Source organism: Planctomycetia bacterium (assembly GCA_021413845.1).
Classification (GTDB): Bacteria; Planctomycetota; Planctomycetia; order Pirellulales; family PNKZ01; genus PNKZ01.
Window position 1 is genome coordinate 1 of the sequence record JAIOPP010000051.1, and the last position, 57,671, is coordinate 57,671.

Below are 57,671 nucleotides of genomic sequence, written 5' to 3' on the forward strand. Positions count from 1 at the left end.
GTCTAAGAGCCGGGCTACAAATTACCAAAAACCAAAACGATCAAAGTCCGAACTGAGTCGGCGGTGGTGAAACACCTGCCGCCGATTCTTTTCCGGTGACTATATTGAAAAGGCCACACCCGTTCCCATTCCGAACACGGCAGTTAAGCTTTTCAAGCCGATGGTAGTGCTAAAAGCGCGAGAGTAGGTGTTGCCGGATTCAAATACAGAGCCCCATGAGGCCCAAAGCCTCATGGGGCTTTTTTTATTCCCCTCCCCCTCCGGCCAACAACGCTCACCCCGCCTCTCGATCACCCCCGTTAAGAATTCATTAGCGTGGCGTTCCGCGATGGGTCCGGACAAGATAAGATAAAGTCTTGCTTGATCTTCCCACCCAACCTTCCCGCCATGGCTTGATCGTTCCCGCGATCGAATGACGAAGTTATTGCCATGAGCCCGATGTTGACGACCCAGGACTGGATTATCGCTTGCGAGCGCCAAGGCTTGCTGACGTCTGCGGATGTCCGTAGGCTCCGGCAGCTCACGGAAGTTGCGATCGAAGACTTCTCGCCGCGGGTCCTCTTGAAGTGGCTCGCCACGCGCGAACGCATCTCGGCCGACCAAGCCGACCAGATTCTTTCCGGCCCGCCCGACCTAACGCCGGTCGACTTAATCGTGCGAATTCTCGGCACTTCGGCCGACGATTCCGAATCGCTCGACGTAGAGCTCGCGCTGCGTGATCTCGACGAGACCGAAGACGACACCAAGGACTTGGCCCCGCTGGATCGTGAAGCCGTGGCCGATCTCGTGCTTCCTCCGCGGGGTTCGCCGGCATTTGCCGGAACCATTACGGCCCCGAAGACCGCGGCGAAACCGGTCGCGGCGGTTTCTAAGTCGCCCGAGCCGGTAGCAATCGTCGAGGCGCAGCCGAGTAGGCAGGTTTATTCCAGCGTGTTCGATGAGCTACTGGCCGACGCCGGCAGCACGAATGCGCCGCTTCCTTCTCTGAAAAGCCGACCGGTCCCGGCCCCTCAATCGATGCTCGCGTCTCCCGCGGTCCTCGCAGGGGCCGTGGCGACGGCGCTCGTGCTGCTGATCGCGGTCGTGCTTCTGTGGCGCGCCTCGCGTTAGCAAACCGGCACTGTCTATCCGGCCAGCATCGTGTGGATCATGTTGATCGCGACCACCGACAGTAAGACCACGACCACGACCGCGCCGATCAACATCACCACGCGCATGTTGTGGTCCGTCGAGTGATGCAGCGAGTTGCGCGGAAAAAGATTCGAGCGGCTCGTGAACGAAGGGAGAGTCTCATCGGCCGTGAGATGCGTGCCGAGCGACATCTGGCTGGTGCTTGTCTCGCCGAGCGGCTCGGGAAACGGCTGCACTAGGAAATAGGGCTCGGTATCTCCGATCGGCGAAGGAGCCGTCTTGCGAACCGCTTGCGAGAACAACGGCGCAACCGGTTCCGCCACCAAGGGGGGCACGACCGCTCCTGCACCGGCCCAAGGCTCCAAACGCTCGATCACTTCCGCCGCCGTGCCGATCCGATCGTCAGGCCTCTTCGCCATCATGTCGGCGATCACTTCGACGAACTCATCTCCGAGGTCGGGCACCAACCTCCGAGGGTCGAGCGGGGGCTGTTGGCAATGAGCTCGAGCTTTGTCGCGCATCGTGCCGCCCGGAAACGGCACTTTTCCGGTTACCGCGTAGTAAAGCGTGCAGCCCAACGAATAGATATCGCTGCGCGTGTCGAGCGAGTCGGGCCGCATGATCAATTCCGGCGCCAAGTAATCGGCCGTGCCGACGACCTTGCCGCCGTATTGATCGATTTGCTCCGGATCGTTGAAGTAGCCGGCCAGCCCCAGGTCGGAGACTTTCACACGTCCGTCCGGCGAGACCAGCACATTCGCCGGCTTCACGTCGCGATGGATCAAGCCGCGACTATGCGCGTGTTCCAAGCCGCGCGCCGTTTGGCTGATGATCGAAGCGGCCTGCTGCATCGAGAGTGCGCCGTTGGCACGGATCAGCTTTCGCAAATCGGTCCCCGGCACATACTCCGTCACGAGGAATTGGACGTTGCCGTCTTGTCCGGCATCGAATGCCCGTACGAGATTCTCATGGTCGAGTTGAGCCTGAGTCCGAATCTCGCGACGAAAATTCGCGATAGCTTCGGTCGTCGAGCGGCTGCGCGGCAACACCTTCACCGCCACGATCCGCCCCATGATCGTATGCTCGGCCTTGAAGACTTGGCCCATGCCGCCGGCGCCGATCGAATCGATCACATGGTAAGGGCCCAGGTTGAACTTCGTGCGGCCGTTGCAAAGTTGCTCGACTTGCCAAGCGTTGAGCTTACCCAAGGTAAGCAGACGTTGGCCGAGCATTTCGTCGGATACGGCTTCGCCGCCGCACTCGGCGCGCAGTTCGTCTAAGACCTGATCCAGCTCATCGGAGCCGACCAAACCGGAAGCGACTGCCGAGCGTTGCAGAACGAATTTGCTCACGAAACGACGATCAAAGCGCCGGAATCGGCAAGAAACGAAATCGGAATCACACCCTTCGCGAAAAATGGAATTCGCGAACCTTAGAAATATAGAATACTGATGGGCAGCCCGACGCGCCTAGTTTCAGCCTTTTTTTGCCGCGTGGTTTGCCGTTTTTTTATCTCCGTGCTACGAGCGTACGCCCAGCACTTTCCAAGAAACGGGGCATTTCGCCTCGAAAACCATCGCTTCGCCCCGCGTCGGATGCGAAATCTCCAGCTGCCGCGCATGCAGGGCGATGCCCGCCTCGAAGCGTCGGCGGCTGCCGTATTTCTTATCGCCGACGATCGGCCAGCCCCGGCTTGCGAGCTGAACTCGAATTTGATGCTTCCGCCCGGTTTCGAGCTGCACCTCGAGCAAGGTCGTCTCCGGGAGTGATTGCAGCCGGCGGAACGTGAGCACCGCCGCTTGCGCATCGTCGGCCTTGAATTTCGGCGGCAATCGTGCATCGACGACGAGCATCCGCTTTTGCGCGACGTCTTCGGCGATCAGATCTTCACAACGCAACGCGTCTGGCGTCGAGCCTTCGACGACGGCCCAGTAGGTTTTCTTCACCGAGCGTTCGCGAAACTGCTCGTTCAATCGAGCCGCCCCTTTCGACGTACGGGCAAGCACGAGCACTCCCGAAACATCCCGATCTAAGCGGCTCACGACGCCGATGAAGACGTTGCCCGGCTTGGCGTATTTTCGTTTCAAATAATCGCGGGCCCATTCCACGGCGCTTGGCTCGTTCGGCAACGCCCCTTGAGTCGTCAACCCGACCGGCTTATCGATCACCAACAGGTGATTGTCTTCGTACAGAACGACCGGCGACGACATACGAAGACTTCCAAAAAAATCGACCGGCTCTCGATTCGTGCGTGCAGGCGACACTCCAACCACGGCGGCGTGCGCAAGCAAGACATTCGACACAGCGGCGAGTATACTTCGATCGCCGGCAACGCGCCTATGCGGCCGGTTCTCGGAAGCCGCGGAAATGCTCGTTCAATCACACGGTTCGTCGCATGCAACGATTCAAACGACCCTTGATTCTCGCCAGCGGTTCTCCTCGTCGCAAACAATTGATGGCCGAGGCCGGGTACGCCTTTGAAATCATCGTTCCTTCGGAGTCGGCCGAGTGCGGCGTCTGTAGCGGAGAGTCTCCCCCGGAGCTCGTTGCGCGGCTGGCGTATCAAAAGGGGGTCGACATCGCCACGCGCGTCGGCCCGAGCTTGATCGTCGCTTGCGATACGATGGCGGAGTGCCAAGGGCAGGTTCTCGGCAAGCCCCGCAACGAAGAACATGCCCGCTCGATGCTGACGTTGCTCTCCGGCCGCGAGCATCGCGTTTACAGCGGGCTCTGCGTGTGGCTGGTCCCGGAAGCCGATCCGATCGTCGAAGTCGCATGCACGAAGCTGCGCATGGATAAGCTCAGCGACAGGCAGCTCGATGAATATCTCGCGACCAACCTCTGGGAAGGAAAGGCCGGAGCGTTCGGCTATCAAGACGGCTACGACTGGCTGCATGTCACCGAAGGGAGCGAGTCGAACGTCGTCGGCTTACCGATGGAATTGCTCGGCAAAACGCTCGACGAGGTAGCGACGAAGTGGGACTTACACCACCTAGAACCAAGTTGAGCGTAAGTCGTGCGCGGCGTCACAAGTTCAGCAGCGAAAAGAGCGACGCCAGTAAGTAAATCGCCATCAAAGTCCCCCAAGCGAGTTGCGCAATCGCGCTTCCGCCGATTAGCCAGCGCGAAAGAATCGCCGTCGCAAGTGCCGCTAGTCCCGAGGCTCCGGCGAATGCTCCGCGCGGAAATCGTGCGCCGACGGCCAGCACGATCGAAGCCAACGTGAACACGAAGAACAACCGAGTCAGCGTAAAGCGGCGTGGATCGACAAGCTTGCCGATGCGCCCATCTTCGTTCGCTCGGAGTTTCGCGGCGACGTCTTCTCTGAGTAGAGCAAGGATGCGCGATCGTCGCTGAACGGCGACCGTCTGCGGCCCGACTTCATAGAGCCGGTCGTCGTCTCCCGCCTCACTCCTCGGCCTGCCGTTCGCCGCCACGACTTCCCGCCAAGTCTTGGCCTCGGCATGATACGGACCTTCGGGGACCTCTTCGCCGACGGCATACGTTTCCGGCTTCGATTCGCTCCCCTCGGGGTTTGCCATCTCCGACCAATGTTTCGGAAACGGCGAAATCTCGTACTCGTCGCCGCTATTTTCCGGCGGATCGACGGGCGAAGGATCACGTTCGGGAAACGGCGTCATGACTGCTCTGCTCGAATCGGGCAAACTCGCAAACGTTCGTCGCACGTCGGCTTCTCGCTCCGGAAATTATACTCCGCCCGGCAATTGCCGTTTCGATTCGATGTATCGGATATGTGCCGAAACATAACGGTCGCGAATCAACTGCTCGATCTCTTGCTCCGACGGAAAACCGTCGCTGAATCCGGCGACGAGCGGATCGATCGTCAATCGGGCCGCTCCGATGAAGTGTCCGATTAGGTCGTGTGGGTCTTCGTGCCCGATCGCCAGGCGAATCGTCGTCGGGGAAATTCCGGCTTCCGCGAGTTGTTCCGGCCCGAGCTCGGAGTGGGTCGTCAACGCCGGACAACTGACGATCGTATTCGTTTGCCCCAGGCTGATCATGTGGCCGAACGTCGGGGAAAGGTTATCGAAGAAGCGTTGAAACGCCTCCCGCGGCACTCCTTCCATATCGATCGTGAACAGCGGGGCAGGCAACCCGAGAAACATTTGCTCACGGCAGAGCGACGAATTGTCGTTGCCGTCCAACGCGTTGCAGTGAACGCGGATCGACGGATGCCGATCGAAGAATCGGGCCATGATTTCCGTGTTGATACACTTCGCCAACATGCGCAATTCCAAGGTTCGCAAACCTTGCAACACCTCAAACGCGGCATCGGCGTTGAGGAACGCCCCTTTCACGTAGTACACGTTCCAAAACAGGGTCTCGTTCCATTTCACGCCGCCGGCGGTTTCTCCCTTGGGAATAAACATGTCCTCATTCCGCCCGATCACGACCCCCGCGATCACCGAGCCGGTGCCGGAGAGGTCTTTCGTATAGCTATGAATCACGAAGTCGGGCCGCTCGGTAGGATCCGTTCGTTGCAGCGGGCGGTAGAGAAACGGCGTCGCCACTGTGGCATCGAGCACGACCCGTAGCCCGCGCTCATGCGCCGCGCGACAGATACCCGGCAGATCGAGCACATAGCCGTGCGGGTTGCACGGACTCTCAAGATAGACATACGCTCGACGTCCGGCCGCCAAACGATCGGCGTACTTCTTCGCCGTTCGTTCATAGCACGAGACGAACTCGTCGACGCCGTAGCCGTCGAACGTTTCAACTGCGACTTCGAGATTGGAGCTCTTGGCGTACCAATCGTGAATCAGTTGATGGGCGCCACCGTAGATATGCCGGCTCGAAATCAAGATGTCGTCACGTCCGAGGACGTGAGCCAACACGCCGTCGATCGCCGCCATGCCGCTATTGAAGTTCCAAGCGAAGTATTCGTTACTATACGTTCCGGCCTCGAGCTCGACGATTTGATTCGCCAGCGAGACCGACGTCGGGTTGAGTAGCCGCGAGTAGATCTCGAGCATCAACTCTTTGCCTTGAAACGCGTCCTCGATCCACTCGGCGCAAGCGTAGATATAGGTCGCCGTGCGAGCGATCACCGGCGTCGCCGAGAAGAGCGCCGTGACGTTGTCGAACACGGCATACGGCCCCTTCGCCGCGAGCGTGGCACTGCCGTAGTTCAAATGCTGGTAAGTGCTGCGCGACGGGTTTTGCAGCGTGTCGAGCAGCTTCGCCAATTGAAACGAGAGGAATTTTTTGGCATTGAAGTATGCGATGCCGTCGCTTCGATCGAGCTTTGCCAGCGTCGACATCGTGACTTGCCACAACCGCTCGAGATCCGACTCGCATTCGTAAAGCCTGCGCGCGACCCGCGACAAGGCCGCGCCGTATTCCGTCTGCGGGTCGATGCCGAAATGACCGAGTTGCTCGTCGACGAGCGATTCGAGATCGTGGGCTTTCGTCGAATTGCGCAACGGCGAAAGCCGGCGCATGCCGGGCCAGGCAGGACTTTTGTCGTCGAGCGGCGCAGCGGCGTCGGGTCGCGATGCATCGTGGGGCATGGTCGTGATTCCGTAAGTAGGGCTGGGCGATGCAATCATCCGTCTACGGCGAACCGAAGCAACAGCGGCATTGCCGGCGACTCATGCGGCGACACTCGCAGCCGCTAGCATGCAAATCGCTGCCGGCGTCGTTTTAATCGGCAAGCTTTGACCGGTTCACTCATGTTCCGCGTTTCTGAATTCCGATTTATTCTATTCATCGGCGCGTTGCCGTGAATGGAGCTAAATCGTTCGGACAAGGAAAGCCGAACGAACGCCGATTCGTCGAAAGAATCAAACGCCATGTGCCCCCAAGCTCGCCGTTCGCTCGGTCGCCGAGCGGAAAACGTCGCGCTTCGCAGCCTATGCGGTTTCATAACATTGTGAGGAGTCGAGTCCTATGTCGATGACGTCCCGTTTACGGATCTCGGGCAAGAAACTGTTCTTCGGCTGCTTGGCCGCCGCTGCCCCTCTGCTTCCGGCGTCGATCGCGCACGCCAATCCCACGGTCGAGCAAGCTTTGGCGCTCGCGCCGTTGCAGAAAGACGTCGAATTCGACAAGCCGACGGGAGATGAAACCGCCAAATGCACGATCAAAGTCGAGAAGAATCTCGGCACGTCGGGCTGGATCGTCTACGACCCGACCGGCCAAATCATTCGCCGCTTCACCGACACCAACGGCGACAACACGGTCGATCAATGGAGCTATTTCGCCGGCGGTTTGGAAGTCTATCGCGATGTCGATTCCAACGCCAACGGCAAGGCCGATCAGTTTCGCTGGTTGAACACCGGCGGGAGCCGTTGGGCGCTCGACACGAACGAAGACGGAACGATCGACAGTTGGAAAAGCATTTCCGCGGAAGAAGTGAGCGCGGAAGCGGTCGCTGCGATGGGTCAACACTTGGACGGAGCGTTGCGGTTTCAGCGGCTGCTGCTAACCCCGGAAGAATTGCAAACGCTCGGCCTCGGTGAAACGCAATTGAAAGAGATCGGGGCGAAACTCGCCGCCGCACCGAAGCGCTTCACAGGCCTTTCGAACGACGACAACAAAGCCCTGATCGCGACCGGCTCGCGCTGGCTCAACTTCAGCGGCAGCAAGCCTTCGACGATCCCGGCCGGCACCAACGGCTCGACGAAAGATATTCTCGTCTACGAGAACATCGTGGCGATGTTCGAAGCCGGAGGCAAAAGCGGGCAACTCCAGATCGGCACGATGATCAAGGTCGGCGAAGGCTGGCGCTTGATCGACATGCCCGAGCGGCTAGGAGAGGGCGACGCGCAACTCGCCGCCGGCTACTTTACGAATCAAGTCCGCGCGGTGCCCGGCAACGTGAAGGGCACGACCACCGAGGGAGCCGGCGATTTCCCCGTCGCGCTCGAAGAAAACGAGAAAAAGACCTCCCAAGCATCCGACGCCAAGCAACTTGCCGCTCTGAAAAAAGAACGAGCCGACCTGATCGAGAAAAACCTCGCCGGTCTCGACAAGGCGGAAGATCGTGAGATCTGGATTCGTCAGTTGATCGACACTTGCAGCGACGGAGCGCAAACCGGCAGCTATCCGGAAGGCTTAGCGCGACTGCAAGAGCTCGAAAAGAAACTGGCCGTCGGAAACGATAAGGAACACGTCCCTTACGCGCGCTTCAGCATCATTACCTCCGTGTACATGAGCGCGATGAACGCCAAGGACGCCAACTTCAACAAGACCCAAGGGGAATGGCTCGACAACTTGCGGCAGTTCGTCAAAGACTTTCCGAAGAGCAAGGAAGCCGCCGAAGCGATCTCGCATCTTGCGATCGACAGCGAGTTCGCCGGCAAGGAAGACGACGCTAAAAAGCTCTACACGCAGATCGTGCAGGAGTTCCCGAAAGAGCAGACCGCCGGCAAGGCGATGGGAGCGCTGCGTCGTTTAGATTCGATCGGCAAGCCGATGGTGCTCGCCGGCAAGACGGCCGACGGGAAAGCCTTCGATTTGAAGGTGCTGGCCGGAAAAACCGTGGTCGTGCATTACTGGACTTCGGCCGGAGCGACCACCGCCGGCGACGTGGCGCAGCTCAAGCAGATCCAAGCGAAGTATGCGCGCGACAACGTCGTCATCGTGGGGGTCAGCCTCGACGTGAAACAACCCGACTTGCTGACCTATCTCGAAACGAACCGACTCCCTTGGATTCAACTTTTCGAAGACGGGGGCATGGAAAGCCGTTTCGCTCAGGAGATGGGAATCTTCACCGTGCCGACCATCATGCTGGTCGATGCGACGGGCAAGGTCGTCGGTCGCAACGTCGAACTCGGCTTGCTCGACAAAGAGCTCGCGGAACGACTTCGTAAGTAAACCGCACGGCGACAGGCCTAGCCGCGGCGTATCGGCATGCTGAGTATCCAATGCTTCCCGCCCGAAACCGATCGGGCGGGAAGCATTTTTTCGTAGGTCGGCACTCGCCCAGGCTTGATATCGCGGCAAGATATTCCGATCGTAATGCGGAAAACAGCCTCGCCGTTTTCTTTAACCGGTCTTCCCGTTTTTCGCCGAATCGAGGTATAAGTCTCGCTCCCAGGTCGCACTTCTTGCGATTCGATTGCTCCAGTTCGGAGAGAAGCGCTGATGCAAACGTTCTCGCCCGCGGCAATCAACACCTGCCTCGTCATTCTCCAAGTCGTCGGTTTGATCGGCGTGTGGGTCATGCGGGTCGGCGAACGGACTTCGATGGCACACACGTTGCGAGGCCTGTGCGTGTTCGTAATGCTGCTCCTCGGCATCGGCACGGCGGTCTCTTTCATCACGATGCCACGCATCAGCATCGCTTCCGGCGTAGTACTGGCCGTGATGGCGGTGCTGGCGGTCGTCGATTGCCGGCATGAAGCCCGCATCTAGTTCGGTTTCCGAACTCTTCCGGCTCTTTAAGCGCCGGCCGCCATGCTCCGCTGGAGCGCGCCTCGCTTTGCTTCGCATGGGATCTCACGCTCGTCGTTTTCGTCGAACGGCCTTGGCTTTCGCCGGCAGAGCCCGCACTCCGATTCGGCAAAATCGAAAAAAAGCCTACCTTCGGCACAATTCCTGACCGATCCGTATATGTAGCGGATTCACCGTAGGCTCGTGCTTACGTTGCGGAATCCGCGAGCATGTTCGCCGCAAGGATGCAGCAACGCCGACGTCGAATTGGACTAAGCACATCGTCGCCAGACGACCGTGCTTGGGCGACGTCGACAGCTCGGCCGACAAACGTACAGTCCATGGAAGGGGGATTTCGATGATCCGACGATTCTTTTTCAGCACGGCGATGTTGACCATCGCCGCCATGCTGCCCGCCGGAGCCTACGGCACCGAGCAAGAAGCCGCTCAAGAAATTGCCGATGCCATTCGCTCGAGCGGGCGTTTGAAAGACTACAGCATCGGCGTGAAGTTCGAAGGGGGAACCGCGATCTTGATGGGTCGCGTCGCCAACGACCAGCAAGCTCAGACCGCCGTGCAAATGGCGGAGACCATGCCGGGCGTGACCAGCGTCGTGAACAACCTCGAAGTCAAGGCTACGGCCAAGAAAGACTTCGAAATCACGCCGACGGCCCACGATAACAGCGCTCGCCGCGCGACGACTCGCGAAGAAATGGTCTTCGGCAGCGAAGCCGCCGCTCAACCGGCGCCGGTCGCGGCACAAGTCGCCGCTCGTCAACAACCGGGCCCAGTCAGACAACAACAACAACAACAACAACAACAACAACAGGTTCGCCGCACGTCGTTCAACGGGAACGCCGGCGGTCCGATCCCGATGGGCGGTGGCTATCAATCCGGTTCGCCGATCCCGATTGCCGGCTCGTCGAACAGCTCGCCGCAACGGGTCAACTACGACCAGCCGCACATGCCGTGCAACGCTTGGCCGAGCTACGCCGCGTATCCCAACTACGGTGCCGTGACCTATCCGAATCAATACTCCGCTTCGGCTTGGCCGTACATCGGTCCTTTCTATCCGTATCCGCAAGTGCCGCTCGGTTGGCGCAAGGTGACGATGGAATGGAAAGACGGTTGGTGGTTCCTCGACTTCAACGACACCTGCCGGCACTTCCGCCGCTAGTCGTTGCCGAGAAGGACTGTTTGCCGCCTGCCTGATTGTAAAACATGCTCGATCCCCGCGACGAATCCGCTTCGTCGCGGGGATCTTTTCGTTGATCGCAGACGAACTTCCGTTGCCGGCGTCGCGTGTGCCATCATTCCTCGCCGGCATGGCGGCGATGGAAAATTCGGCAATCGCGTAAATACCCGCAAGTTCGTCACAGATTCACACGATAACAACGTGTAGTTCAGCGGCATCCTCGTTTGCTCGAGAATGTCGACACATGGTCGAAACGGAATGTGGCGGCCCGAAAGGCCTCCCGACCTTGCTTAAGGGATTTCTCACGATGAAGAAGACCTCTTCCCTCTTCGCACTTTGCCTTGCGGCCGTCGGCGTTGCCGGCTCGTCGGGATGTATGTTTCCCTTAAACACGACCTACGGCCCGGGAACCGGCTTGCCGATTCCGATTCCCGTTTCGCCGTACTACCAAGACAAATTCGAAGACGCCTACTGGAACAAAGAACGCTACGAGCGGGTACCGATTCTCGGCCCGATCACCTCGGGCGGCGCTCCGAAGGCTCTCGATCCTCCAACTCCGGATGAAGTAATGCGAGGCCTGGAGAAGGCGAGCTCCGTCGAAGGGGGCGTGCCGCTCCTGTGGGAACGCCAGCGGAACAACGTCCGCATGATCATCGAGCCGATCGCCGACTACATCGATCCGCCGCGCGTCTACCCGATGGTCGGACCTGCGCAACTCCACCACGCTCACTACAAGTGCACGATCTACTACTCCGAGACGACTCGCGTAGGTTGGCCGGTCCCGTACACGACCGTGGATGAAGATTCTCGCGAAGTCATCTACATCGACCATAACCACTTGCACATGGTCGGCGATGTCGACTGCAAGGACGGCCACACACACTAACGGATAGGTCGAATCGCGACGCTGAGTTCGAGTAGGAATTCACCGCCGCTTTCGACAGGACGGTCTGCCGATGACCGCATATAGCCGCTATCGCAACGTCGCCGCGATTCTCATCGCGGCGACGTTCTGCGCTTCGTCGACGAACCTGTTCGCCGCCGACCTCGAAGAGCGCTTTCGCCTCGCCGCCGAGCATTTCAACGCAAGCCGGTGGACTCAAGCCGCGACGGAGTTTCGCAAGCTGATCGACGACTCCTCTCCCGATCCTACGAAGAAGGATGCAGCGGCAGAGGAAGTAGAGCAACCTGCGACGCTCGTCACCCAAGCGCGCTTCTATCTCGGCGAAAGCCTGATCCGCGACGGACATTCGGCCGAAGCGATCGACGCCCTAAAGCCGTTCGTCGCAACATCGCAAGACGCAGCCCTCGTGTCGATCGCCCGCTACCGGCTCGGCGAGGCTTGTTATCTCGCAGGCCGCAACGAAGAGGCCCGCGAGGCGCTGCAAGCGATCGTACGTGAAGCGAACGCGAACGGCGTCTCGACGCCGACGATGCCGCGCGTGCTTTTCTATTTGGGCGACATCGCTCTACGCAGCGGAGATTTCATCGCCGCCGCGGATTGGTTTGGTTTCGTCACCGCGATCTATCCCGACGATGAACTCTTCGAGCAAGCGGCGCTCCACCGCATCGAAGCCTTCTTGAAATGCAGCGACTTTTCGTCGGCGTGGGCCGCCGCGCGAGCGTTCGACGGCTCTACCGCGGATGGATCCTCGACCGTGTCGTTCTTCGCTGCGCAAGCTCTCGATGGCTTAGCTCGCCATCAAGAAGCCGCCGCGGCGTACGATCGCTATCTGAAGCAGGCCGCGAGCGACGATGAATATCGCGACATCGCCCTGTATGAGTCGGCTTGGAACCTCAAGAAGTTGCAGCGTCCGGCCGAAGCCGCGGCACGCTTCGAAGAACTCGTGCGAACACAACCAACGAGCAAATTCCGGCCCGATGCGGCTTATCGTGCGGCCGAACACCATCTCGGCGAAGGTCGACTCGACGTCGCGGCCTCGCAACTTCGTGAAGCTCGGCTCTCGGCCGACGACACGCTCTTGCCGCACGTGCTTACCCTGCAATTGCAAACTGCGCTCGCGGCGAACGATCGCTCGGGTGCGGAAGAAGCGATCGCCGCACTCGCGCAAAAGTTTCCTCGAAATGAACTTGCTTGCCACGCCGGTTATTGGCAGGGTGAGATTGCCTACCGCACGGAAGCATGGGACGACGCCGTCGAACGCTTCGTGGCCTACATCACGAGCGGCGGCGACAAGCAATCTCCGTGGTTCGCGGCTGCCGTCGCGCGGCGAATCGAAGCGCTCGCGCAAGGGGCCCGCTGGTCGGAGACGATCGCCGCCGTCGCAGAATCGCGCACGCTCTTGCCGCCCGATGCGGCTCGCTTCCAACTCGACTATCTCGCCGGCAGAGCCCATGCGGCGAAAGCCGAGTTTCGCGAAGCGCGCGAAGCCTACGACCGCGTTTTGGCCGAACCTCGCGCGGCCGGGACGGAAACCGCCACGCTCACACGCTTCATGTTTGCCGAGTCGCACTTTCACCAACGCGATTACGCGACGGCCTTGAACGAATACGCCAAAGTCATCGCCCAAGCCGACTTTCCCGAATGGCGCGCCGCGGCATTACTGCAAGCCGGAAAATGCCAAGAACAACTCGGCCGACACGCGGATGCCCGCAGCACCTACGAACGCTTGATCACCGAACACGCCACCTCGCTCTATGCCGCAGATGCCGTCCGCCGCCGCGATGTAGCCGTGCGACAAGCGGAAGCACCGGCCGGTAACTTCCAACGAAAGTAAGCCCATGCCGACGATTCTTTCCCACTCCTCCGTCGCTCGTCCTGCGGCCTCGCAAGCAGAACGCAAAGCTCGCTTCGCGATGTTGAAGCGTTCGTCGCTGCGCGGCATCGTCACTTTGCTCTTAGCACTGACCGCCGCCGGAATGGTGCTGGCGCAAGGGCAAGCGCCGGCTCCCTCGCCGGTACCCGGTCCCGTAGCGGCAAGCACCGAGCAAATGCCGGAAATACCCTCGAAGAATCTCTGGCATATCATTCTCGCCGGCGGCGTGATCATGTTGCCGATCGCGTTCTGCTCGGTCCTGACTACAGTATTCGGCTTCGAGCGTCTGATGACCATTCGTCGCGGCCGGGTGATTCCGCTGCCGTTCGTCAAACGCTTTCTGCATCAACTGCGCGAAGGTCAGCTCGATCGCGAAAAAGCTCTTGCGCTTTGCCAAGAGAACGGTAGCCCCGTCGCTGAAGTCTTCAGCGCGGCGATTCGCAAATGGGGCAAGCCCGCCGTCGAAGTCGAACAAGGGGTGCTCGATGCCGGCGAGCGAACGGTGAACTCGCTGCGTCGCTATTTGCGGGTCTTCAACGGCGTCGCCACGATCAGCCCGCTGCTCGGCCTGCTCGGCACGGTCTTCGGCATGATTAAAGCCTTCAACGAAATTTCTTCGAGCAATGCGATGGGCCGGCCGGAATTGCTTGCCGGCGGCATCAGCGAAGCTCTGATTACCACGGCCGCAGGACTGACCGTCGCCATTCCCGCTCTCTCGGTCTATCTCTACTTCGTGAGCCGCGTCGACCAGCTCATCATCGAGATCGATGCCCTCGGGCAAGAGCTGGTGCAGATCGTTTCGGACGAAGGTTTAGTCGACATGCCGCAAATAAAAACGACGCGGACACGTAAAGACGCGGCCTAACGTAGTGCTCCGATTCTCGTACACTTTCCCGAGCGATTTATGCCGCTACGCACGCAACTCGACGAGCAACCGTCGCTCAACCTGACGTCGATGATCGACGTGCTGTTTCTATTGATTATTTTCTTCATGGTCGGCACAAAGTTCACGGAGATGGAACGCAAGATCGGCTTGAAAGTTCCGCAGGTCAGCAACGTCGAGGCGTTGACTTCCGCTCCGGAGAAAAAGGTCGTCAACGTCTATCGCGACGGCCAAATCACGCTGGAACGAGAAACCGTAACGCTCGACGAACTGAGCCGCAGGCTGAGCGCGGCCCGTAGCCAGTATGAAGACCTCGGCGTGCTGGTGCGCGGCGACGGCGGCGGTGAGTTTCAATACGTTGCCGACGTGCTTAATGCCTGTCGTAAGGCGGGCATCACCGAACTCGGCGTCGCAGTGACGACGGCGAATCCCGTTGCGAATCCGAAACGGTAAATCGAGACGCTGAAGCGATGGATCTCTCCGGCGACCTTCTGGCCCGTCTCTTCAGCCCGCAATCGCTTTGGATTGCGTTGTGGGTCGGCCTCGCCGTTTTTACCGGCGTGCTGATCGCGCTGCTACACACTCGACTCGGCACTTCCAAGCCGTTGCAGAAATGCACGATCCTTGCCGTGTGGTTTCATCTGCTGCTCTTGATCTACGCGACGAGCATTCAGGTCGTCGCCGAGCGGCAGGGGGGCGGAAATCAAGTCACGATCAACCTCTCGGCCGGCGGCGACTCGGCAATCGGCCGGCCCGACACGCCGAACGATGTGAAGAAGCGCATCAAAGAACTGCCGGTTTCAATGACGACGCCGACCACGAAGCTCCTCGCTCCGACGACCGTTTCGGCCCCGCGTGTCGTACCACCGTTAACACCAGCGGCGCGGCCCCCTGCGAAGATCGCACCGGCGACGACATCGATTTCCATTCCCGCCCCGGCGACGAAGGAGTTGCTCGTCGCTGCTCCGAAGCCGACCTCATTACCGAAGACGGCGGAAACCACACCTCGCGTAGCTGCCGAATCTCCCGCACCGCCGAAGAAACCGGCACCGGAAATACCCTCGATTGCAAAAGCCGCTCCGGCGAAACTCGAAGTGCCGAAGCCGGTCGTCGCGGCAGCGCCACCGGAAAAACCTGCGAAGCTTCCAGCGCCTGCGGAGTTGAAGATCCCCGAACCGAGTACGCCGGCCGCGAAGCCGCCCGTACAGCCGCAGAACGTGACGACGCAGATGACGCGCATTCGCGTCCCGGCCGACGTCGCCACGCTTCCACAGCCGACGGCACCGCCCGTTCCCGAGGTCGATCCAGCCGTGCGACTGCTCCCGATCATCGCTCCGGAAGCAGCAAGCACGTCGCCGGCGACGAACGCGTCGGAGTATCACATCCCGCAACTCTACCAACAACGCTCGGCTTCGGATCGAGACAAAATCGCGGCAGCGCACGGCGGCTCCGATAAGACCGAAGCCTCGGTGAAGCTCGCTCTGAAATGGATCGCGACGCATCAAGAGGCCGACGGTCGCTGGAACCCGCGTCGTTTCGGAGCGGGCCAAGAATCGGAAACGCTCGGACATAACCGAGGGGGGGCCGGCGCGAAGGCCGATGCCGGAATCACCGGCCTCGCTCTACTCGCCCTGCTTGGTGCCGGTCATACCCACCAGCGCGGCGACTACAAGCAAACCGTCGCCGCGGCGTTGCAATTCATCATCGACGCGCAACACCCCAACGGCAACCTCGGCGGCGAGGCCGAGCCGTTCGCGTTTATGTATTGCCACGGCATGGCGACGCTCGCGATCAGCGAAGCGCTGGCGATGACCGGCGACGACCGCTTACGCGATCCGGTTCGCCGCGCAATCGCGTACACGCTCGCATCGCAAAATCGAACGACCGGCGGCTGGCGTTATCGACCGCACGAAAGCGGCGACCTCAGTCAACTCGGCTGGCAACTCATCGCGCTTAAGAGCGCCGAACTAGGAGGGATCGAAGTCCCGACCGCCACGCGCGACGGCATGTCGCGATTCCTTCAAAGCGTGTCGTCGGGCAACCACGGTGGGCTCGCCTCGTATCGAGCCGGCGAACGAGTCAGCCGGCCGATGACTGCCGAAGGGCTCGTATGCAAGCAGTTTCTCGGCATGGCTCGGCAGAACCCGGCGAGCGACGAAGCCGGCGACTATCTCCTCGGCGAGTTGCCGGGCATCGGGCAATCGAATTACTATTATTGGTACTACGGCACCTTGAGCATGTACCAACTGCAAGGGCAGCATTGGCAGAAGTGGAACGAAGCGCTCACCACGCAATTACTGCGCACGCAAGTCGATCGAGGCGAAAACGTCGGCAGTTGGGAGCCCGACGATCTCTGGGGGAGCTACGGCGGCCGCGTCTACTCGACGGCCCTCGCAACGCTGTGTCTGGAAGTCTACTACCGCTACTTGCCGCTCTACGTCGAAGCTGCGGCGAACGGCAGCGACACGCTCCGCAAATAGCGTCGACTAAGCGCTCGCCGGCTCGATCTTTTCCGGCGTGATCGTCGCGGCGATGCGGCCGACGCGGTCTTTATCGAGCCGAGCCGGGAGGAGCGAACCGAGATTGTCCGTCGCCGCGGCCATGCCTAGTGCGATCGATGAAATCACTCCACGCCCGACGGCCAAGCCGTAAGCGATGCCCGCGCACGCGCAGTCGCCGCACCCGATCGGGTTGACGACTCGATCGACGTGCGGAGGGGTGAAACGATACAGACCTTCCCGGTTGGAAGAGGCCCACACGGCGTCTTTGCCTTGCGTCACGACGACCCATTCGGCCCCGCGCTCGTTCAACTCGCGCATCGCGGCGAAGAGATCGGCATCGGTCGCCAGCTCGCGCCGCACGGTCTTGCCGAGTTCTTCGCGATTCGGCTTTACGAGAAAAGGCTTCCGCGCCCCTTCGAACATCGCCAGCAATTCCGCCCCGCGCGCGTCGACGATGAGTTTGGCAGACGTCTGATCGGCGAGATCGCGATAGAACGTCGTCGCTACGGCACCCGGCAGCGAACCGGTGAAGACGGCGATCGCTGCGTCGGCGGCTGCTTTGCGGAACGCCTCGATATAGGCTTGCAACTCCGCGGCGCTCAAGGGCCGCGCGTTCTCGACGAGTTCGGTCGTCACACCGGTCGACTCGTCTAAGAGGGTCGTGCAGACGCGTGTCGGCTCGTCAGTCTTGATCCAATCGACGACTGCGCCGGCCGCGGCGAAATTGCGCTCGAATGATTCGCGAGCCGGGCCGCCGACCGGCGAGATCGTACGACTCACCGTGCCGAGCGCAGCAAGCGCCAAGCCGACGTTGAGTACCTTGCCCGAGGCACACCAAACCGCCTCAGCCGCGCGATTCACTTCGCCGAGCTTGAGCCCGGGAAAGCGCATGATTTGTTGCCAAGCCGGGGTAAGTCCTGCCACTACGATCACAGCATGCGCTCCAAAATGAGTTGTAGTTCATCGCTTGCGATCGGACGAGGATTTCCGTTGAGGCTATTTCCTTTCGACCCTGCGACGAGCGCCGGAAGCTGCTCTTTACGGACCCCGAGTTCGCCGAGCGTGCGGGGGACCTGGAGCGAGCGGCATAGCTCGGCGACTCGATCGACGAGGGCCTGCGCGGCCGAGGCGTCGTCGGCAATGGAAAGATTCAACGAATAGCGAGCGAGCCGGGCGAGATCGGCTTGCGATGTTTCACGATTCGCCGCCAACGCCGCCGGCAACATGACGGCACAAGCTAGACCGTGGGGAACGCGACAGATGACGCCGAGCGCAGCCGCGACTCCATGCGCCAGGCCGAGTCCGGAGTTGGCGAGCGCCATCCCGGAGAACAACGCCGCCTGGGCCATCGCTTCGCGCGCCGGGCGGTTCGTGCCGTCGCGCACGGCTTGCTCGACGGCCGGCAGCGCGAGCCGGAGGCCTTCAAGGCAGAGCGCCTGCGGGATCGGGCGGGCATTGCGCGTGATGAAGGCTTCGATGAGTTGCGTGATCGCGTCCATGCCGGTCCAAGCGGTTGTTTCCGGCGACAGACCGACGCTCAACTCCGGATCGACGAGCACGATGCGCGGCACCAGCCGCGGGTCGCGCAAGCTCTTCTTAAAAGCCGGTTCATACGACGAGATCACGGCATTCTTCGTCGCTTCCGTGCCGGTGCCGCCGGTGGTCGGCAGCGCCATGATCGGAAGCGGCGGCACGACGAGCTGATAGCCCCGTCCGACTCCTTCGAGGTAATCGACGACACGCGGAGGCGTGCCGGTCACGGCATCGGCATCTTGAGTCGCCATCGCTGCGACAGCCTTGGCAAGATCGATGGCGGAGCCGCCGCCGACGGCGACGAGAAAATCCCCCTCGCGCAGTCCGGCTTGCTTCAAGAGGGCTGTCGCCTCATCGACGTCGGTCGTCAGAGGTTCGTGAGAGATCGTGGCGAGGGGAGAGACCTCGATGCCCGACGCCTCTAGAGCAGCGGTGAGTTCCGCAATGGCGCCGCTCCGGGCGAGCGTGCGCGAGCCCACGACCAGGAAAGCGCGGCGGCCGAGCGTTGCGGCCAACGGGCCCGCCTCGGTGCGACGTCCCCAGCCGAAGACGATCCGTTGCGGTGAAAAGAAATCGAACGGCGCAGACATGCTGGAATCCGCAGCGAGGTGTCGCGCTAGCGCGGTTTGATGGCGTTGGGACCGACCCATTCGTCCCACGAGGCATCGTACCCGTCGAAATGAATGTAGTGCAACCCATACCAGGTCTTGAGGATCGTTCCCTTCTCCCACTTTTTGTCGTCTTCGGAATAGACTTGCACCTTGGTATCGACTGCGTAAACCTTCGGGACGTATTCACGAATTCGATCGGTCGGGAGCCATTCGTCGTACTCTTCGCCGTAATTCGTGTAATGCACTTTCGAGCGCCCGGTCTCGGCGTCGATGATCTTCGCCTTGTACCACTTTCCTTCCGAAAGCGCCTCAACTCGCCGGCCAGTGCCCGGCTTGGGAATCGTTTTCACGCGGGCGACGGGGGAATCGGACGGGAACTCGCCGGTGGTGATGAACATCGACTTTTGGCCTTCGATGAACGCCATCTCCAACTCGATGTATCGAGCCGCTTCGTGCAGTTGCACCACGGAATCCGCGTTCGAGTCGGCGGCCGGCGTGCCGCGGAAGGCTTGAAGCAGCGAATCGGTGAACGTCCAGTTGCCGGTCGAAAGATTATGTGAGTACGACGACGTGAGACAAGCGAACGAAACTCGACCGGCGGCGTGGCGGCCGGCTTCATCGTAGAGTGCGCCGGAGTGGCAACAGTCGGCGATCATGACGGCGCGATCGCCGCGGAACTTGTTTTGGATCGTCTTGAAGATCGAAGCGACGTTCCAAGCGGAGGAGTCTTCTTCGCCGGCATCGTAGTTGGCGAAATAGGTGCTGCCGGTTTCTTCGTCGCGCGAGCCGTGGCCGGCGAAATAAAAGATGAGCAAGTCGCCGGGCTTCGAAGCGGCCAGCACCTTGCGTAACTCTTCGAGAATGTGCGCCTTCGTCGCTGCGGAATCTTTAAGGAACACGATTCGTTCTTCAGGGATGCCGATCTTGCGAAAATGATTGACGAGTCGCACGTCGGCCCGATTGGCTTGCTGGTCGGGAAACGAGCTATAAATCTCGGGATGCTTCCATTCCAAGAGGCCGACGGCGAAGACCGTCGTCTTCTCGAGCTTCCAATTGAACGGATGCACGACCTCGGCGGCACGGGCCGTGTCGAACGGTGCGACAAGCAAGCAGATGGATGCCGCGAGAACGGCGAAGTCGACGAGGGAAGAGATGCGCATGCGAGTGCTGAGCGCTCGCGAAGGGGTTGCTTGAGAATTGGCGTCGAGCTCATGGAGGCGGATCATAGATGGATAGCCTGCTACCTGAAAAACGGATCGAACGACGACTTAAGAAGGGGATATCACGCTGGTTCCCGGCAAGTTTTGTTCTACCGGACGAAGCCTAAAAACGCATTATCAGCCTCGCGCGAGACGCAATAATTCCGGCGACGACCGGGCCGCCGTGAGTGGCGGGACGGCGGGCGTCGGCTATAAAGATGGCGAAACGGTAAGGGTCTAGGAACTTTTTCCCGGTTCAGATCGTCGAAGACCGCGATACCGAAGCTAAAAACGGTTGGAAGCCTCGATTCGTACGTCGCACTCCCCAGACATCAGCATTCCCGAATAGGTCTCAATTATGCGTCCTTCGAATACTCTCGGCTCAGCTCTCGCAGGTCGGACGTGGTCGACGAAATCGTTGACGGCGGCCTTGATCGGCATGGCGATTCTAACGACGGCGTGGCTCGTTCGGGCAGCCGCGCCGGCCGACGTTACCGATCTCGCGGCTACGGCGAATAAACAATTCAATGCGGGGAACGTGAAAGACGCCTACGACAACTATCGCAAAGTCTTGATCGATCCTCGTTACGAAGGGGCGGACGTTGGGACGATTCTCTCGAACGCGCTCCAAGCTTTGCAACGCCTGAATCGGGTTCCGGAAACCGACGCGTTGTTCGAAGAAATCATCCGAGTGCATGCCAAGCAGCGCACGATTCTCGCCACTATGGCCGCGAGCTACCTCACTGCCAGGCAAGACGGCTTCATCGTCGCCGGTAAATTCGAGCGAGGGAATCACCGCGGCGGGGGTGAATACGCACAGGCCACGGAGCGAGATCGGGTGCGCAGTTTGCAACTCTATCTGCAAGCGGTGCCGCTATTCGACGACGCCGGCGCCGACGAGAAGGGGGGCTTCTACATGCAAATGTCGCGAGCCGTGCTCGGCAACCGCGGCTACTACGAATCGTGGAAGCTGCAAGCCCTCACCGATCTGACGAAGCTTCCCGACTACCAGCTCGGCTACAACTACCACGGCGGGAACGACACAGGCGCGCCGGTAAGCGCCGACGGTACGCCGGTGTACTACGAAGTGCCCGCATCGTGGGCCGATGCGAAAAGCGACGGACAGCGCTGGCGCTGGGCCATGCACATGGCGGCGCAAGCCGGCGATGGCTTGAAGAAAGAGGTCGCCAAAACCTACGCCTCGTTCTTGTTGCACCAGTTCGGCACGCAAACCATGGCGGCCTACGGCCAATGGTTCGGAGCTTACGAGAAGGACGACGCCAAGGATCGTCCGCAGACGTTCGCGCTGCATACGCTTACGGACGACGAGACCATCGCGCGACTGGCCACCGGCGTCAAACGGTTCAAGCTTCCCGACGAACACAACCCGATCAAGATCTACAAGCAACTCGCCGACGGCACCGACTGGGGCGCCTCGGAAGCCAGTGCGCAGCTCGCGGCGATCTATGAAAACCGGCGCCAATTCGTGACGGCGGCCGAATGGTGGGAGAAGGCCGCGAAGCTGACCTCGGGCGATGTGCGACGCCAATACGAAGCGCGACGCACTCAGATCGTCGGTAATTGGGGGACGTTCGAGACTACCGAAGTGCAGCCCGGGGGGACGGGAGCGAAGCTCGAATTCCGGTTCCGCAACGCCGGCGCGGTCCAGTTTACCGCCCATGCATTGAAGTACGAAAAACTTCTCGATGACGTGAAGAAGTATCTCAAGAGCGCACCGCGCCAACTCGATTGGCAGAAGATCAACATCGAGCAAGTCGGCTACCGGATCGTCGAGCAGAACCAAAACGAATACATCGGTGCCGAAGCGGCGACATGGAAACTGGAGCTCCAGCCCCGGCCGAACCACTTCGATAGCCGAATTACGATCGCCACGCCGCTACAAAAAGCGGGGGCCTATCTCGTTCGCGCCAAGCTGGCCGACGGCAACGAGAGCCGCATCGTCGTTTGGATTGCCGACACCGTGATCGTAAAGAAGCCGCTCGACGATAAGACGCTGCTCTACGTCGCCGACGCCGTGACCGGAGCGCCGATTCCCAAGGCCGACATCGAAATGTTCGGCTACCGGCAACGCCAGGTCAACGTGCCGATTGCAGGCGTTCACTGGACCATCGACGTCTCGAACGTCGCCGAAAAAACCGGCGACGACGGTCAGGTGCAACTCGCTTACAACGAATCACAGCGACAGTTCAATTGGCTGATGATCGCGCGTACGCCCGATGGCCGGCTCGCGCATTATGGGTTCGCTTCGGTGTGGAACGGCCGCATCTACGATCAGCAATATGAAGCCGTCAAAGCTTACGGCATCACCGATCGGCCGGTGTATCGTCCTGCACAAAAAGTGCAGTATAAGTTTTGGATTCGCCAAGCGAAGTACGATCTGACCGAGGCCGACTCCGCGAAGTACGCGAACACCGATTTCACGCTTCAAATCAACGATCCGCAAGGAACCGTGGCCTGGAACAAGCGGATCAAGAGCGACAAATTCGGCGGAATCTCGGGCGAATACGAATTGCCGAGCGAAGCCAAACTCGGCAATTATCAACTTTCGGTTCAAGGCTACGGCGGCATGTCGTTCCGAGTCGAGGAGTACAAGAAGCCGGAATTCGAAGTTACCGTGCAAGCGCCGACCGAGCCGATCAAGCTCGGCGACAAGGTCACGGCCGAAGTGCAAGCGAAGTATTATTTCGGCGCTCCGGTCGTGAATGCCAAAGTGAAGTACAAGGTGCAGCGCTCGCCGCATGATGCCCGCTGGTTTCCGCTGGCGCGTTGGGATTGGATGTACGGTCGCGGCTACTGGTGGTTCGCTTACGACTATTCGTGGTATCCCGGCTTCAAACAGTGGGGCTGCCTTCGACCGACGCCGTGGTGGTGGCAAGGTCAATCGGAGCCGCCGGAATTGGTCGCGGAACGAGAAGCCGAGATCGGTCCCGACGGGAAGTTGAAAATCGAGATCGATACTTCGCTGGCCGCCGAAATTCACGGCGACGAAGACCATCGCTACGAGATTACGGCGGAAGTCGTCGACGAGTCGCGGCGCACGATCGTCGGTTCGGGGCAAGTCCTCGTGGCGCGTCGGCCGTTCAAAGTCTTCACCTGGGTCGATCGTGGACACTACGACGTCGGTGATACCGTTCACGCCCACTTTTCGGCTCATACGCTCGACGACAAGCCGGTGAGCGGTAAAGGGAAATTGAAGCTGCTCTCGATCGGCTACGACGAGAAGCGCCTGCCGAAAGAGACCGTGGCTCAAGAATGGGATCTCGCTACCGATGCCGAAGGGCACGCCGAGATGCAAATCAAGGCTTCGGCGGCCGGGCAGTATCGCCTCTCCTACGAGTTGACGGACGCTAAGGGGAACAAGGAAGAAGGGGGCTACGTCTTCACCGTCATGGGGGAAGGGAACGATGGCGCGCAGTTCCGTTTCAACTCCGTGGAGCTTGTGCCCGACAAGCGCGAATATAAAGCCGGCGATAAGGTACGGCTGCAAGTGAACACCGATCGTCTCGGCTCGACCGTGCTCCTTTTCGTGCGCCCGACGAACGGCATCTATCTTCCGCCGCAGCTCTTGCGCATCGCGGGCCGCAGCACCTTCGTCGAGATCACGACGGCCGTAAAAGACATGCCGAACTTCTTCGTCGAAGCCGTGACCATCGCCGACGGCAAGCTGCACACCGAGACGAAAGAAATCGTCGTGCCGCCGGAATCGCGCGTGGTCGACGTAAAGATCACGCCGTCGAAAGAGACCTACAAGCCGGGCGAAGCGGCCGAGATCAAGCTTTCGCTCCTCGGCCCCGACGGACGCGCGTTCGTCGGACAAACGGTCGTGGCCGTGTACGACAAGTCGGTCGAATATATTTCCGGCGGCTCGAACGTGCCGGACATTAAAGCGTTTTTCTGGAAGTGGCGCCGGCAACATTACCCGCGCACGGAATCGAGCCTTTCGATTCAATCCGGCAATCTGATGAAGAGCGGAGAAGTCGGGCTCAACGACATCGGCGTATTCGGCGGCTCGATCGCCGACGACCTTGATACCGACGAACGGAAAGACGGAGCCGGCTTCGGCCGTGGAGGGAAGGGGCAAGTTCCGGGTCGGGCCTTGAAGGCCATGATGCGCAACGGCGCGGCGATGGGCGGTGGCTATGCCGCTGCACCCGCGGGTGCCCCTATGGCCGCCTCGGCACCGATGGACGCTTTGGCGAAGTCGGAAAGCTCCGCTTATGGGTCGGATAAAAACGGTCTCGCCGAACTACAACAGGCAGGACAAGCCGGTCAGCCGAACGTGCAGCCGACGATTCGCTCGAACTTCGCCGACACCGCGCTCTGGATCGGCGCCCTGGAAACCAACAGCGACGGCATCGCCACGGCAAAGCTCAACATGCCGGAAAATCTGACCTCTTGGAAAATTCGGACCTGGGCGATGGGGGCAGGCACGAACGTCGGCGAGGCCTCGCGCGAAGTCGTGACGACGAAGAACCTGCTCGTCAGGCTTCAAGCTCCCCGCTTCTTCGTCGAGAAAGACGAAGTCGTGCTGTCGGCGAACGTGCATAACTATTTGAAGACGAAGAAGAGCGTGCAAGTCGTACTCGAACTCGAAGGGCCGACGCTCAAGCCGCTCGACGAATCGACGCGTACGATCGAGATCGAAGCCGGCGGTGAGATGCGCGTCGATTGGCGCGTCAAAGCCGTGGCCGAAGGGGAAGCCGTCGTGCGGATGAAAGGCCTCACCGACGAAGAATCGGATGCCGTCGAGATGAAGTTCCCGGTCTACGTCCACGGCATGCTCAAGACCGAATCGTTCTCGGGCGTGGTTCGTCCGGAAGACACGTCGGGAAAGATCACGTTCACCGTGCCCGATCAGCGGCGCGTCGAACGCTCGCGATTGGAAGTTCGCTACTCGCCGACCCTCGCCGGAGCGATGGTCGATGCGCTGCCGTACCTCGTCGACTATCCCTACGGCTGCACGGAGCAAACGCTCAGCCGATTCTTGCCGGCCGCGATTACTCAGAAGATCCTGATCGACATGCAGCTCGATCTCAAAAAGATCCAAGCCAAGCGAACGAATCTCAACGCGCAAGAAATCGGCGACGACCGGAAGCGCGCCGAGCAATGGAAGCAGTTCGATCGCAATCCGGTGTTCGATCAAAGCGAAGTCGCGAAGATGGTGAAAGCCGGCGTGCAACGCCTCACCGATATGCAATGCTCCGACGGCGGCTGGGGTTGGTTCTCGGGCTACGGCGAGCACTCCTATCCGCATACGACCGCCTACGTCGTCCACGGCTTCCAAATGGCTCTGGAGAACGACGTACCGCTATTGCCCGGCGTGTTGGATCGGGGTATCCAGTGGCTCGTGCGTTATCAAGCCGAGCAAGTTCGGTTGCTCAAGAATTACCAGAACAAAGCCAAAACCGATTTCAAAGCGAAAGCCGACAACCTCGACGCGTTCGTCTTCATGGTCCTAGTCGATGCGGGCCAGAAGAGCGGAGAGATGCTCGCCTTTCTCGATCGCGATCGACCGGAGTTGTCCGTATATGCGTTGTCGATGTACGGCCTGGCGCTGCATAAGCTGGCCGAGGCGGACAAACTCGCCGAGGTCCTGAAGAACATCAGTCAGTATGTGGTCGAAGACGATGAAAACCAGACCGCGTATCTCAACCTGCCCGACAACAATTACTGGTGGAATTGGTACGGCAGCGAGAATGAAGCGATGGCCTACTACTTGAAGCTGCTGTCGAAGACGGACCCGAAGGGGCGGGTGGCGCCGCGGCTCGTGAAGTACCTGCTCAACAACAGAAAGCACGGCTCCTACTGGAAGAGCACGCGCGACACGGCCCTCTGCATCGAATCGCTTGCCGACTATCTCAAAGCGTCGGGAGAGTCGAAGCCCGCCCTGACGATCGAGGTATGGCTCGACGTCACGAAGCGTAAGGAAGTCAAAGTCGACGCGGAAAACCTCTTCTCGTTCGATAACAAGTTCGTGCTTGAAGGAGCGGAAGTCGCGTCGGGAAGACACACGCTCGAGCTTCGCAAACGCGGCGCAGGACCGATCTACTTCAACGCTTACCAAACCGATTTCACTCTGGAAGACTTCATCACTAAGGCCGGTCTGGAAGTTAAAGTCGAGCGCAAGTTCTACAAGCTGGTGCGCGTGAAGGCCGAGGCGCTCGTGGCCGGTGCTCGTGGGCAAGCGGTTACGCAGAATGTCGAGAAGTTCGAACGACAAGAGATCCCGAATCTCGGCACGCTCAAGAGCGGCGACGTTGTCGAAGTGGAACTGGAAATCGAAAGCAAGAACGACTACGAATATCTCGTCTTCGAGGATATGAAGGCCGGCGGCTTCGAGCCGGTCGACGTTCGCAGCGGCTACAACGGCAACGGACTCGGAGCCTATATGGAACTTCGCGACGAACGAGTTTGCCTCTTTACGCGAGTGCTGCCGCGCGGCAAGCACAGCGTTTCCTATAAGATCCGCGCCGAGATCCCGGGCAAGTTCAGCGCCTTACCGACCCGCGCGTCGGCGATGTACGCTCCGGAACTGAAAGCCAACTCCGACGAAATGAAACTCGGCATCGAGGATTAAGAATAGGGATCAGGGGTCAGAGGTCGGGGGTCAGGGTTGTAAGCGCAGCGGAGAACTCATGAGCATCGAGACCGACGTCGCCGCTTGGCTCATCCAGCTTAAGTCGACCTCGGCCGGCCAACGCGCCGATGCGGCTCGGCACTTCGCCACGTTGGGGGAGCACGTCGCAGCGGTCGCAGCGGCGATTCCCTTAGTCGAGGCTTGCGCCGACTCCGATGATCAGGTTCGCCAATGGGCCGAAGCGGCGCTCGAAAGCTTCGGCCCACCCCGAGTAAAAGACGTCGTTCCGCTCGCAGCGTTGGCGGGTCGCGAGAATCTAAGCCAAGCATTCTGGGCGGCGACGCTGCTCGGCCGTCTCGGGCAGTGCGCAGCCGGCGCGTGCGATGCGCTCCAGCAAGTCGCCGCGACGCACGCCGATGCCGCAGTCGCCAAGCGTGCCGCTTGGGCACTGGGCAAGATCGGCACCGGACCTAAGAATCGAACGGTGGACACTTAGTCGCCGAATACTCGCAGCGAATGCCGGACGGTTGGCCGAATAGCCGACATTCGTTATCTTGAGGAGAGTTCGCCCGCCGCGGCGACTTTCGCACTCCCTCGATTTCTTACGACGAGACCCGTTCCATGTTGAAGAAAGCCCGTGCCCGCCACATTCTCGTGCCGACCGAACAGGCCTGCAACGACCTCAAGAAACAGATCGACGCCGGCACCGCGAAGTTCGCCGACTTGGCGAAGGCTCATTCGAAGTGCCCGTCCGGTGGCGAAGGGGGCGATCTCGGCGAGTTTCGTCCGGGCCAGATGGTTCCCGAGTTCGATAAGGTCGTCTTTTCGGCACCGGTCAACACCGTGCAAGGCCCCGTGAAGACTCAGTTCGGCTACCACCTGATCGAAGTCACCTCGCGCACCGGCGACTAGTCGCTGAAAAACGCAAGAACGGAATCGGACCCGAGCACGAGGAGTTGAGAATACGTGGATACGACCGCCGCCCTATCGGCCGACGGATCGCGTCGTAAGCGATTCACTCCTCGCGCTCGGTTGCTGACGATTCTCGGCGTGGGCGGCTTCGTGCTCGCGATCATTCGCCTCGCACCGCTTCCGATCGACAATGCGATCCGTTTTGTCGCGTCGGAAGTTCTCTTGCTGCTGGTCGGCGTTCTGCTGTTCGTTTGGAGCTTGCAGTTCGTCTTTACGACGCGCCGCAGCCGCTTCGCCGTCGTCGGAACCGCGGTCTTTTGCCTCGGTGCCCTAGGCGCGGCGTTTCGCCTCGATTTCGGCGGCGATATGCAGCAGCGGTTCGAGCGCCGTTTTTGGATCAAACAGCTTCAGGCGCGGTTCGGCTACGGCCCGAAGGCGGTGATTCACGAAGCCAAGCTGGCGACGACGGCGCTCGTGTTCGACCGATCGATCGACGACTCCCTGACGTTCCTCGGACCGGGTCGCAACGGCATCTATACCGAACGGCACGGCAAGCTGGCGCGAGATTGGTCGAAGACCCCGCCGCGCGAAGTCTGGCGCAAGAAAGTCGGCGAAGGTTGCTCGAGCTTCGCGATCGCCGGAAAATACGGCTTCACGCAAGAACAAACGGAAGACAAAGCCTCGGAGCAAGTCACTTGCTACGACCTGACCGACGGCAAGCTGCAATGGGTCCATTCCGATTCGCCCGGCTACGATTGGATTCTCGGCGGCTTAGGCCCGCGCGCCACGCCGACGTTTCACAAAGGGAAGCTCTACGCGCTCGGCTCGGCCGGATTGCTCAACTGCTTCGACGCCGCAACCGGTAACGTGCTGTGGTCGCATAATATCGTCGCCGAATACGAGGCTCCGACGCCGCAGTGGGGCCGGAGCTCGTCGCCGCTCATCGTCGACACCAAGGCGCATGGAGAAATCGTCGTCGTGAGCGCCGGCGGCGACCAAGGGCGCTCGCTCGTCGCCTACGGCATCGCCGACGGCCGCCCGGTGTGGCACGCCGGGGACGAACCGACCGGTTACGCGACGCCGCAACTCGTCACGCTCGGCGGCGTCCCGCAAATCGTGATCGTCAACTTCCAGACGGTCGCGGGTCACGATCCGGAAACCGGTGCCGTCCTCTGGAAATACACCGACTGGAACGGCTCGCAACCCAAAGTGCCGCAGACGATTGTCGTCGATGATCGCCGCGTCTTTATTTCCGCCGGTTATACCGTCGGTTGTCGCATGCTCGAAGTGACGAAGGAACCGTCGGGCGAGTGGAAAGTCGACGAACTTTGGAAGGCGACGACCTTGAAACCGAAGTTCATGAACCCGATAGCCCGCGACGGCGTCGTCTACGGGCTCGACGACGGCGCCTTTTTAGTTTGCGTCGCACTCTCCGACGGCAAGCTCAAGTGGCGCTCGAAGCGAGGCGCCGACTACGGGCACGGGCAAGTCATCCTCGTCGACGATCTACTGATCGTGCAAAGCGAAAAGGGAGACGTAGCGCTGGTCGAAGCCGAGCCCAATAAATTCGAAGAATTAGGCCGGTTCACCGCCTTGCCGGAAGGACGCACCTGGAACGTGCCGGTTCTTTGGGGCAAGTATTTGCTTGTGCGCAACAACAAGGAAGCGGCTTGCTACGAGCTGCCGACTGAGTAACAAACCCCGTCGTCGGCCTTAGTCGATAAACTCAGGCACGACCAGTTTCGGGATCACGCCGGTCTCGAACCCGCGGCGCAACAAGAGCGCCACGGCTTCGCGACCGCGCGGCCCCCAATCGACCGTCCAATCGTTGACGTACATGCCGACGAACTTATCGGCCTGTTCGCGATTCAGGTCGCGGCCGTATTGCAGGGCATGGTCGAGGGCGTCTTTGCGATGTTTCAGGCCATACTCGATGCTGGCCTTCATCAACCGATTCACTTCGCGCATCGCCGCGGGGCCGAGATCCTTGCGGATCACGTTGCCGCCGAGCGGCAGCGGCAATCCCGTCTCTTGAAACCACCACTCGCCGAGGTCGACGCAGAGTTCCAGCTTCCGGTCGCCGTAGGTGAGTTGGCCTTCGTGAATGATGAGCCCGGCATCGACTTTCTTGCCGTCCCAAACGCCGGCTTCGACTGCTTCGAAGATCCGATCGAACGGCACGACGACGAACGAGAAATCATTGCCTAGGCAGAGCCGAAGCGAAAGATACGCCGAGGTCAATGTACCCGGCACGGCGATCGTCAGCTTCTTCAACTCGTCGAGGGTGTACTTCTTCGTCGCGATCACCATCGGCCCATAGCGGTCTCCCATGCTCGCGCCGCAAGGGCACAAAGCATACTTGTCGGTGAGATACGCATAGCCGTGGATACTGACGGCCGAGAGTTCGAGCTCGCCCTGCAAGGCCCGCCGGTTCAGCGTCTCGATGTCGACCAGCTCATGGACGAATTCGTAGGGGCCGGTATCGATCTTGCCCGAGGCCAAGGCATGGAACATGAAGGCATCGTCGGGATCCGGACTATGTCCGACGCGAATCGTGGTTTTTGCGGCCGTGGCCATGACATTCTCGCAGCGTATTCGTAGAGGCTCTCGACCGGCGATACCGGCCGAACTCCCCAAATCATAACGATTTCGAGCCATGCGTCGATGGGTCGAGCAGGGAGGTCCCCTTGTCGAAACCGGCCTACTTCCGGATGATTATCGAGAGAGGCCGATCCACTCGTACGGAGACGACACTTTGCAATTGCCGCGCAACCCCACTCGGGCCGTTAAGATAGGAACCTGCACGGTAGGCGGCGGGAACCCGATCGCCGTGCAGAGCATGACCGCGACGCATACGCAAGATGTCGCCGCGACGGTCGGCCAAGCCGAAGACCTACTCGCGGCCGGTGCCGACATCGTCCGCATCGCCTGCGACAGTACGAAAGACGCCGACGCGCTGGCCGAAATCCGGAAGCAAACGCGGGCGAATCTTTCGGTCGATTTGCAAGAGAACTATCGCCTTTGCGTTCAGGTAGCGCCGAGCGTCGATAAGATTCGCTATAACCCCGGCCATCTCTATCACCATGAGCGCACGAAGCCCTGGCAAGACAAGGTGCGCTTCATCGCCGAGACCGCTGCGGCCCACGATTGCGCGCTGCGCGTCGGCGTGAACTGCGGCTCGGTCGATCCCGACAAGCTCGGCAAGTTTCCGGAGCACGACTCCATTTCACCGATGCTCGCCAGCGCTTGGGAACATTGCGAGTTGCTCGACAAGATCGGCTTCACGCGCTACGTCGTGTCGTTGAAGGATTCCGATCCCGCCAAAGTGATCGAAGTCAACAAGCGGTTCGCGGCCCAGCGACCCGACGTGCCGCTGCATCTCGGCGTCACCGAGGCCGGCCTTCCGCCCGATGGGATCATTAAGACCCGCATCGCGTTCGAGCAACTCGTGAGCAAGGGCATCGGCGATACGATTCGGGTGTCGCTCACCGTGCCGAACTCGCGCAAAAGCGAAGAGATCGCGGCCGGGCGAGGCATCTTGGCCGACATCGCCGCCGGGCGCGTGCGCAGCTTCGTCGACTTCGGCTTGAAGGCGATGAACATCATTAGCTGCCCGAGTTGCTCGCGTGTCGAAAACGAAGCCTTCATCGAACTTGCGCAGCAAGTGAAAGAAATGACGAGCTACGCGCAGGAACATAAGATCACGATCGCCGTGATGGGATGCCGCGTGAACGGGCCGGGCGAGACCGACGACGCCGACCTCGGTCTCTGGTGCGGGCCGACGCATGTGAACCTCAAACGAAGAAGCGTCGAACTCGGCGCATTCAAATACGACGAGATCTTGCCGAAGCTCAAGGCCGAGCTCGATCAATTGATCACCACTCGTCCGCAATCGGCTTAGAGGTCGCTCATGACCGAAGAGCCGTTCATGTCGATGGATGAATTCTGCCGCTTGGCGAAAGAAGCGGTCGAGCAGTTGCCCGACGAGTTTCAAGAGTGGATGGAGAACGTCGTCGTCGATGTGCGCGAGAATCCCTCGCGAAGGCAATTGAAAAGCGTCGGACTCGATCCGGAAGAAGAAACGTTGCTCGGCCTTTTCGAGGGAAGGCCGGTGACGGACATGCCCGAAGTCATCGGCGACGCGATCGGCGATTGGCAGCCGAATCGGGTTTGGTTGTTCAAACAACCGATCGAAGAGGCCTGCCGCTCACGCGAAGAAGTCGCCTACGAGATCAAGCGAACGATCATTCACGAACTTGCACACCACTTCGGCTGGTCGGAAGAAGACTTAGACGAGTTCGAGTCGCAGCCGAATCCGTTCGACAAAGATCATGAAGACGATGATCAGTGAGTGATCAGCCGGAGGGCGTTAGCCCCCGGTTCCATTTCACGCTGTAATGCGCAGAGACCGGACGCTAACGCGTTCCGGCTAATTTGGTCGTGGCGGCTCGAGGACTTCATTCAGCAGGTGCTTGCCGACGCTCAGCAACACACGGCCTGTATTCGCCGCTTGTTCGCGCAGGCCGCGCCAATATTGCTCGTCTTTGAACTCGCGCAAGCAGCGCAAATACTTCAACCGTTCGGCGGCTCCGAGCGAAGCGACGATGGCGGGCAACAGACCCTCTTCGATGTTGTAGCGTGCTCCTTCTGTGAGACAGACCGGAATCACACGCTCGACGGCGACTTGAAGATCGGCCGCGGTTGCTTCGACGGCATCGCGAATTTGCTGCGCCTTGGCGTTCTGCGGACGAACGAGATCGTACGGCGGATTCCATTCGCGAAACGGCCGAACTTGATCGATATGCGAAAGCACGACGACCAGCGGCGGCAACTCCGCATCGGGGTTACGTTGAAACAGTTCGCGCACTTCGTCGAGCAGTCGACGATCGGCATCGCGAGCCGCGCTGACTGCCGAGACGACAAGCAACACCAGATCGCAGCGCGCAATCTCTTCGCGCGCTTGGTCGAGCGCTTCGGCGGTGCGCGAAGCATCTTCGTAGCCCGCGGTATCGAGGATGATCGCCTTGCGAACCCCGTCGCGTTCTAAGAGATACGGCTCGACGTCTTTCGTGCGGGGCACGACATCGATCGCGGCTCGCGTTTCGCCGAACATCGCGTTGACAAGGCTCGATTTGCCGGCTTTGACTTGCCCGAGCACGAGAATCCGCAACGGCTCGTCTTGGAGCACCCCGTTGCGTTGCTCTTCGTCGGCGATCGCGCGCTGCGAGCGTTCCGTTTTATAAGGAGCGAACTCGACGCCGCGCAACGCGAGGTGCCCGCTATAGAGCTCGATCGCGTAAAAGCCTGTCTTGCGAATCGCGAACTGCAAGGCCCAACGCTTCGTCTCGTCGGCGGAAGCGTTGAGCATTTTCGTCTGCGCGATATTACCGAGCTCGCGAGCGAGCGCCGTCGTCGGGTTGATGACGAGGGCGGCGATGCGATAGACACGATATAACGTCGGCGCATACATCGCGACCTTCTTGAGCTTGATCAGGTCGTTGATCGTCAGAATGTGCGAGCCCGGGATATGAGCCGAGAAAGTTTCGCGCAAGTCGTGCGTCACCAGTTCGACGATGTGCAACAGATGCGGCACCGGAATCTCGAACGCCGGCCGTTTCGACTTCGCATGAAATTGCCGCGCGACGACGTCGATCACTTCGCGCGCCAGGTTCAATATCGGCTCGGGCCGGTCGAGCGGAATGTCTTCGGCACGCATGCTCGACGCGATACGTTCGACATCGGCCCAAGCCGTGCGACCCGCCGGCGACCAATTTTCACCCGGCTCGACGTCTGCGGAAACGGAGAAGGGGGTCCGCTTCTGCAACCAGCGCATCATCGGCCAACCGACGAGCATGACGAGCGCCGCAAAGCTTGCCCACCAGAGCCACCAGCCGGAAACGTAGAGCCACCACGCTCCGGCGACACCGAGCAAGATGTAAGGGAGCGCGGCGAACAACGCGAGCAGCGACCATTGGGTCTTTAACTTCATCGGGTCGCCTTCGGCTTGCTGCGAAGGCGATCGAGATAAGCGTGCAGCCGTCGGCGACCTTCTTGAAAATGATCGTCGTAGATTTTGCGGAACTCGGCTTGGTCGGGCACGTTGCCGTCGCGAACGCGGCTGAAATAGAAGCAGAGCGTGAGTCCGAGCGCGTAGGTGCTTGCTCCCGAGTAGACCGCGGAGATCGCCGAACCGTATCCGGGAATGACCTTCAGCAACTCACGTCCGCCGAGCCGCCCGAGAAACCCGACCCCGAGGCCACCGAGCACTTCTCCGACCTGCTTGACGTCGAACTCTTGATGATAGATCGACGCGATCGTATGAAACATCTTCGCTTGAATCGCCAGCACAAGCGGCACGTCGACCATCGGCACCGGTACGGTTGCGGCGGCACCGGCGGCTACGGCATACGACAAAACATGCGGATGCGCGGCACGAAGATGAACGTCGCGCAGACTTTTCCGGACCTGCTCGTATTGCTGCAACATGCTGCGCAAACCGAGCGGCAAGAGTTCTTCGATCGCTTCCCAGAGTGCTTCGAGCCCATAGTCGGTCGGCTCGTAACCGTCGTCGGGAAGGGTGAAATCGACCGGCACGAACTTAGCCGGTATGCCGGCCTGTTCGAAGAGTTTGCGCTGCGTCAGGAGCGAACGTGCCAACCCATCCGGCACTTGCGGCGGAAAAGTCGTCCCCCGGTAGGGATACGGGTCTAGATGCTGCTGTTCGCGAGACAGATAACCTTCGTGTAGCGTCGTTTGAATGACGAGAATCGGCCACTGAGGGCGGGCCGCGTGGATTTGCTTGATCGCCTCCATCACGGCTTGCTGCGCATGATCCATCGCCTTCATGACGACGATGAGCAGATGGGCCTGATCTTGAAATAGGGCAATCTCTTGCGCCGGGTCGTAGTTCACTTCGCCGAGGCCGCGCGTATCGAGAAACCGGAGGATGCAATCTTCTTCGCTCGGAAAAGGGTACTCCCGTGCCGTGGCCGTGCAAGGACGAATACCGTTGCCGATTTCGGCGCGCGTGTTTTCCGTCAATGCGCGAATGAGCGACGTCTTTCCCGATTGCGTCTTACCGAGCAGCCAAAAGACCGGCACGGGCAAGGTGTGCCACACCTCTTTGAGGCATCGTTCCAACTCGGCTTCGCTCACCTTAGGAGACGCAAACTGCTCCCAGACTTTTTTGAATAGCTGTTTGGGTTTTCCCATAATGCAAGCCGGGCGAGCGAAGTGGTTCAGGCTATCGTGGCGGCCGCAGATGCAGCCGGCCGACGCAGCATTATACCGCGGCGCTCGCAATCGTGTCGGACGCCGAACGGCTCCTCATTTCTTCACGCTATCAACGAAAAAACCCGGTGCCGATGAAGACCGAAGTCTACACCAGCAACCGGGCCTCAACCGGCAGGCGGAGCCGGAGTCGTTAGGGCGACAGAGCCGAGGCCCAATCACCGATAGATAAAAAGCGCCACCGCGATAGCCGAATCGATCGGCTACCGCAGGGCGAAGGACGATCCTAGTGACCTTCCGGGCTCCCCATGACGAAGCCGTGGTAAGCCGTGTGGCCGTGTTCGCCGACGTCGAGGCCTTCGATTTCTTCTTCAGCCGAGACACGGAGGCCGATCGTGTACTTGATGATCAACCAGCAGATCGTCGAGACGACGACCGTATAGACGCCGACCGCAGCGATACCCTTAAGCTGAGCGATGAGTTGCGTCGTACCACCGCCGTGGAACAAGCCCGCAGCCGGAGCCAAAGCACCTTCTGCCGGAATTTCCGCAAACAGACCGACGGCAATACATCCCAAAGTTCCACAACCCAAGTGAACGCTCGTCGCGCCGACCGGATCGTCGCAGCGGATTCTGTCGAAGAAGATAACCGAGAAGACGACGAACACACCGGCAACGGCACCGATGATCAGCGAGTCGTTCATCGAGACCCAAGCACAAGGAGCCGTGATCGCGACCAAGCCGGCCAAGCAGCCGTTGATCGTCATACCGAGATCGGGCTTTCCGAGCACGATCCAAGCCGTGGCGGTGGCGGTGAGCGTAGCAATGGCGCCGGCGGCATTCGTGTTGACCGCGATCTTCGAGAGCAACGAACCATCACCGACCCCCATCGTGCTCCCCGGATTGAATCCGAACCAACCGAGCCAGAGGACCAAACAGCCGATGAAGGCGGCCGTCATGTTGTGGCCCGGAATAGCATTGACCTTGCCGTCAGGCCCGTACTTACCGATACGAGGGCCGAGCACGTAAGCACCCGTCATAGCGGCCCAACCGCCGACGGAGTGGACGACCGCGCAACCGGCGAAGTCCCAGAAACCGGCGTCGGCAAGCCAACCACCGCCCCATATCCAGTGACCGGTAACGGGATACATGACCACGGCCATCAGAGCACTGAAGACGATAAACGAGAGGTACTTGATCCGTTCGGCCACGGCACCCGACACGATGGTCGCAGCGGTTCCGGCGAACACGAGTTGGAAGAAGAACTTGCACCAGAGAGGAACGCCGGTCCAATTGATGGCGCCGTAGTCTCCCTTGTAGTCGGCCAAGGTCGCAGGGCTGTTGTCGGCTCCCGTGACCATCCAGAGACCGGTCTTGCCGACGTAATCGTCGGCACCGGCAACACCGTTGTCGCCGCCGAACATGAGGCCCCAACCGATGAGCCAGTAGAAGATCGAGGTCACGGCGAACACGACGAAGTTCTTCGACAGAATGTTGACCGTGTTCTTAGCGCGGGCAAAACCGGATTCGACGCAGCCGAACCCAAGGTTCATGAAGAACACCATCATGCCGCAGACCATGACCCAAACGGTATCGAGACCGACGGTGAGGGTAGCGATCTTCGTGGCTAGTTCGTCGGTGACCGGTGTTTGAGCTTTTGCCGAAGGGCCGACCAGCCAAAGGCACGCCAACACGATCACCATGCTCATGGCTGATCGCGCAAGCGTTACGTTTAAGATTCTCTTCACTTTCTTCATTCGATGTTCTCCCGTTGACAATGAAAGTTGCCGGGGCGCACGCTGAGTGCTTCGAATCGGGAGGAACGCAAGGCTTGCGATGACCTACCGACCCGCTTCGCCGCCTTTGGTGAAATGCCCGCGGATCGCAAGTACGACGCCTGCTCGATCCGCAGCGCGCAGGGCACTATCGGATCACGCATTCGTCGCGGGGCACTCAAGCAAGTCAAATGCCGGCGTCAAACGACAAACGGGAAGTTGTCGCAGTGCCGAAAGCAGGTGGGGTATGAAAGTCGCCCGAAATGCGAGCTTTCGCTACTTGGGTAATTGAAATTGAAATTTTTAGGTTGGCGCTCTTTTTTCTATTTTTGCGAGAAGCCGCTTGCGCCTCCGTCAGGATTTAGGCAGCGTTAGCTGAAATCGAAGGCAGCTTGAGATCGCGACGCAAAGCGTAGCGCAGCGGTGCCGTTTCTGCGGAAGACCACGGACGAAAGCCGGCTAGCAGCCATGCCTGCTCGGATTACTCTGGAACGAAAAGGAGTATCAAAGGATGTCGGAGAATCAGGGACACGCCGACGGCTTTTTCAGTGATGAAAAGCATTCCCATGGCGCGTCGCAAGCAGGAAGATCCGTCTCCGGTACCGGTAATTTGGCACTGCGTCTTAGATCGAGAGCACCGACTGCTCTACCTCGGCAACAATGAAGCCGAAGCGCTCGCCGCCCTGATTCCCGGGGCCATCATGCGTAGCGCCCCTCGGATGGGAGACGCTCAATCGGCCGCCGCAATCGCGGTGAGTGCCATGCGCAATTCGGGGTGAAAGGCCGGCGTCTAGCCGATTGTTCCGTTTTTTAAGCACGGACCAAGCGGCCGAACTATAGTACACGCTCCCCGCCGTGGCCCCGCGCCACCCATCCCACCGTATGCAGGAGCGCCGTTCTATGACCGTACGCACATCCCTCGTCGGCCTCGGGTTGCTGCTGGCTTTATGCGTGCAAGCTCAGGGAGCTCCTCTAGACCCGCTCGTTCGGGTTGCCGACCTCAACGTCGGCGAAACGGCGACGGTCAAGCTCGCCGACGGCAAGTCGACGACGATTCGCGTGGTCGCGCTCGACGAGCAAGTCGACCCGCTTCGCGATGCCGTACGCCAAGCGCACGTCAAGCTGGAGATCGATGGCGTCCCTACGGAGATCGACGCCGGCCCGTATCGCTTACCGGTGCGCGTCGCCAAGTTGCAAATCGATTGCCCGGCGACCAAAGGTTTCAATCGAAACGGAACGCCCGAGTTCTGGGGTCTCGATAAAGACGTTCGGATACGGCTCTGGCCGGAGAACTCTCCGTGGATCCCGCGCGGTACGTTTCGCTATCCGGCCAAGCAGAAGTGGTTTGCCACGCATACGCAGATGGCAAACGAGCCGAGCTATGTCGACGGCGGCGAGAAGCCCGATGTCAGGAAGATCTATTACCACAGCGGGCTCGATATCGGCGGCAGCGAGGGGCAAGTGGAAGTCGTCGCGGCGACAGACGGACTCATAGTTTCCGTCGGCATGAATGTATTGCCGGAGCATAAGCAAGATACTCCGGTCGCTCCGCGCTACGACGTTCTCTATCTTTTAGATGCGCGCGGCTGGTACTACCGCTATAGCCATTTGAAGGAATTCGATCCCGAGATTCTCCCCGGCCGGCATGTGACGATCGGACAACGGCTCGGGCTGCTCGGCAAAGAAGGAGCGAGCGGCGGTTGGTCGCATCTGCATTTCGAGATCAAAAGCCGCCAACCATCGGGCAAATGGGGGACGCAGGAAGGCTATCCGTTTCTTTGGCAAGCGTATCGCGACGAGCAACAACCCCGCCTGATCGCCGTGGCCCGACCGCATCATCTGGTTTGCGTCGGCGACTCGGTTGAATTCGATGGGAGCCGTTCGTGGAGCGCCGAGGGAAAGGTGGCGTCTTATCGCTGGAACTTTTCCGATGGCTCAAGCATCGCGGGCGATCGCGCAACGCGCATCTACGCGAAGCCGGGCACTTACAGCGAAGTGCTGGAGATTCGCGACGCCGCGGGGCACGTCGACTACGACTTCGGCCTCGTCCAAGCTCTCGACCCCGCCCATCCGAAGCAACTCCCTCCCACGATTCACTCCGTCTTCTTTCCGACCTCGGGCATCCGACCGAACGATCCCGTAACTTTCAAGGTCCGCACATTTCGCACAACCGAGGGAGAAGAAACGTGGAACTTCGGCGATGGCTCGCCGACCGTGAAGACGCAGTCCGACGGAAACATCAAGCCCTTGGCACCGGATGGCTACGCAACGACGACGCATCGATTCGCACGGCCGGGCCATTACCTCGTGCGCGTCGAGCGAACGAACGATGCCGGCCATACTGCTACCGCCCATCTGCATGTTTTCGTCGAGTCGGACAAGCGGACGACCGAGGCCGTCGAGACGCTCCGACTTAAACCGAGCGACCTCGATCAGTTTTTCACTCCGCCGCAGAACTTAGCGGACGATTTCGGCAAGTTCCGTTCCCCTTTGAAGTTCGCCGACGGACACGAAGCGCGCTCCGCCGCCGACTGGCAGACACGGCGCCAAGAGATTCTAGCGAGTTGGCATGCGATCCTCGGCGCGTGGCCCAAGCTGGTCGAGAAACCTAAGCTCACCTATCGCAACCAGGAACGCTTAGAACACCACACGCGCCACGCGGTTGACGTCGAAGTTATGCCGAACGGCCGAACGACATCCGGCTACTTGCTCGTGCCGCATGGCAAGGGGCCGTTTCCGGCCGCCGTCGTCGTCTTCTATGATGCCGAGACGAGCGTCGGGATGGGAAAAGAACTTCACGGCTTCGGCTTTCAGCTCGCCAATCGAGGCTACGTGGTCTTGGCGATCGGAACTCCGAGCGGACGCTTTTGGCCGGATGAAAAGACCGCTGAGTTGCAGCCGTTGTCGATGTTGGCCTACGTCGCGGCGAACTGTCATACCGCACTCGCCGCATTACCCAACGTCGACCCGACTCGGATCGGCATCGTCGGTCATTCCTACGGCGGCAAGTGGGCGATGTTCGCATCTTGCCTGTACGACAAGTTTGCCTGCGCCGCGTGGTCGGACGGCGGCATCGTGTTCGACGAGCGGCGCGCGAACGTCAACTATTGGGAGCCGTGGTACCTGGGACAGGAATCGGGCATCAAACGAAAGGAAGGCATTCCTTCCGAAAGCAACCCACGAACGGGTGCTTACAAAACTCTGATCGCAAGCGGTCATGATTTGCACGAACTACACGCGCTCATGGCTCCTCGACCGTTCCTCGTCTCGGGCGGAGGCGAAGACCGGCCCGAGCAGTGGCGAGCGCTCAATCACACTCGCGCAGTCAATCGATTGCTGGGGGTCGACGACCGTGTGGCGATGACCAACCGTCGCGACCACACGCCGACGGTCGAATCGAACGAGCAAATCTACGCTTTTTTCGATCGTTTCCTGAAGCCGCGGCAAGAGTAGCTCTCGTTTTGTTTGTTGTTGCTTGTTGAAGCTGAACCGCCGGATTCCGTGATTGCTCAGGGCCGAAATGGTAACATACGCCGACGATTCCCACCTTCGAGGCTCGCGATGAAATACCGACTCGGCATCACGCTCTTGATCTCGGTTCTTACCGCCGTCGTCGCCGTCGGTGCATACGGGGTCGAAAGCAGCCCGCCTCCAGCAACCGTAAGCCAAGCGACCGCAGGCGCTGAGAAAAAGACCACGCCGGCAATCACAGGGCAATCGGCTGTCGCGATTCCTTTGTTAGCGGGAGCTTCGCCGGACAAACCGAGAGTCGTTTCTCAGACGAGCATCGAATATCTGGAAAGGATGCGGAAGCGAACGCCGTTCGGCACCAACGGCCTCGACCTCAAGGCGCTGCGCGCCGGCATGGGGGCTCGCCATGAACCGACGATCGAAAACGTCAAGCTTGTTCGCGTCAAGATCGGAGAGATTCCTTGCGAATGGGTTCTTGCACCCGGCGCCGATCCCGACTTGCGGCTCCTCTATCTCCACGGCGGCGGCTTCGTCTCCGGGTCGGGCGGGTTCTACCTTCCTCTCGCCGCTCACATTTCGGCCGCGGCTAAGTGCGCCGTCTTGCTGCCCGACTATCGCCTTGCCCCGGAACATCCGTTTCCTGCCGGGCTCGAAGATTGCGTGAGGAGCCACGACTGGATCGTCGAGAACGGCCCCACGGGCGCCGGCGTTGCGAAGGCGACATTCATCGCGGGCGATTCCGCCGGTGGCTGCCTCACGCTCGCGACGTTGCTCGCCTTGAAAGATCGAAAACGGCCGCTGCCGGCCGCTGCGATTCCGATCTCACCATGTACCGATTTCACGCTGCAAAGCGAGTCGTTGCGAACCGTTGTCGATCCCGTCATCAGCGCGACCTCGATGCCCTGGTTTCGCGATCTCTATCTGCCGACGACGACCGCTCGCGAGAATCCGCTCGCGTCCCCCCTCTATGGCGACTATCGCGGGATGCCGCCGCTGCTGATCCAAGTCGGCGAGCACGAGATGCTTCGCGACGATAGCGTTCGCGTAGCGCGCAAGATTCAAGCCGACGGAGCCACGGTCAAGCTCGAAGTGTGGCCGGGGATGTTTCATGTATTTCAAAGCCGCGAACCGCTACTTCCCGAAGCCAAAGAAGCCATCCAACATATCGCCGATTTCATAAAATCGACCACGCCCCGACGCCCGACGCCGTAACCCACCGAATGACGCTCGATTCGAGCACCACGCTCCTGCCTGTCGCATACCCGCCCTGTTCCACGCCCAATGGAGTTTGAGACGATGAAGAACCTCACCGGAATTTGCTTACTACTCGGTTTCGTTTTCGTGTCGCTAGGAGCCGCCACGCCGGCGCGCGAGGCAAACATCGCCGGCCTGCGCAAGCTCGGCTTCGTCCCTCAGTCTTCGACCATCCCGGGCGATCCGGTCAAACTCAAGATCACCGCGGCAACGCTCAAGCAACTCGAAAGCTTGATGAAGAAAGACAAAACGATCTACGTGGAAGAGAGCGGTGAAATCCAAGTTCGGTAAGTCGACGGCAACGACCCGCACGCCTTAGCTCGAAAGACCGGATCTTCTCGCGATCAATCGGCGCAGGCATGCGCGCGAACCACGTTCCAATCGACCTCGACGCCGAGTCCGGGCAAGTCGGGCACCGTGACCATCGGGCCGGCGATCTTGAGCGGATTCTTCACCACGGAAAACTCGTGGTAGATCGGCCCTAGCGCATCCCCGGGGAAGCGTTCGACGTTCATGTTCGGGCAGGCGACGATCAAGTGCCCCATCGCGGCGGTTCCGATATCGAGTTCCAAGTTCGAGCCGATCGTGCAAGCCACTCCGTGGCGGCCGGCGAACTCGATCATGCGCCGCGCGCGGCCGATGCCCCCTTGCTTGCCGGGATACACGTTGATGATGTCGCAGCACTCCTGACGAATCAGCTCTTGCGCATGCACCGGATCGAAACACATATCATCGGCCATCATCGTGCATTTCGTTTCGCGCCGTACGCGTGCGATGGCTTCGTAGTCGCCGTCGGGAGTCGGCTGCTCGACGACCGCTAATCTGCAATCGGCCAGGGCCTTGATCTTGCGGATGGCCGTCTCGGCCGACCAACCGCAATTGGCGTCGATATCCAAGGCAAGATCCAAGCCGATCACCTCACGAACCGCACGTACGCGAGCGAGATCATCGTCGCTCTCGCCGCCGACCTTGACCTTGATCGTGGTGAATCCGGCGGCGACCCGCTCGGCCGCGACTCGGCGGGCTTGTTCAAGCCCGTAAGCTCCCATCGAGAACCGACAGCGAAACGTTTGCGGCCGTGCCAAGCCGCCGAGCAGCAGGTAAACCGGCTTGCTTTCGATCTTGCCCCAGGCATCCCAACAGGCCATTTCGATCGCCGACTTGGCGAACCAATTGTGTTTACAAACGGCTCCCATCCGACGATCGATCTCGTCGACATCGGATACTTCGCAGCCTTCGACGACCGGCCCGAGCACGCGATCGATCGCGGCGCGGCAACCCCAAACCGTTTCGCCGCTCCAGACGGCGGTTGCCGTCGCCTCTCCGACCCCTTCGATGCCGGTATCGGTAATCACGCGCACCAAAACGTATTCGCTGACGACATGCTTGCCGAGCGATGAGATCATCCGACGTTCCGGCGTCAAAGGAACGCGAACCGGATACGTTTCGATCGTTTTAATCTTAGGCATAAGATCGTTCGCGATGATTCTGGGAGTGACGGTCGCAAGACTTCTTTACGGCGATACCAGACGTTCGATCACGTTCTTCGTGATCTTAGAGATGTGCTCGTCGACCGGCAACGAGCTCACATAGTTGATCGATCCGGAGGAAAACACCGCGCCCCCTTTGGGAGTTTCGAAATAAATCATGTCGGCACCGCCGTTGTCGCGATTCGTGCCTTGAGCGATGCGTAGTAAATTCTTCGGCGAGCTCGGCGAGATTTTATCGGTCTCATGGCCCGACGCTCCGCCTGGGCACCGCATGTGCAAACACTTAAGGCCGAACAAATCGCCGGCCTTCAAATCCGTTCCGGAGAAAGCCCAATGTTTCGGTTCGATCACGCGGTACGGAGCGCCGGTCATCGCGCCGGCATCGGTGTAGACCACCCCTAAAAGATTCGCTTCGCTTTCCAGCCGTTCGTGCATCCGGCTCTCGACTTCTTTCCGGCGCTGTTCCCGTTTGTCGCCGTTGCGCACGATGATCGACGTCGGCGAATCGAATTCCACTTCGCAGTTCAAGCCGTTGCCGCCGAGATACATCAACCGGCCGCCGCGACGAAAGACCCAATCCTTCAGCGCGAGATACATCTTGCGCGACCAATACTCCGGATGGGTGTGGATGATCACGAGCCGATAGTCGTCGAGATTCATCTCGCCATGATGGAATTGCGTTTCGGCATATAAGTCGAAGTCGATTCCCTCCCGTTCGAGCCAGCCGTAGAGTCGCCACTCGGCCGGCGCAAGATGACACGCTTGGCGGCCTTCGATCGGGTCCGTGATCTGCTCCTGCTCGTCGACGTGGTTGAACGGCTCAGGCCGATCGAACGACAGCGGCGCATAATTCTCGCGATCGTAAAAGATATGCTCCGGGTCGGTATAGCGATCCAGATCTTGCCGCGAATTCACGGTCGGCTTGGCAGGCAGCTCGGCGCAATGAATATAGTTGCTTCGGCCTCCGAAGCTGTTGTAGCAATTCCAATTGATGTTGCCGGCCAACACGGCGATCTTCGCCGTCGGCTTCGCCGGAGCGACGATCCAAGGAAACGAAAAGAAACGGCCCGACTTCGTTCGCGCATGAAAATAGTACAAGCCGCTGCGGGTCGGAGCGAGCTCGAACTGGCGATGAACCGGATTGTTGTTGTAGCCGATCTTATTCCAATCGACGCCGGTTCGCGTGTAGTCGCCGTCGGGCGTGATCTGCACCGTGGCTCGCGGCCCATGTTCGTCGAACCAGCCGATCGAGCGCACCAATTCTTTTTTCCATCCGTAGCGCCACAGTTCGAGCTTGTACATCTCCGGAGAATGCACGCGAAACTCGCCGCGCTCACCGGCTTTAACCCACTTCGGCCAAGCGTAACCGAGCAGCGTGTCGCGCAACATGCGGAAGTGGTAGGGTCGCGCAGGGTCGACCGTAATCTCGACGCTTTTCGAGCCATGATCCGCCAGATGCATCGTCACGCGCCAAGGGCCCGGATCGAGAATCGCATAAACCGCGCCGGTAGCACGCGATCGGGCCTCGACGCTTCGATCCGAGCGCTGAAACTCGAACAACACTCCCGGTAACGCGACATAGCGTTCGTCGCTGACGTAACCGATCAACGAGCCCTCTGCTTTGCCGGTTTCCTGCGCCTGTAGATTCGTCGCGGTGCAAAACCAAAGCCAAGCGATCGGAAGGACGAGCGCCGAGCGTGGCGATAAATACCTGAGCATGACGGGAGCCTCGTAAATGTTTCCGCTGTTTCATTTCCGATCGAAACGAGTCGCCAGACGCGAACGCAAAGCGCTCCATGCACGATCAACCGCGAACTGGATTCGGCTGCTTCCACGGCGGCGGACAGACCGTATCGAGCTGAGCGAAGTCGCCGCTCGGAACCGTCAGCTCAGCCCCGGCGACGGCATCTTGCAGTTGCGCGAGGTTCTTCACCCCCACGACCACCGAACGGACGGCCGGTTGCGCAAGAGTCCAAGCCAACGCATACTGCGACATCGGCGCGCCGGCCTCTTGTGCCAGGCCGGCGATCTTTTCGAGTCGATCGAACAATGCGTCGTCTTGTTTCCAAATCCAGTCGGGCTTCTCGGCGGCACGCGAATCGCCGGGCGCCGCTTCGCCGCGTCGATACTTCCCGGCAAGCAAGCCTCCTTGCAACGCTTGATAAGGAGTCACGCCGAGGGAATGTTGTTCGCAGAACGCCAGATCGTTTTGAAACTCGCGACGCAGCAGACTCAAAGGAATCTGCGAGCTCACGCAGCGTTGCCGGTTCCGCCGATCGGCGATCCACAGCAACTCGCAAAGCTGCCACGCCGCATGATTCGAAGCGCCGAAGTAACGAATCTTTCCCTGCTGCGCCGCGATGTCGATCGCCTCGAGCGTCGTTTCCAGCGGCACATGCCGATCGGGCCAGTGGATGATATACAGATCGATGCAGTCGGTTTGCAATCGCTTCAAGCTTCGATCGACTTCGCGCAGAATATGCACGGCCGACAATCCACGATCTTGCGGGCCCGGCCCAAGCGGCGCGCCGACCTTCGTAGCGACGATGGCCCGATCTCTCCGATCGCGCAGCGCCTTGCCGACGATCTCCTCGGCGACTCCGCCAGGGCTTCCTAAATAGCGCGCGTACCCTTCATACACGTTCGCGGTGTCGATGAAGTTGATGCCGAGATCCAGCGCGGCATGAATCAATCGAATCGCTTCCGCTTCATTGACCGGACTGCCGAACGTCATCGTTCCTAAACAGATCGGCGAGACAAGTAATCCGCTGGAACCTAACGATCGGAGATTCATAACAGTGATCCCTTTCGACGGCAAAATCGGACAACGACGAAAAACCGCGATGCGTCCTCGGGCGGAGACATTCTCGGCATTGCGCAAGCCGGCGGCAACATAGCAAAAGCTCGCGGCATACGGCATTACGCACGAGATCGGGATCCCTGCCGAATCGAGATTCAAATCCTTTCCCCGCTGGATATACTGGAACGGTTCGCCTCCCTACGCTTCCGCTCGGGTTTCTCGCCTTTTCCGGTCCCGTAATCTTGCCGCTATGAAGACTCTTCGTTTTTGCGCTGCGCCGGCGTTCGCATTTTTTCTCGGCGCGGCCTTCGCGTCCGCTGTTGGGTTCGCCGCCGAGCCCGTCTCGTTCAATCGCGATATTCGGCCGATCCTCGCCGAGACGTGCTTTCATTGTCATGGCCCGGACCCGGGCTCGCGCAAGGCCGACTTGCGGTTCGATCGGGAAGAATCGTTCTTCGGCAAGAAGACGCCGCTGGTCGTTCCCCGGCGTCCCGAGGCGAGTCCTCTTTATCAGCGCATCATCTCGACCGATGCCGATCAGCAGATGCCCCCTCCCGATGCGCACAAGCAACTCAAGCCGGAACAAAAGGAATTGATTCGCCGCTGGATCGCCGAAGGAGCTACGTGGCAATCGCATTGGTCGTTCCTAGCACCGGCGCGGCCGCAACCGGCAACCGTGAAGAACGGGGCTTGGACTCGCAACCCGATCGATCGCTTCGTGGCGGCGAAACTCGATGCGGTCGGTCTGGAGCCTGCCGCAGAAGCGGAGCGCGCCGTATTGTGCCGACGCGTGTTCCTCGACCTCACCGGCTTGCCTCCCACTCCCGAAGAAGCGCAAGCGTTTCTCAACGACAAGTCTCCCGAGGCTTACGAAAAGCTCGTCGACAAACTGCTGGCCTCGCCGCGCTACGGCGAACATCGGGCCCGCTACTGGCTCGACGCGGCCCGTTATGCCGACACGCACGGCATGCATTTCGACAACTATCGCGAGATGTGGCCGTATCGCGACTGGGTGGTCAACGCGTTCAACGGCAATCAACCGTTCGACCGCTTTACGATCGAGCAGATCGCCGGCGACTTGCTTCCCAACCCGACCGTCGAGCAGCGCGTCGCCACCGGCTTTCATCGTTGCAATATGACGACGAACGAAGGGGGAACGATCGCCGACGAGAACCTTGCCGGCTACGCTCGCGATCGTGTCGAAACGACCGCTTGGGTCTGGCTCGGGCTCACGGCCAATTGCGCCGTCTGCCACGATCATAAATTCGACCCGATCACGCAGCGCGACTTCTACGCGATGAGCGCGTTCTTCCGCAACACGACGCAAGGTTCGCACGACGGCAACATCAAAGACACGAAGCCGGTATTGTTCTTACCTCAAGGGCCGGATGCGGCGCGCTATCAAAAGCTCGCCGGCGAAGTCGTCGCGGCGAGAGAAACGTTGGAAAAGCGGCGCACACCGGCGGGCAAAGCCGCCGAGGTGTGGCAGAAGACAGTGCAGCCGGCCGAAGTCGATTTGGCCGAGACAGCTCTCACCGTTCACGCACCGCTGCGCGAAGGAGAAGGGAGCGCAACGACGGTGCGCTTGGCCGAGGGCCGTGCCACGCTCGTCGAATCGCCGGAGAAGCTCCAATGGCAAGCCGATGGTCGGCTCGGCCCGGCGTTGCAGTTCGCTGCCGAGACGTCGCTCGACCTGGGGGACCTCGGCAACTTCGAGCGCGACCAAGCGTTCTCCGTAGCGCTCTGGGTCCGCGCGGCCGAAAAGCTCAACGACGGGGCGCTGGTCGTGCGCTCGATCGCCGGCGGCAAAGGAGACGCTTGGAAGCTCGCGCTCCAGCAAGGGAAGCTCGGCTTCACGTTGCAAACGGTCGACGGCAAGAACGTGATGCGCGTCGTCACGCGCAATGCGATCGCCCCGCCGGGTAAATGGGTCCACGTCACGGCGACCTACGACGGCTCCGGCACCGACGCCGGGATGCAACTCTACGTCGGCGGCGCACTCCAAGAGACCCCGCCGCGCGGCGTGAAGCTGGAATCGACGTCGAAAGCGCCAGGCACGCTCTTCATCGGCCAAGTGTCGACGAAGAAGATCGAGCGTTTGGTCGGCGGCGCGGTACAAGACGTGCGCATCTACGGCCGACGACTCACCCTGAGCGACGCTCGCACGCTCGCGCAACTTCCGGAGACTCAAACCGCCGCCGCGATCACGGCAGCGAAGCGCAACGCGGATCAAAAGGCGAAGCTCGCGACGTTCTATCTCGAAAACTTGGACGCCCCCTATGTCGCGGTCGCCGACCAAGTCCAACGCCTCGACGACGAACGAAAGGCGATCGAGGCGCGGGCCGTCGTCACGCACGTGCAAGAAGAGAAGCCCAACTCGCCGGCGATGGCGAACCTGCTGATGCGCGGCCAATACGACAAGCTCGGCGAGAAAGTAACGCCGGCCGTGTTCTCGGCCCTGAACCCGCTCCCCGCAGATACCCCTAAGAATCGGCTCGGCTTGGCTCGTTGGCTGGTCGACCCGCAGAATCCGCTGACGTCGCGTGTCACCGTGAATCGCTTCTGGCAAGAAGTGTTCGGCACCGGGCTCGTGAAGACATCGGAAGACTTCGGCATCATGGGGGACGCACCGAGCCATCCGGAATTGCTCGATTGGCTCGCCGTCGAGTTTCGAGAAAGCGGTTGGAACGTGAAACACCTGTTCCGGCTTATGGTGACCTCGGCGACGTATCGCCAGTCTGCCGCGGCGACTCCCGCGAAGCTGGCCGTCGACCGTGAGAATCGTTTGTTCTCGCATGGTCCCCGGTTCCGCATGGACGCCGAAATGATTCGCGACTACGCCTTGGCGGCCGGCGACACGCTCACCGCGCGCATGGGAGGTCCGAGCACGAGGCCTTATCAGCCCGATGGCCTGTGGGACATCGTCGGCCTGCCCGGCGGCAACACGCGCGACTATAAGCAAGACACGGGCGAGAATCTTTATCGACGGAGCCTCTACACGTTCTGGAAACGAATGGCCCCGCCACCGAATATGGAGACCTTCAACGCTCCGGTACGCGAGATCAGCTGCTTGCGCCGCGAGCGCACGAACACGCCGCTCCAAGCGCTCGTCACATTGAACGACCCACAGTTCGTCGAAGCTTCGCGCAACGTAGCGCAACTCGTACTGAAGCAAGGAAAGGGCGACGCGAAACAAACGCTCGATCTCGCGGCTCGGCGTATTTTGTGTCGGCCGTTGCAGGCACAGGAAGCGAAAATCGTCGAGACGGAGTTGGCCGAACTCCTGAGCTACTACCACGGCCATAAATCCGACGCCGAAGCGCTGATCAAAGTCGGCGAAAGCAAGCCGGCCGCCGATCTAGATCCGGCCCAACTCGCCGCTTGGACGAACCTTTGCAATCTGCTCCTGAACATGGACGAAGCATTGAATAAGTAGACGTTTTCACTTACCGCCGCGAATCGCTATGAACCCTCTCGATACATTCCGCCAACTTGAAACGCGCCGTCAATTCTTCGGCCACGGCAAGAACGTCGTCGGCGCGGCTGCGCTAAGCGCTCTGCTCGGCCGCGAAGCCGGCACCGCGCATGGTGCCGCTCCCACTGCGGCGATAGCGCCTGCCGGCATCCGGCTTCCCGGACAGCACTTCGCACCCAAAGCCAAGAACGTGATCTATCTGCACATGGTCGGCGGGCCTGCGCAAATGGATCTCTACGATTACAAGCCGACGATGCGGAAGTGGTTCGATAAAGACCTGCCCGAGTCGGTCCGCATGGGCCAGCGTCTGACGACGATGACTTCGGGACAAGCGCGGTTTCCGATTGCGCCGTCGAAGTATAAGTTTGCCCAGCACGGTAAGAGCGGCATGTGGGTCAGCGAGTTGTTGCCGAACACGGCGAAATGCGTCGACGACATCTGCTTCATTCGTTCGCTCAACACCGAGGCAATCAACCACGAGCCCGCCATCACGGCGATGCAAACCGGCAGCCAAGTCTCCGGTCGTCCGTGCTTCGGCTCTTGGGCTTCCTATGGGCTCGGCTCGCTCAACGAGAACCTGCCGACGTTCGTCGTGCTCGTCGCCGTGCCGACGAACCGAGAACAAGAGCAAGCCATCTCGGCCAAGCTCTGGTCGAGCGGCTTTCTACCGGGCCACTACACGGGCGTTGCTTTTCGCAGCAAAGGCGATCCGATTCTCTACATCAACAACCCGGCCGGAGTGCCGACGGAAGTGCGCCGTCGCATGCTCGACGGGCTCCGTTCGCTGAACGAACAAACATTCCGCGCCGTCGGCGATCCGGAAACGCAAACGCGCATTCAGCAGTATGAAATGGCGTTCCGGATGCAAGCGAGCGTGCCGGAACTAACGGCCTTCGAGACGGAATCGGCAAGCACGTTCAAACTCTACGGTGAAGAAGCGAAGAAGCCGGGCTCGCTGCCCAACAGCATGCTCATGGCTCGCCGCCTCGTCGAGCGGGGCGTCCGCTTCGTGCAAATCTATCACAACAATTGGGACCATCACGCCAACGTCGCCGGCCGTATGCCCGTGCAATGCCAAGACGTCGATCGTGCCACCTACGGCCTGATCAACGACCTGAAACAGCGCGGCATGTTCGACGATACGCTGATCATCTGGGGAGGCGAGTTCGGACGCACGATCTACTCGCAAGGAGGCCTCACGGCGGAGAACTACGGTCGCGACCATCATCCTCGTTGCTTTACGATGTGGATGGCCGGCGGCGGCGCGAAAGGAGGCACGGTCTACGGCGAAACCGATGAATTCAGCTACAACATCGTGAAAGACCCGGTCCACATCCGCGACTTCCATGCGACCGTGTTGCAACTCTTAGGCTTCGACCACATGCGCTTCACTCATAAACACCAAGGCCTCGACTTCCGCCTCTCGGGCGTCGAACCGGCAAGAGTGATCAAGGAGTTGTTGGCATAGAAGCCTGCCCGCAACTTTCGGCTGTCTCACGTTGATGCTTGCCGCTTGCGACCGCCGAACAGCGTCGCGCATGCTGCGATCAAACAGCCCCCCAGCGCCAAGAGCGAGACGATCCTGCCGTAATAAATTCCGCCGGATTGGAACTCGAAATCGACGCGATGCTTTCCCGCTGGAACGACGCATCCCATGAAATCTCCATTCACTCGCTCAGTCGTCGTCGGTTGCCCATCGATGCGAGTTTGCCAGGCCCCATCGAAGCTCTCGGAAAGTACCAACAACTGCCGATCCGGAGCATCGACATTCACGGAAATGCGCTGCGGCTGATCGTCGGCGAGCGTGGCGGTTCCAGGCGTGGAAGGGGGCACGTCGATGGCGTGCGTCACCAGCGCCGTGGTATCGACATCGATGCGATTGATGTCGGTCTCCGGCGTGTCGCTCGTTTGAGTCTTGCTGACCAACCGCACGCGCGGAAGCGGATTTGGAACCGGACACCACCCCTCGTTCTTGGGCGTCTTCACCCCCGCGACCAGCGAATCCATATTCGCTGGTTGCCAGAACCAGGAGACGTCGGCAACGCGCAGAGAATTCAAATCGGAATAAATCAAACGCTTATTGGGGTAGAGACCGGCATAGCCGGTAATTGCGCGATAGTTCAACAGCAGGCTCGTCGTATCGACTTGAGGAAGTATCCAGACACCGGGCGTACCCCAGTCGGCAAAGCGTCCTTTGTGGTCGGGAGGTAGAGCAAGCCGAGCCACGAATTGATCGAACGTCGGCAATTTGCGCCAACAGACGTCGGTCCTAATATCGGCCACGCTGAAGAAACCGAGGTCGAGGGCCGTCCAAATAACCAGAATGTATAGACCGGCTCGAATTCCTCGAGCCGCCAAGGTCAATCCGAGCGCCGCGATTCCGATCATCACGGGCCCCATATAGAACTGCGCCTGAATATGGCGATCGGCTTGCTTGTAGTTCATCTCCTTGGCAATGATTAATGCCATCACGACCGACCCGACAAAAGCCAACCAAGGCAATGTTAAATGTCGCCAGGGAGTCTTGATCTTGTCCCGAGTGGTAACCATCAATCGCGAAAAGGCGACTGCGGAAATGATAGCCATGCCGAACTGCGTAAGAGTTAGGTATCGACAAGGAGCTCGCAACGTCCCTGCGACGGGCAACCAAAATTGCAGGTAATATAGTTTTCCGTTCAATCCCATCGACAAGACGGCGCTGAGCACGACGAAGGCGAAGGCCCAGATCGACAGGTGCAAAAGAGATCGCGACGATGCCGGTGGGGACCGAGTTTCCGCTTCGTTGCTTGACGAAGTCGCAGGCGCGGCCGACCGATGGTATGCAGCCGTGAGCCACCAGAGGGTCAACAACAAGGGCGCGGCGCCCAGATAGGTCGTTAGAAACACCATTCGAGTGCGATACGGAGCGACGACATCGAGAAACGCCTCCGACTCGATGACCGGATGAGGCAGAATATATCGATCGCCGGCCGCGCGCGTCGAGGATGCGAAAACCGAGTAAGTTGCAAACAGCTGCACCGCGCCGACGCATAGCCCCAACAACATTCCGCCGATCACCAGAGCCCAACTGCGCCACCCCGCTCGTTGTTGAGTCAGCACGTAAGCAGCGTAAAAAGCCGCCGTAATCATCGACATCCACAACGATTGAGGATGACCTAATAGAATCATCGAACCTGTCAAAAGGGCGATGCCGACACACGACCGACATTTGAGCTGCAACGACGTCGCATATGCGCCGACGTCAATGGCCCAGAGCAACCAAGGTATATGCGCTAGGATGGTCGTTAGCTGTGGTTGCTGCGTGTGTTGCACAAATTGCAACGAAAACGCTGCGAGCAACCCACCCATCCAAGCGCCACCCCGGCCGATATGCTTGCGGAGAAAAACAACCATGCCGGCTAATACCAGCACCATAGGAAGCACGACTTCGATGCCATAAGCCTGATCGAACGGTAACCAGCGATACATTAACCAATGCAAAGGATGGTATGGCCCGTGCTGCCCCTCGCCGGTCAGAAAGAAGCCGCCGAAAAGGTGCGGAACCCAATCGATAGGCACGCCTTCTTGCAGGCATTTAGCATAGTAATGGCGAATCGGTAGCTCGAACCAACCCAGGTCGCCGTGAACCGGAAGCCGCCCACGAAAAATCGGCGTTAAGAAGAATGCCAGGAGCACACCGGAGGCAAGCATCAGGCAGGCTACCAGACTTTTATCCGAAGCTGCCCATGTCTTAAATCTGCCTTCGGGCTTGGGAAGCGGCGAATTCGAGTCGGTACTCATGTGTTTATTTTTATGACGAAAGTTCGAGCGACAAGAAGCATTGTGTTCGATGTTGGGTCGGTCAGTGTTCACACTTGACGAAGACCGCTACGCATTGCGCCTTGCCTAAGCCGCGCGACGCGAGGGAGCTTCAAAGTCGGCGGTTCTCCGCGATACAGGCGGCGAAGACCATCGAAAACGGATAAAGATCCGTAGTAGGTCGAGGCCGGCAGTCACGAAATGCCGCGGGCGGAGTTTAGATCCTGCAACATCCTCCCAACGGAGCAGCGGCACTTCGACGATCTCGCGCTCGGACTGTAAATCGGATCGGGCTCGCGCCAGCAGCTCGACGTCGAAACACCATGCGCTCGAGAACGGCTCGGCGAAGATGCGCCTCGCTAAACCGGACTCGAAGAGCTTGGCGCCGCACTGCGTGTCGTAGACCGGCATGCGAATCGCGATGCTGGCGATCGTCGCGAATATTCGTCCGAGTAAATGACGGCGACGGCGGCGGACGATGGTAGCGCCCAATCGCCGGATTCGACTTCCGCAGAGCATTCCCACCGACTCGTGCTCGGCTGCGGCCGAGAAGAATCGCAGAAGCTCATCGAGCGGAGTCGCTAAGTCGGCATCCCAATAGCCGACGAAAGCTGCGGGGGCCTGTGCCAATGCATGCAACACGCCACGCCGAACCGCTTCGGCTTTTCCGGAGTTCCTTTTCAGATGATGCACGACTGCGCGGCCGCCGGCTGCGAGCGCTAGGCGTTCGAGCACTTCCGCCGTTCCATCACGACTGCCGTCGTTGACGAAACAGAACCGCACCGCCGGATAACGGCGCATAAAGCTCGTAAACGCGGTAAGGTCGAGACGTTGTTCCTCGTTGAAGCAAGGAACGACTAACCACGTCGTCGGCATAGTGCGTAGCATGAAAGTCCTGGAATACGGATGTGTGCTTTTGCCAAAAGTCGCGAAACGGACAAGTCGAAATTAAGCAGGCCCGTGTATAGACGGCGAGCTTGCGAACTTCCGTTCCAAGCGGAGATTTCCGTCCGTTGCAAGGGCGCAACAACTCCGGACTTCTCCAGAATCGTGCGCCCGGCACGAACCCAAAGCCCGGAAAGGAAACAGTACCCACCCTCTACCGGTTGCAAATCGGCGGCCGTCGCTAAGGCACGCAATCGCCCATAACTGTAGCGCCGATAATGCCCCAGCAATCGATCATGCGAGCAGTATAGAAACTGCATCGCGGGAACCGTTAGCAAGAAGTAAGCGTCGTCTCGCATCGACGAGTGCTCCGTAAGCGATCGGAGCAAGCCGACATCGTCGGCGACGTGCTCCAATACGTCCATGACGAGCGTTAAGCCGACCTGACCGTCCTCCGGATCGACATGCTCCATCGATGGGGAGAGATGGAGATTCTCGATCCGATGCAAATCAGCGAAGCGCTCGTAGCTACTCTCTTCAAAAGCAGTGTCGACCGCATCCACGCGTACTTGAGGATAGGTCTCCGCTAGGTGCCGACTAATGAAAGCGTCGCCGCATCCTAGATCGAGTATGCGTCCCAAGCCTCCGGGTGATTGTTCGTGGAGTCTCCGAGCGAAGTCGGCGGCAAACGACCTACGGCTTAGCTCCCAGGGATGACGGGATACTTCTTGGTCGGCGAGCGTCGGTAGTTCACATAAATCCACAGCAGGCCTCGCAGACTAAAAGGAGATGTTCTAGAGGGAATGATGTCGGCTGCGTCTCATCGGCGACAAGATCAACGCCGGATGGCATTAACAGACGGCGACTGCTTTCGAGGACGCTCCGCAATTGCGGTATCGCGCGGAAGTGCTTGCGGTATGTAAGTCATCAACATCTTCTCGGCCGTTTCTTGGATCACAACATCGGGGCGTTCACGGTCGATGAACTCCTCGGGAAACTCCAATTGCCAATGGCAGGAGAGCCGTTGCCAATGCTCGGAAAAATACTTGTGCATGTAGGGATAGAACGAGTCGTGCAACATCACTGCGCTACGAAGCGGGGCATCTGCAAGCCCCTGGGTCGCATGCCCTGGCCCCCCTTCCCACAAAACTTTCGCCTTCGATAAGCTCTTAGGCGCAATTCGGACTTCGTAATCACCCGTCGGAAGTATGATGTCGAACTTTTTGGCGATCTTGCGAACGAACTCAGGAACATCGATCATCTGCGAGAGATCCCCTTCGCTTCGCGGTATCTCTTGCGCAACGACCTCGAACTGATCGAGCGGCATGATTTCGACACCCGGCAAATGCTTACTCAACCGCGACATCAAGGCGCGATATGCTACATACGCCCCGTAGTCGTTCCAATGCGTATCAGTTCGCTGATAGGTTTGCATTCGGCCCTTCGCGGCGATGAGATCGTCGCGTAAGTCGATGAACTCTAAATTCTTCACGCCTGCCAGTCGTTCCTTTAATTGATCCAAGCGGGAACGACGCCCTTGACGTCCGATGCGTTCCGGGACGTTCTCAGGATAGATCGTGTGAGGATTAGGCGCGAACATGAGCACGTACAAGCATCCGCGCTCAGCAAGCCAAGCAGCCCTCGCTTCAACGACTTGCGCCCATTGCTCAAGTTCCACGTCACGCAGCGGCAACGTCGCGGTATAGTCTTCTTTCATGCAATGCCCGGAAAAGTAGAGCCACCCGTTTTCTCCGATGACGACCGAAGCTCCGCCACCCTTGCCGGCATAAATAGGGCACTCGCTCACCACTCCGCAGAGTCGCCCGAGCGTATGCAATTGAATGAATCGACGACGCAAGCCGACGTAGTCGTTGAACCAGGTCTCGAAGCCTTTGGGAAACGCACGGACTTCGTCGAACTTCTTTTTCAGCGGCGCGTCGGCGAGCGGATGAATCGACGGAAATAAGTTGGGCATGCGTTTTTCGTGTCGATTCATGCACTCACGAGCCGCCTCGGGACGGATCATAAGAACCGGCAACGTGATGAAGGGGAGAAATAGAGCGATCATCGCGCGTTCGCTCCATAGTTGGATCCGCTGCGCGATGTTCGCGTCGTCGACCGTAGCCATACGGCATCCTGCCTGAAACGAGTAAAGAAGAAGAGTTAGCGGCTAGCCGAATCAGAAGCGAAAGTAAATAAACGGATTGTAAGTAGCCGCCAACATGACGGAGGTAGAGGCGACCAGCAGCAGCATGACGGCAACCGCGTTCGCAGCACCTAACAGCGGCGGATAGATCGCTCCCCACAGCGGCCTTCGCTCAACCACAGCCGGACACAGACTCGACAGGCTCGGTAGGCGTGTCGTGAGGGGAAGCGATAGCAGTATTCCTGCGGCCATCGTAAGCCACAGGCCCGGATCAAGCGTGAGTGCGGCAGGCCAGTCACCGGCCGGAGCCGATGAAAATCCGAATAGCGCGCAATAGAAATGTGATGCAGCGGTCAATGTTTCGGCGCGAAACAGAACCCACCCCATCAATACGATAAATACCGCATACGCATGGCAGATCGGGCGTCCACAACGATCCAAAAGCTTCGTGAGTCCGGCCCGTTCGACGATCAGGAATGCGCCGTGAAAAAGCCCCCAAGCGACGAATGCCCAGCTTGCGCCATGCCACAAGCCGCACAACAGAAACACGATCAAGAGGTTCAAGTAGGTACGGACATTCCCCCGACGGTTACCGCCGAGCGGAATATAAACGTAGTCGCGAAACCATGTCGAAAGCGAGATGTGCCAGCGGCGCCAGAAATCGGTGATCGAATTCGCGTAATACGGATAGTTGAAGTTCTCCAAAAATCGAAAACCGAACATCTTTCCGAGGCCGATCGCCATATCGGAATAGCCCGAGAAGTCGAAATAGATTTGTAGCGCATATGCCACGATCGAGAGCCACGCCAGTCCCGTCGAAAGCTGTTCCGGAGCGGTCGCGAAGCCTGTGTCGGCGACGACTGCCATCGTGTTGGCGATCAGCATTTTCTTAGCGAGGCCGAAAGTGAAGCGTTTCACTCCTTCGGCGAATCCTTCGCGAGTCGTGCGGCGCGACTCCAATTCTTGGGCAACGTCGGAATAGCGCACGATCGGGCCGGCGATGAGTTGCGGAAAGAACGCGACATACAGCGCTAGTCGCAGCGGGTTGCGCTGCACGGCAACTTCGCCGCGATAGACATCAATGACATACGACATCGCTTGAAAAGTATAGAAGGAGATCCCGATCGGCATCACGACATCGTGCGACCAGGAAAACCCGGCCATGCCGAAACGACCGGCCAATTGATCGACGGCCGAGAGAAAGAATCCGCAATATTTGAAATACCCGAGGAGCAGCAAGTTGGATGCGACGGCGAGGCCAACGACCCAATGAGCGAGTCGGCCTTTGCCGGCGCGATGCACGCCCAGCCCAAACAGATAGTTCATCGTGACCGAAAGGAGCATCACCCAAATGAGCGCAGGCTCTCCCCAGGCATAGAAGAACAGGCTGGCGGCTAGCAATAATCCATTGCGAAAGCGCTTGATGCCGAAGTAATACAGCAGCAAGACGATCGGTAAAAACAGGAACAGGAATACGGGCGTGCTGAATAACATGTAACTTCTCGGCTCAATATGTTGTCACGGTTCGCGAGCTGGAAAGATTCGCAAAAACGTCGCTCGTAAAGCGATTGATTTTTAGGCTGCGACAGGAACCGGTCGGACACCCCCGCG

Annotated in this window: 42 protein-coding genes, 1 rRNA gene and 1 pseudogene (1 of these 44 running past the window's edge); 24 read left to right on the forward strand and 20 right to left on the reverse strand. The window is 59.8% G+C overall.

The genetic code is table 11. The features are described from left to right. The first annotated feature begins 91 nt into the window (after nt 1-91). Nucleotides 92-199 (forward strand): 5S ribosomal RNA (gene rrf, locus K8U03_08845). A 230-nt stretch (nt 200-429) separates the two neighbouring features. Next, nucleotides 430-1,110, forward strand: a complete 681-nt coding sequence (locus K8U03_08850) for a hypothetical protein (protein MCE9604995.1) — start codon at nt 430-432, stop codon at nt 1,108-1,110. Between the two features lie 14 nt (nt 1,111-1,124). On the opposite strand, the gene K8U03_08855 is transcribed toward K8U03_08850, so the two are convergent. Further along, a complete protein-coding gene (locus K8U03_08855) occupies nt 1,125-2,483 on the reverse strand; it encodes a serine/threonine protein kinase (GenBank protein MCE9604996.1) in 1,359 nt (452 codons plus the stop codon). Nucleotides 2,484-2,651: 168 nt separating this feature from the next. Next, nucleotides 2,652-3,341 carry an RluA family pseudouridine synthase gene (locus tag K8U03_08860; GenBank protein ID MCE9604997.1) on the reverse strand — a complete coding sequence of 230 codons (690 nt, stop codon included), beginning with the start codon at nt 3,339-3,341 and terminating at the stop codon, nt 2,652-2,654. Between the two features lie 185 nt (nt 3,342-3,526). Here K8U03_08860 and K8U03_08865 point away from each other — a divergent pair, with 185 nt between their 5' ends. After that, nucleotides 3,527-4,138: a Maf family protein gene (locus K8U03_08865; protein MCE9604998.1), complete on the forward strand. Its 612-nt coding sequence runs from the start codon at nt 3,527-3,529 to the stop codon at nt 4,136-4,138. A 19-nt stretch (nt 4,139-4,157) separates the two neighbouring features. On the opposite strand, the gene K8U03_08870 is transcribed toward K8U03_08865, so the two are convergent. Then, entirely contained in the window at nt 4,158-4,772 is a 615-nt protein-coding gene (locus K8U03_08870; GenBank protein ID MCE9604999.1) for a hypothetical protein, read from the reverse strand. A 66-nt stretch (nt 4,773-4,838) separates the two neighbouring features. Beyond that, complete coding sequence (locus tag K8U03_08875) at nt 4,839-6,593, reverse strand: PLP-dependent transferase (protein ID MCE9605000.1); 1,755 nt, start codon at nt 6,591-6,593, stop codon at nt 4,839-4,841. 448 nt (nt 6,594-7,041) lie between these two features. Here K8U03_08875 and K8U03_08880 point away from each other — a divergent pair, with 448 nt between their 5' ends. The 8 genes from K8U03_08880 to K8U03_08915 all read left to right on the forward strand — a co-directional run bounded on the left by K8U03_08880 (nt 7,042) and on the right by K8U03_08915 (nt 16,863). Beyond that, complete coding sequence (locus K8U03_08880) at nt 7,042-8,970, forward strand: redoxin family protein (GenBank protein ID MCE9605001.1); 1,929 nt, start codon at nt 7,042-7,044, stop codon at nt 8,968-8,970. Between the two features lie 270 nt (nt 8,971-9,240). Beyond that, a complete protein-coding gene (locus K8U03_08885; GenBank protein MCE9605002.1) occupies nt 9,241-9,510 on the forward strand; it encodes a hypothetical protein in 270 nt (89 codons plus the stop codon). Between the two features lie 376 nt (nt 9,511-9,886). Then, complete coding sequence (locus K8U03_08890) at nt 9,887-10,705, forward strand: BON domain-containing protein (protein MCE9605003.1); 819 nt, start codon at nt 9,887-9,889, stop codon at nt 10,703-10,705. A 394-nt stretch (nt 10,706-11,099) separates the two neighbouring features. After that, on the forward strand, nt 11,100-11,609 hold the full coding sequence (locus K8U03_08895) for a hypothetical protein (GenBank protein MCE9605004.1): 510 nt from the start codon (nt 11,100-11,102) through the stop codon (nt 11,607-11,609). A 70-nt stretch (nt 11,610-11,679) separates the two neighbouring features. Beyond that, the gene (locus tag K8U03_08900; GenBank protein ID MCE9605005.1) at nt 11,680-13,461 is read left to right on the forward strand and encodes a tetratricopeptide repeat protein; all 1,782 of its coding nucleotides are present in this window, start codon (nt 11,680-11,682) and stop codon (nt 13,459-13,461) included. Nucleotides 13,462-13,540: 79 nt separating this feature from the next. Next, a complete protein-coding gene (locus K8U03_08905) occupies nt 13,541-14,365 on the forward strand; it encodes a MotA/TolQ/ExbB proton channel family protein (GenBank protein ID MCE9605006.1) in 825 nt (274 codons plus the stop codon). Between the two features lie 39 nt (nt 14,366-14,404). Beyond that, a complete protein-coding gene (locus K8U03_08910; GenBank protein MCE9605007.1) occupies nt 14,405-14,836 on the forward strand; it encodes a biopolymer transporter ExbD in 432 nt (143 codons plus the stop codon). 17 nt (nt 14,837-14,853) lie between these two features. Next, on the forward strand, nt 14,854-16,863 hold the full coding sequence (locus tag K8U03_08915; GenBank protein ID MCE9605008.1) for a hypothetical protein: 2,010 nt from the start codon (nt 14,854-14,856) through the stop codon (nt 16,861-16,863). Nucleotides 16,864-16,869: 6 nt separating this feature from the next. Here K8U03_08915 and K8U03_08920 read toward each other — a convergent pair whose 3' ends face one another. From K8U03_08920 to K8U03_08930, 3 genes are read right to left on the reverse strand one after another with little or no spacing between them, the layout of a single operon-like run. Then, complete coding sequence (locus tag K8U03_08920) at nt 16,870-17,817, reverse strand: hypothetical protein (protein MCE9605009.1); 948 nt, start codon at nt 17,815-17,817, stop codon at nt 16,870-16,872. Continuing rightward, complete coding sequence (locus K8U03_08925) at nt 17,814-19,007, reverse strand: iron-containing alcohol dehydrogenase (GenBank protein MCE9605010.1); 1,194 nt, start codon at nt 19,005-19,007, stop codon at nt 17,814-17,816. The genes K8U03_08920 and K8U03_08925 overlap by 4 nt, the downstream gene beginning before the upstream one ends. A gap of 26 nt (nt 19,008-19,033) precedes the next feature. Further along, nucleotides 19,034-20,254, reverse strand: coding sequence for a caspase family protein (locus K8U03_08930; GenBank protein ID MCE9605011.1), 1,221 nt, complete (start codon nt 20,252-20,254; stop codon nt 19,034-19,036). Nucleotides 20,255-20,585: 331 nt separating this feature from the next. On the opposite strand from K8U03_08930, the gene K8U03_08935 reads away from it, so the two are divergent. The 4 genes from K8U03_08935 to K8U03_08950 all read left to right on the forward strand — a co-directional run bounded on the left by K8U03_08935 (nt 20,586) and on the right by K8U03_08950 (nt 29,432). Next, a complete protein-coding gene (locus K8U03_08935; GenBank protein MCE9605012.1) occupies nt 20,586-26,825 on the forward strand; it encodes an alpha-2-macroglobulin in 6,240 nt (2,079 codons plus the stop codon). A 58-nt stretch (nt 26,826-26,883) separates the two neighbouring features. Continuing rightward, a complete protein-coding gene (locus K8U03_08940; protein MCE9605013.1) occupies nt 26,884-27,321 on the forward strand; it encodes a hypothetical protein in 438 nt (145 codons plus the stop codon). Between the two features lie 125 nt (nt 27,322-27,446). After that, nucleotides 27,447-27,737, forward strand: coding sequence for a peptidylprolyl isomerase (locus K8U03_08945; GenBank protein MCE9605014.1), 291 nt, complete (start codon nt 27,447-27,449; stop codon nt 27,735-27,737). Between the two features lie 54 nt (nt 27,738-27,791). Beyond that, nucleotides 27,792-29,432 (forward strand): PQQ-like beta-propeller repeat protein, encoded by a 1,641-nt coding sequence (locus tag K8U03_08950; protein MCE9605015.1) that lies wholly within the window; start codon nt 27,792-27,794, stop codon nt 29,430-29,432. Between the two features lie 18 nt (nt 29,433-29,450). Here the strand turns inward: K8U03_08950 and K8U03_08955 are convergent, their stop codons facing one another. Next, entirely contained in the window at nt 29,451-30,314 is an 864-nt protein-coding gene (locus tag K8U03_08955) for an ABC transporter substrate-binding protein (protein MCE9605016.1), read from the reverse strand. Nucleotides 30,315-30,492: 178 nt separating this feature from the next. Between K8U03_08955 and ispG the strand changes: the two genes are divergently transcribed. Then, nucleotides 30,493-31,638 carry a (E)-4-hydroxy-3-methylbut-2-enyl-diphosphate synthase gene (gene ispG, locus K8U03_08960; GenBank protein MCE9605017.1) on the forward strand — a complete coding sequence of 382 codons (1,146 nt, stop codon included), beginning with the start codon at nt 30,493-30,495 and terminating at the stop codon, nt 31,636-31,638. A gap of 9 nt (nt 31,639-31,647) precedes the next feature. Further along, on the forward strand, nt 31,648-32,088 hold the full coding sequence (locus tag K8U03_08965; GenBank protein MCE9605018.1) for a metallopeptidase family protein: 441 nt from the start codon (nt 31,648-31,650) through the stop codon (nt 32,086-32,088). Between the two features lie 78 nt (nt 32,089-32,166). Here the strand turns inward: K8U03_08965 and K8U03_08970 are convergent, their stop codons facing one another. The 3 genes from K8U03_08970 to K8U03_08980 all read right to left on the reverse strand — a co-directional run bounded on the left by K8U03_08970 (nt 32,167) and on the right by K8U03_08980 (nt 36,723). Next, nucleotides 32,167-33,726: a 50S ribosome-binding GTPase gene (locus tag K8U03_08970; protein MCE9605019.1), complete on the reverse strand. Its 1,560-nt coding sequence runs from the start codon at nt 33,724-33,726 to the stop codon at nt 32,167-32,169. Next, nucleotides 33,723-34,949 carry a GTP-binding DUF697 domain-containing protein gene (locus K8U03_08975; GenBank protein MCE9605020.1) on the reverse strand — a complete coding sequence of 409 codons (1,227 nt, stop codon included), beginning with the start codon at nt 34,947-34,949 and terminating at the stop codon, nt 33,723-33,725. The genes K8U03_08970 and K8U03_08975 overlap by 4 nt, the downstream gene beginning before the upstream one ends. A 304-nt stretch (nt 34,950-35,253) precedes the next feature. Then, nucleotides 35,254-36,723 carry an ammonium transporter gene (locus K8U03_08980; protein ID MCE9605021.1) on the reverse strand — a complete coding sequence of 490 codons (1,470 nt, stop codon included), beginning with the start codon at nt 36,721-36,723 and terminating at the stop codon, nt 35,254-35,256. A gap of 584 nt (nt 36,724-37,307) precedes the next feature. Here K8U03_08980 and K8U03_08985 point away from each other — a divergent pair. From K8U03_08985 to K8U03_09005, 5 genes and pseudogenes are all read left to right on the forward strand, one after another. Further along, nucleotides 37,308-37,520 (forward strand): hypothetical protein, encoded by a 213-nt coding sequence (locus K8U03_08985; GenBank protein ID MCE9605022.1) that lies wholly within the window; start codon nt 37,308-37,310, stop codon nt 37,518-37,520. A 103-nt stretch (nt 37,521-37,623) separates the two neighbouring features. After that, a pseudogene (locus K8U03_08990) lies at nt 37,624-39,114 on the forward strand (PKD domain-containing protein). Continuing rightward, nucleotides 39,097-40,194 carry a prolyl oligopeptidase family serine peptidase gene (locus K8U03_08995; GenBank protein MCE9605023.1) on the forward strand — a complete coding sequence of 366 codons (1,098 nt, stop codon included), beginning with the start codon at nt 39,097-39,099 and terminating at the stop codon, nt 40,192-40,194. Before K8U03_08990 ends, K8U03_08995 begins: the two are co-directional and overlap by 18 nt. A gap of 108 nt (nt 40,195-40,302) precedes the next feature. Further along, nucleotides 40,303-41,424 (forward strand): alpha/beta hydrolase, encoded by a 1,122-nt coding sequence (locus K8U03_09000; protein ID MCE9605024.1) that lies wholly within the window; start codon nt 40,303-40,305, stop codon nt 41,422-41,424. A gap of 84 nt (nt 41,425-41,508) precedes the next feature. Further along, entirely contained in the window at nt 41,509-41,757 is a 249-nt protein-coding gene (locus tag K8U03_09005) for a hypothetical protein (protein MCE9605025.1), read from the forward strand. A 53-nt stretch (nt 41,758-41,810) separates the two neighbouring features. On the opposite strand, the gene K8U03_09010 is transcribed toward K8U03_09005, so the two are convergent. The 3 genes from K8U03_09010 to K8U03_09020 form a co-directional block, all read right to left on the reverse strand. Beyond that, nucleotides 41,811-42,935, reverse strand: a complete 1,125-nt coding sequence (locus tag K8U03_09010) for a muconate cycloisomerase (protein MCE9605026.1) — start codon at nt 42,933-42,935, stop codon at nt 41,811-41,813. 45 nt (nt 42,936-42,980) lie between these two features. Beyond that, on the reverse strand, nt 42,981-44,564 hold the full coding sequence (locus K8U03_09015; GenBank protein ID MCE9605027.1) for a carboxypeptidase regulatory-like domain-containing protein: 1,584 nt from the start codon (nt 44,562-44,564) through the stop codon (nt 42,981-42,983). Nucleotides 44,565-44,760: 196 nt separating this feature from the next. Further along, nucleotides 44,761-45,750, reverse strand: coding sequence for an aldo/keto reductase (locus tag K8U03_09020; protein MCE9605028.1), 990 nt, complete (start codon nt 45,748-45,750; stop codon nt 44,761-44,763). Between the two features lie 256 nt (nt 45,751-46,006). Between K8U03_09020 and K8U03_09025 the strand changes: the two genes are divergently transcribed. Then, entirely contained in the window at nt 46,007-49,192 is a 3,186-nt protein-coding gene (locus K8U03_09025; protein ID MCE9605029.1) for a DUF1553 domain-containing protein, read from the forward strand. Nucleotides 49,193-49,220: 28 nt separating this feature from the next. Further along, complete coding sequence (locus tag K8U03_09030) at nt 49,221-50,699, forward strand: DUF1501 domain-containing protein (protein MCE9605030.1); 1,479 nt, start codon at nt 49,221-49,223, stop codon at nt 50,697-50,699. A 26-nt stretch (nt 50,700-50,725) separates the two neighbouring features. Here K8U03_09030 and K8U03_09035 read toward each other — a convergent pair whose 3' ends face one another. The 6 genes from K8U03_09035 to K8U03_09060 all read right to left on the reverse strand — a co-directional run. Further along, a complete protein-coding gene (locus tag K8U03_09035) occupies nt 50,726-52,699 on the reverse strand; it encodes a YfhO family protein (protein MCE9605031.1) in 1,974 nt (657 codons plus the stop codon). 417 nt (nt 52,700-53,116) lie between these two features. Next, nucleotides 53,117-53,917 carry a glycosyltransferase gene (locus K8U03_09040; GenBank protein ID MCE9605032.1) on the reverse strand — a complete coding sequence of 267 codons (801 nt, stop codon included), beginning with the start codon at nt 53,915-53,917 and terminating at the stop codon, nt 53,117-53,119. After that, the gene (locus tag K8U03_09045; GenBank protein ID MCE9605033.1) at nt 53,887-54,555 is read right to left on the reverse strand and encodes a class I SAM-dependent methyltransferase; all 669 of its coding nucleotides are present in this window, start codon (nt 54,553-54,555) and stop codon (nt 53,887-53,889) included. Before K8U03_09045 ends, K8U03_09040 begins: the two co-directional genes overlap by 31 nt. Nucleotides 54,556-54,749: 194 nt before the next feature. Further along, entirely contained in the window at nt 54,750-56,042 is a 1,293-nt protein-coding gene (locus K8U03_09050; GenBank protein MCE9605034.1) for a hypothetical protein, read from the reverse strand. 51 nt (nt 56,043-56,093) lie between these two features. Continuing rightward, a complete protein-coding gene (locus K8U03_09055; protein ID MCE9605035.1) occupies nt 56,094-57,554 on the reverse strand; it encodes an MBOAT family protein in 1,461 nt (486 codons plus the stop codon). 81 nt (nt 57,555-57,635) lie between these two features. Beyond that, nucleotides 57,636-57,671, reverse strand: the 3' end of a protein-coding gene (locus tag K8U03_09060) for a hypothetical protein (protein ID MCE9605036.1). Its footprint extends 1,179 nt past the window's final position; only the last 36 of its 1,215 coding nucleotides appear in the window; its start codon lies beyond the right edge, outside the window; it ends in the stop codon at nt 57,636-57,638.

Bases quoted from the DNA above. Each gene is read 5' to 3' on its own strand.
- K8U03_08850 (MCE9604995.1), top strand. From the start codon at position 430: ATGAGCCCGATGTTGACGACCCAGGACTGGATTATCGCTTGCGAGCGC.
- K8U03_08860 (MCE9604997.1), bottom strand. From the start codon at position 3,341: ATGTCGTCGCCGGTCGTTCTGTACGAAGACAATCACCTGTTGGTGATC.
- K8U03_08865 (MCE9604998.1), top strand. From the start codon at position 3,527: ATGCAACGATTCAAACGACCCTTGATTCTCGCCAGCGGTTCTCCTCGT.
- K8U03_08870 (MCE9604999.1), bottom strand. From the start codon at position 4,772: ATGACGCCGTTTCCCGAACGTGATCCTTCGCCCGTCGATCCGCCGGAA.
- K8U03_08875 (MCE9605000.1), bottom strand. From the start codon at position 6,593: ATGCGCCGGCTTTCGCCGTTGCGCAATTCGACGAAAGCCCACGATCTC.
- K8U03_08880 (MCE9605001.1), top strand. From the start codon at position 7,042: ATGTCGATGACGTCCCGTTTACGGATCTCGGGCAAGAAACTGTTCTTC.
- K8U03_08885 (MCE9605002.1), top strand. From the start codon at position 9,241: ATGCAAACGTTCTCGCCCGCGGCAATCAACACCTGCCTCGTCATTCTC.
- K8U03_08890 (MCE9605003.1), top strand. From the start codon at position 9,887: ATGATCCGACGATTCTTTTTCAGCACGGCGATGTTGACCATCGCCGCC.
- K8U03_08895 (MCE9605004.1), top strand. From the start codon at position 11,100: ATGTTTCCCTTAAACACGACCTACGGCCCGGGAACCGGCTTGCCGATT.
- K8U03_08900 (MCE9605005.1), top strand. From the start codon at position 11,680: ATGACCGCATATAGCCGCTATCGCAACGTCGCCGCGATTCTCATCGCG.
- K8U03_08905 (MCE9605006.1), top strand. From the start codon at position 13,541: ATGTTGAAGCGTTCGTCGCTGCGCGGCATCGTCACTTTGCTCTTAGCA.
- K8U03_08910 (MCE9605007.1), top strand. From the start codon at position 14,405: ATGCCGCTACGCACGCAACTCGACGAGCAACCGTCGCTCAACCTGACG.
- K8U03_08915 (MCE9605008.1), top strand. From the start codon at position 14,854: ATGGATCTCTCCGGCGACCTTCTGGCCCGTCTCTTCAGCCCGCAATCG.
- K8U03_08925 (MCE9605010.1), bottom strand. From the start codon at position 19,007: ATGTCTGCGCCGTTCGATTTCTTTTCACCGCAACGGATCGTCTTCGGC.
- K8U03_08930 (MCE9605011.1), bottom strand. From the start codon at position 20,254: ATGATCCGCCTCCATGAGCTCGACGCCAATTCTCAAGCAACCCCTTCG.
- K8U03_08935 (MCE9605012.1), top strand. From the start codon at position 20,586: ATGCGTCCTTCGAATACTCTCGGCTCAGCTCTCGCAGGTCGGACGTGG.
- K8U03_08940 (MCE9605013.1), top strand. From the start codon at position 26,884: ATGAGCATCGAGACCGACGTCGCCGCTTGGCTCATCCAGCTTAAGTCG.
- K8U03_08945 (MCE9605014.1), top strand. From the start codon at position 27,447: ATGTTGAAGAAAGCCCGTGCCCGCCACATTCTCGTGCCGACCGAACAG.
- K8U03_08955 (MCE9605016.1), bottom strand. From the start codon at position 30,314: ATGGCCACGGCCGCAAAAACCACGATTCGCGTCGGACATAGTCCGGAT.
- K8U03_08965 (MCE9605018.1), top strand. From the start codon at position 31,648: ATGACCGAAGAGCCGTTCATGTCGATGGATGAATTCTGCCGCTTGGCG.
- K8U03_08970 (MCE9605019.1), bottom strand. From the start codon at position 33,726: ATGAAGTTAAAGACCCAATGGTCGCTGCTCGCGTTGTTCGCCGCGCTC.
- K8U03_08975 (MCE9605020.1), bottom strand. From the start codon at position 34,949: ATGGGAAAACCCAAACAGCTATTCAAAAAAGTCTGGGAGCAGTTTGCG.
- K8U03_08980 (MCE9605021.1), bottom strand. From the start codon at position 36,723: ATGAAGAAAGTGAAGAGAATCTTAAACGTAACGCTTGCGCGATCAGCC.
- K8U03_08985 (MCE9605022.1), top strand. From the start codon at position 37,308: ATGGCGCGTCGCAAGCAGGAAGATCCGTCTCCGGTACCGGTAATTTGG.
- K8U03_09000 (MCE9605024.1), top strand. From the start codon at position 40,303: ATGAAATACCGACTCGGCATCACGCTCTTGATCTCGGTTCTTACCGCC.
- K8U03_09005 (MCE9605025.1), top strand. From the start codon at position 41,509: ATGAAGAACCTCACCGGAATTTGCTTACTACTCGGTTTCGTTTTCGTG.
- K8U03_09010 (MCE9605026.1), bottom strand. From the start codon at position 42,935: ATGCCTAAGATTAAAACGATCGAAACGTATCCGGTTCGCGTTCCTTTG.
- K8U03_09020 (MCE9605028.1), bottom strand. From the start codon at position 45,750: ATGAATCTCCGATCGTTAGGTTCCAGCGGATTACTTGTCTCGCCGATC.
- K8U03_09025 (MCE9605029.1), top strand. From the start codon at position 46,007: ATGAAGACTCTTCGTTTTTGCGCTGCGCCGGCGTTCGCATTTTTTCTC.
- K8U03_09030 (MCE9605030.1), top strand. From the start codon at position 49,221: ATGAACCCTCTCGATACATTCCGCCAACTTGAAACGCGCCGTCAATTC.
- K8U03_09035 (MCE9605031.1), bottom strand. From the start codon at position 52,699: ATGTATCGCTGGTTACCGTTCGATCAGGCTTATGGCATCGAAGTCGTG.
- K8U03_09040 (MCE9605032.1), bottom strand. From the start codon at position 53,917: ATGCTACGCACTATGCCGACGACGTGGTTAGTCGTTCCTTGCTTCAAC.
- K8U03_09050 (MCE9605034.1), bottom strand. From the start codon at position 56,042: ATGGCTACGGTCGACGACGCGAACATCGCGCAGCGGATCCAACTATGG.
- K8U03_09055 (MCE9605035.1), bottom strand. From the start codon at position 57,554: ATGTTATTCAGCACGCCCGTATTCCTGTTCCTGTTTTTACCGATCGTC.